Below are 57,671 nucleotides of genomic sequence, written 5' to 3'. Positions count from 1 at the left end.
GTCCGCAAGCTCGGCGCCAACCTTGGTCGAACAGCCGGTCTCTACGGCGACGGCGGCTTCTTCCTGATCTGGAATCCTGTCGACTAGGCTCAAGATCTTCGGCTTCCGCGCATGCGCGGAAGCCTTCTTCTTGTCTCCCGGGCACTAGTCTTGCGCTCGCCCCAGCCGAAGAAATTCACTCGGCCGACGTGAGAATCTTCGTCGGTTCGCGGAGCTTCGAAGGCTCCAATTTGCGATCTCCGTGCTCGGAATCTTTGTGTTTCCGGCCAGGTATCGTCGCTTCAGGACGCTCGTGATGCAACGGGATTTCACGCTCGGCGACGCTGAGTGGCGTCGATGCAAGGACCTTGTCACAGCAGGAAAGGGAAGTTTGAGCGAGCGGATATGAGTAGAGGGTGTACCGCAAGATAAAAGCACTGTCGCCGGAGTGCGACTAAGTGATTGCCTGCACATCCAGGAGTTAGCGCCGTTGACAAGCCCCGTGTCGCTATAACGTCCCCAAGCGTTTCAACTTTCTTCCGAAATTGGGCTGCATTTTCCTTTGAAGATTTTAGGCAGTGGCATCCGTTTGTCTCGGAGACACGGGACGATACCCATCGGGGGAAAGGGGGCGCTGGAGCTGCGGATGTCGGTGACAGTCGCCGCTACTGCTGTCCCCTCGCATTGGTAGGCTTCGAACCACCCGGAAGGGGAGAGGTGAAGGATGTTCGGGCCGTCCAAAAGAGGCCAGCTTTAAGAGAGAGAGGCATGTCCAGTTGAGCGCCAACATCTGGTATCAGGCGCGGACGAAGGGACGCCCGCCAAAGGCCAGTAGCAGAAACAGCGGAGCCTGGGAGCAAGTCGAGCTTAGCTGTTTGACCTGCTCGCGCGCTAGTAACCACTTGGTTGAGAGGATGCGACCGTCGACAATAGTGATGGAAGTCGGGTAATCGCATTGGGGTGTCGCAATGTCGGGCGAATCGCTGGGATGCCGGTCACGAGAAACAACCACTACGTCCCCCAATGGTACCAAGAGGGGTTCTTCGAACCTGGGCGCTCGTCGCTTGCCTACGTCGACATGACACCTGACCGGCAGATCCTGGCGGACGGCCGCGTGATTACCCAGAGGGGCGTGTGGAACGATACGCCAACCTCATTGGCATTTCGTCAGAAAGACTTGTATTCAACGTTCTTTGGAACGTCCGTCAACGATGAAATCGAGCGCCGCCTATTTGGCGATGTTGACACCAGGGGTTCAAAGGCCGTCCGCGCCTTCATCGGCTCGGACATGCACGAATGGCACAATCATTTCCAGGACTTCTTCGAGTTTCTCGATACTCAGAAAATCCGGACTCCGAAGGGCTTAGACTGGCTCAAAGCTCAATATCCGGCCCTGACGCAGAACGAGCTGATGTTCGAGATGCAGGGCATCCGCATGCTGCACTGCGCGATCTGGGTCGGCGGCGTGCGCGAGATTGTCTCTGCCGAGGACTCCGACGTGAAGTTTATTACGAGCGACCATCCCGTGACGATCTACAACCATGCGGTCCCTCCCACCGATGGCGCGTGTGCGTACCCGCTTGATCCCGGAATAGCACTGCGGGGTTCGCAGACGCTTTACCCGATGGACCGCAACCACTGCCTGATTCTCACGAACCTGGAGTACGCGAAGGACCCGAGCACCAATCCCCTAAAGAAGAGGACCTTTGCGCGCAACTATCGACAGTACATGACCAAGATCGATTCGTTCATCCGCGAGCGTAAGCTCACCGCGCAGGAAGTCGCGCAAATAAACTTTATCGTCAAGAAGCGCGCGCGCCGGTATGTCGGTGGCGGGCGCAAGGAATGGCTCTATCCGGAAAGGACCGTAACGCAGTCGTGGAGTGAGCTCAGAAAAACGATTATGCCGCCGGAGTTCGGCCTTTTCGAGTTCGGCGGCGAGATATTCGTTAAGTACGAGAGCGGCGATGTGCACTACCAGGACGAGTTCGGTAGGACCGAGAAGCCGCGCGAGTTCTTGATCAAGAGGCCACCGGAAAAGCCGTTGCGGCCGGTCGACTACTGCGGATGCGGGCGCGGGAGATCGTTCAAAGATTGCTGCCAGTCCAAGCCGGAGGCGCTGCGCCCAGCCTGGAACGAGAGGAGTATCCGCGAGCGTAATCTAATGCTTCAAAACGCCATCGTGAACGTGCTGGAGCTTGAGTCCGGGAAGGACTGGGTGCAGATTCGCCGCGAGCTGACCGACGAGAAGATCCGTGAGATATATAATCTCTACGAAGGGTTGTGGCCGCTCGAGACCGACCTACTCGCGCTGTTGCCCAAGCCCGACGGCGAGGCTCGCGCTATCTACACTGGATCCATCCACCCGTCGTCCATCACGAACTTTGCCTTGGCAGCGCCTCTGTACTTCGGCGAGCTGATCGTAGCGCACCCGTTCGTTCACCCTGGAATAATGAAAAAGGAGATGAGCCCGACCGGCAATCCGAAGTCCTATCGGCAAGAGTTCCTGAAGACGATCTTGTTCTTCCTGAACGTCATGCCGCTCGTCGACCTAGGCTTAATCAACCTCATACCGGATCCCTGCGACTTCGATTTTCATCTTCGCAAGCAGATGATGAGCATGGCACGGGCTCGAGCTTCGCGGTTCCACCCGAAGGATGACCCGCGCTTGCTAAAGACGATGGAAGAGGACCATCGACGCGGCATCATGCTTATGCCGCCGGACGCGATGCGCCGGCAACTCCGTGAGCTCAAGCCGGGCCTTAGTGAGGAGAATGTTGAAGCGGTGATGCGCGCTAGCGTGCGGATGCGGGAGGATGATCCGCTGGCCGTCCTCCAGGAAGGCTCGTTGGAAGGCGGCAAAGGCGGCGGGCAGATGAATATGTTCAAGTTCGTACCGAATTTCGAGATGACGATGTACTTGGCCCAGGCAACCGGTGCCTGCATCGTCACCGATAGCACATTCCGCTGGAGCGAAGTCCAGGGCGCCGTCCGGCGTCGGTACAAGGCCGCGACTCCCGGTCTAGCCCCGCTCGTGACCGACATTGAGTGCTCGAAATTCGCGTTCCCGCAGAACACGACGGATGTTGTGGCCGCGGCCTTGAGCAACATAGGCACGGGCTACTCTGATTTACTCCGCGACCTCTTCAAGTACCTTTCCAATCTTGAGGAGCGCGGGGCGAGACCCAATCGCGAGGCGCAGTTGGTCAGCCGGTTCGCGAAAGCGCATGCCTTGGCGCAGACGGAATTCAAGAAGTCGGGCGTGCCCGTGAAGGAGGGGTGCATCTCGTGCGTCCTCCCTCCGGGAGGAATCCAGGACAACACAGTCAATCGCCTTCTTCTGATGTCAAGCTCTGAGAAGCATACATCGAGCGTCCCTATGGCCTTCTTTATCAAGTCTGCCGATGACTTCTTGCAGGGGGCCCAAGGGCCGCTGTCAGCGTCAGGCGTTGGCCTCAGCAAATGAAAGCCTCGCTGCGTCAACAATCGCTGCTCGGCCGTCTTTCGCCGGTTATGGCGATGCTATAAAAATTTGCCTCCAGCTCTTCGGGAACTATTGGCTATCGAGTAGAGGAAGTCTGCTGTTGGTCAAAAGGCCACATGGGCGCCACCAGATGTCAGTCCGTTCAAAGTCGGTGGTAGAAGTCTTTGGGATAGTGGCACAGTCCTGACCTTTGTCGGGCGAGTTTGAGCCGCCCAAATGTGGCGGCCGGTACCCGGCCCGCGTCAAGCATATGGACTCGCCCGTCTATTAAGCGCACCCAAACCTAGCCCGACGGAGCGGGGCATCCGTCGACAAACGGCCTGAGGCCGCGCCTAGCGCTTATTGAGTTTCCGCACAACCTCGGCCGGGTCAAACCCAATGGCTCGCCCTAACTCGATGAGTTCGACAACGTCTATTCGACGCTGCCCGGACTCCAGGTGGGTTACCCAAGACTGGTAAACCCCGAGCTTATTCGCGAGATCAACCTGACGCAGACCCGCACCCTTTCTTAGCTCCACCAACATTGCGGCGAGCTTCTTTTGAATGGGCGAGGTAACCGTTTTGGGCATCTAGCCTCCCGAGGGGGGCCAGACACATAGAACTACTTTTCAGATACCGATAAATTAGGTATTTTGGCTGGGGCTATTGAGTTGACGGAGTTCACAGTGTTGGCTGCTTCTGCCCGACAAGCAATTGAACCCTTTGTCGAGCGTGTTTGTCTGCTAGAGACGAGCACGTCAGGTAGCTCTTATCGGTTTGGATACAGGATTGTTGGGACCGACATTGTCGTCGCAGCAATTGAAATTCCAGCCAAACTACTAGAAGAAGCAATTTCATCTAGCTTGACGCTGTGGTGCAGACTTACCCCGGACGGTGACGTCATTCCTGAGGCTTCGTTTGAACAGGATAACGTTTCTTCGACGGGAATGCGGGCCTCCCGATTGTCGCTTGATCAGCTGATTCGCGTGACGTTAGCTCCCCAAAACCTTCGAATGGAGGAAGCAACGATCGAGAATTTGACGTCGATGCTTCTAATACTGGAAAGGTCAGCCAGCATTGCAAGAGATGCGTTGGCTCGTTGTACGCAGAGAGCGAACGAGCATAATATTCAAGAACGAGCTTCAAAGTGAGGCTTGGCACAAACTAGTCTGATGACGTGTTGCATGTCGAGCGGACTGTTCTGTTCAGCGAATGTGTGGATACGCAACGATGACGCGATAAACCATGCAGGCCAATTGGGTCGTGTCTCCTCACGACCCGGTTGTTTCGATGATGGTGTTGTGGTCTGACGCCTTCTTCGCTCCGGTTCCGAACGATCGGCCCGCGCCAGTCCTGTGGCGGGCCGGTTTCGTTTCAAGTGCTGATCATATCCCCGACGACGTTTCAGGCGGGAGTATCGTCGGGTGCGCTACGCTTTTGTGCAAATGAAACCAGGCCGTCGAACCCTTCGGCCATTTGCCTATTCGTCAATTCGCGGTCGAAGAGCCCGTGCGCTTCAAACAGACCTAATCCCCAACAGATCACCTGTTCGATCCGGTGCAGGCAGACCGGTGCGAAGGCGCCTACTTCCGGATCGAAGGGCGATAGAGAGCCATGGGCGAGGCGCGAGCGCATCACGTAAGCTTCCGCAAGCTCGCTTTCCAGTTCTTCAAACGACTTGGTGTCAGCTGGGGCATACCGGATCGCCGCACCGCGCTGGCTCACCGTCTTTTTGATGTCTTCATGTTCCGAGGTTAGCACCAGCCGTTCGAGCGCCGTTACCGCTTTGATGATTTGTGCGGCAGGGGACTCCTCGCGAACCGCATCACCGAACCATGCAGCAGAGTCCAACAAGCGTGATCCCAGTGTCCGCTTGATCGCCGGATTGACAACCGTTTCCAGTGCTTTGTTGGCGGCGCGAAGTAGCACCGCCATATCATCGCCTTCGAGAAACTTTACCCAATCGTCCCCGAAGCCCACCGCCGAAGTGGAGGCGCTGGAGCACGAGATATAGAGGCCGTTTTTCGGATCGAGTGACATATGCGACCGGCGGTCCGTTTCGAGGCGCGGTCCACCGATATCCATTGGGCGCGTGTGATACGACCCGAACAGAATATGCACCAGGTTGACCGCCCCGGTCACCGCCATCCGGCCACGTTCGAGCGAAGTCCCGCCGTCGCAATTCAGTATGTTGACCTCGCCGACCCATGTGAAGCCGTCATAATAATGCCGCGCGCTGGCAAGCAATCGCTCATTCGGCTCCTTTTCCGAATCCTTACCGCTGCGCCGTGCGAGGCTTTTGTAATGGGGAGCCATCAATTCGTTGAAGCGTTCGAGCGTGTAGAACGTAACAGGGCCGATAGCGAAGCTGGGAGGCTCCTTGCTGCGCATTAGTCGACAGGGGAAATAATGTGTCCGGTTCATCCGGGCTTTTTTGGCTTCTTTAACTGCCGAAGAGAGAGCCCGTTCGGCCTGCTGTTCATCGAGCGGTCGACGCTCGGCCACAAAGCGCTGGACGAGGATCTTGCCGAGCGCCTTGTGCACCGGCGCGATTTCGATGGTGCCCATGGCATCGCTGCATTTTATCGCCTGTTCGGCCAGCCGCCAAACCCGCAGGTCGGCTGCGCGCCCGCACATCAGCGATCCCTTACCCTCCGGGTGAGGTAGGTCGCCCCACATGTCCTGTTTCGGAAGGTCCTGCAAACTGGCCGCGGCCGAGATCGCCTTTTGAATCCGCTCGCATTCGGCGAACACAAACTCGATATCGGTCACCCATCCGGCATTTCGATTCGTTGCCATGAGACAATTAGATACGAAAAACACGCTCTTAGGGCAATTTCGCAAAGCGACCGTCCGTCTCGCCACTGCTTGATCCGCCCTCGGTAGAACCGGCTCTCGCGGGAGCCGGTGCGTCCCTAGTAGCGACGCATCTGCCAAGCGACGGCTTGCGCAAACTGGCTCGTCTCGAAAGGGTCGGGCGTATCATCGCCGGTGCCGAGGACCACATTCCATCATCGCGCTGGACGACATCGCACGCGATCGGTTGCACGGGTGGATTGAGCGACGTCGGGTCGACAACATTGCGATCGTTGATACGCATGACGATCACGTCGCCTGCGGCCGCGCGAGCCAATCCGGCTTGCGATCGCCCGCGGCCAGGCGCGGCTTTGGCCTGAAGGGCCGGCGGGAGGTCCCGCAACCACTGCTCAGGATCAGGGCGCAGGATACGAACGTGGCGGCCGCATTTTTTCGTTGGTGGCTCGCCCGCCTGCATGGCGCGATACAGGTAAGTTCGACCGACGTCGCGCCGCACGGGCTTCGCGGATCGAAAGGGTGAGGTTCTGTTGCTGTGGCGATTCGTCCATGTGACGCATTGCCCCGCCCCGGCCGAAACCGGGATTGGTCGCGATGGCCGCGCACTTCTGGACGACGTCCGGATAACCGGAAACGGTGGCGGACAGCAAGAGCAATCTCGCGGACGGTGGCGGATGGCAGGAGGCCGTTCCTGCTATTTCAGCGTGGACGGCTTCAATGGTTTCGTTATGGTCGGGCGATGTCAGATGAGCAAAACGATCTACGTGCCGAACTTTACGGTAAATACCTAGCAGCCTTGCCGCAGGTGCCCGTTGAGGGAAGGATGATGCCCTACGAGTGGGGGCGGCTGCCGAAGTCGCTGCCCTTCCCGTGGGTGATTTACGGCCAGATGTTCACGGAATACGCGATTGAGATCGCGAATGCGGTGAACAACTTAACCAACCACCTCGCTCGAATTCGAGCGTGGGATTTGGTATTGCCGTCGCTGAGTGATGATGATCGGATGGAAGCGTTGCTTGAATTCATCCAGCCAATCGCCACCGATGCGCTCTCCTTGCCTTACGCCATTCGATCCCGGTTTATTTTTGCCATTGCGCATCTTTCCCACCAGGCCAATCAGGCGGTGCCCAATTTCCGCTGGAGTGACGACTTGCCGGAGGATGAGAAGATCGGCTTCAAGGAGGCAAAGAAGTACGGGCAGCATTGGTTGGCTTACCCTCGCTGCAAGGACGCTTTCGAGAAGATATTCAAGGGTGACTTCGAGGCCGAGACGCTCGATTTTCGTCACAGCCACAACCATCGCTTCGCGCCCCACGTCATGATGGGGCTTTCCCAGTTCATCACCCGGAAGAAGGATGCTGAGGGCAACTGGCACTATGTCATGGGCTTCACGAAGCCCCTTGAGCTAAAGCGCATCGCGGACGCCATCGTTCCGCAGTGCCACCATTGTTATGATGCTTTCGAAGCGTTTCAGGCGCTGGTAGCAGAGCATGAGACAGCCATCATGAAGACACTGCCCAGCTCGTGATTCAGGGCAGCGTCTGTGCTCACGCCGTAGCGCTCAAGTCTATCCCGGCGCCCGCTGGGTTGGCTTGAGGAGTCAACTCCGCTCCGAGGTTGACTTCGTCGAAGAGACGTTTGACAAGAGATCCGAGCCGTCCGGAGTGGGGGTCATCCACGATGTTCCGGCACGCTTCCACAAAATGATCCGGGGCCGATCCAAAGTGAGCGATGTATGATTCTCGCTGAAGTCGTATCTCCAGCATGCGTCGCACGAAAACCGGGAAATCATCGACCGCCAAGCCTTTGATCGTTGCCTCGAAATCCTCAACGGTCGCGTTCTTCATTACAACCTCTTGCAGGGTGCCCCATCCACTGTGCTTGATGATGTGTATGCAGGCATCGAACACCGTAGTTTTAGCTTGGGTGCGAGCTTTGATCGCCGAGATCGCGTTTATGATGTCTGGGTGGACTGGTCTGCGGTACGGGGCGTCATGGTCGATTTCTGGCTGTCCCGCGAGGAAAGCACCTATCCAGGTTTGCACGATTTTCCGCCCGACCGCACTACCGCCGGCCAGTTGGGTGAGACTCTTGTCCAAATCGGTGACCGTGTAGGCGTGGAGCAGGTGTGCAACGGATACTAGCTTTTCAGCCTGTGCGACCAGCTCAGCTTCCTCCGCGCGATGGTCCCAGTAAAGACGATCTAGCAACTCATCAGCTTTGTGGTGAGCTTCCATCTTGTCGGTTTCAGCGACGTAGCGATCGACAATCGCGGTCACCTTGCTCGCGTCGAATTGGCCTGATTCCAGATATTGCACTACGAGCGTTTCGAACTCGTCGCAGCGGTTGATACTCAACTCCCGGAGCAGGAGCCGCCACGTTGCCCGACGCTTGTCCTCGGCATCAGGCTTCTTGTCCTTGTTTGGTATGAGGTCAGCAATATCACTCGCGGTACCAATGGCTAAGACAAACTGAAAGTCGGGGCCGTCATCGATGCCCTTGTAGTTGATCGCGGTGAGCAAAACGATCGACGGCACAACGCGCGCGAGTATTGCATCCGCGAGATTGCGCTCACCTAGTATCCGGTTCACGGAACGGATCACCCTTTGAACGACGCGAATGTTGGTCAACCCGCAGGTGCCGGCAGCCTTCTTTATCTGGGCAGAGTAACGGGAAGATGTGAGCCCAATTGCAATATCGAAAGCCTCTTCAGGAGTTGTAAGCAGACGGATCTCCTGATCAATCACTTTTTCCCGTAGGGTGTCCCAGACTGGTCTTTGCGCAAGCTGATCACTGTTGAGGATCAGCACAAATCGTGAGTCGTATTGCTGGCTGTACTGGTCGATGAAACCCAGCACCTCGTCGACGCGGAGCTTTTCGTGCTTGCGTTCGATGTCATCAATCACAATCATTTTGTTGCGGAGCATGGCCGGCGCCAGCAAGAGGCTCAAATCGTTGATGGCCCCGAATCCCTTGTGAAAGGCTTCCAGAACCTTCATGCCAGAGCTCACTGCCTGTTTGGCACCCTCCCATAAACCGGGATTGGACTCGGCAGCAGGGACCAGCGACTCAAGAAGCTTTCTCTTCAGTTGGTCGATGTCGGACAGGCCAAACAGAGACACATAGAGGGCGCCCTTTGTAGTGTCGTCGGTCGAGGCTGTTTGGACCTCGCGCCACAAATGACTTTTTCCCGTGCCCCATTTTCCAGATAGCGCGATGACTTTGTTTTCTGGATCGGCGAGTAGCTGGATAAGATGATCCTTTGTTTCTTGCAGTGACATCGCTGGTACCTGTCTCTTGCCCTAGGTAGGTGGCCGCATGGCGCTCCGATTCGGTCGGCTCTAATTTGCGTAACCGGCTAATCTTGGGGGACGGTAAACGAGCCGACATCGCCTCGAATTGACCGTCCGCCTTTGGCGCAACCCGTGGGACAGGCGCTAGGGCACGGCTTGGATGAAGAACAAATTCGTAGAAAATTCAATGCGATGATGGAGTGGGCTGGCGGGAGGGGGGCTTCTTGACCGAAATCCCAGATAGATAGCTTTTAGGAATCAGATGGCCGCGGTGGATGCCGTCGTGAAGTAAAATCGCAAGAATCCGGCATAGAGATCCATCGTTCTTGGTGAGTTTTGGCTGCCCTCCGATTCCTTACTGAGGAGGTGGCCACCTCTTTTGGACGATTTGAGGCGCGCAACATATTCGCAGACGATGATTAAGTCCCCCTTTTTGTAACCCGGCCCGGTCGCAACTCATGTACGGCGATCGCTCGCCGGGAAATGTTGACGCTGGCGGAGCAATCCGTCAGCTGTCCGCTTTTTAGCCCGGCGACGGGGACCGATGTCACGAGGCGCGCACGTGACGATTATTTTCCGGAGTGCCTTTGCGACTGTCCGCATCTGCCTTGCCGCGATTGCAGGTCATGAAGCAACCTATGGCGACGAGCTTGGAGCATTTCCACACAGCAAAATCGTGCGCGCGTACTCGGCCATTGGATCGACGACGCGTCGCGGCCGGTCCAAAGACGCTTATACGTGCAAAACGCTCCCTACGAGTACGCTGCTTTCAGCATGTCATTGAAATCGCGGCAAATGCGAACGCTCTCCGAGCGCACCATAAACGGATCGTACGGTTACCCGTCGGGGACATTGCCTCAGCGTGTCGCAGGTTCGTCACCTGCACGTCTTCGTGAGTGACGTGCGGTTCACGGAAGCGAAGTCCCCACACTGGACTGCCAACCGGGTGCGGCAGATCGTTCATCTAGCCGCGTTAACGTCGATGCAAAAAGGCGATGCATATTCTCAGCCTATCGATCAGGCCTCCTTGGAAGTCCAATCATTGTCGACTGAGTTTGCCGGGTGCTGGCCGACGGCACTCGTCCCGCTCGATGAGGCGGCGGCGTGCGGCCATCGGATCGTGGCTCGGCCGACGCGCAGGACTGCAACAAGGTTGGTTTTCCCTGGCAGCCTGCCCGAGGATAAGCTTGGCTTTGGATCAAAGATTGGTTTGGTGAACGTACCGACGCGCTGATAATCCGGCGTTGTCAGCCACGTGTGGCCATCGCCTTCATCGGAGACGATTCGGTACAATCCTTTGGGTGGGGCTGCTTTCTTATCGAGGTCCAGCAGTCGGTGATCGCGCTCGATCGACCACTTTTGGATTCCGCCGCTGAGCGCCTCGGTCCTGAAGCGCTCCCACAGCGACGCGGTTTCTGGTGTTGGCCAATCTCCGGCCGCAGTGAGCGTGGCGATCTCGTTAGATTCTAGCCACACCCGCATGTCTGCCGGTGTGAAGAATGAGGGGTTGCCCTGCCGGACGGCCGCCATGCCAGCGCGCCGCGACGGCAGGCCCGCCCGAATCAACATCGCCATCATAAAATCGGGAACGCCTGTTTCGAGCGCCGCGGCCGCTCCGCCGGCCACAATATCCGGCGACCAGCCGAGCGACACGCGGCGGGTTCGGATAGCCTCTAGCGCCCAGACCAGACGATAGGTAAAGGCTTCTTCGATGACCCGCATATTCTGTGGGCCGATCTTCGACACCTCGTCGCCGGATACCCATTGCCGCAGGATGGTCTTCCAGTTCGCAGGCAGCGCATTCTTCTTGTCGGGGATGAACGGCCGCATGAACAGGAGACGCTCGCCGAGGCCGGATAAGGCCTGTGCGAGTTCCTTGGCGTCGCCGCGCAGTGCGGCGTTATCCGCCTCATCGATCAGTTTGGCCGATTCGACGGCCATGGCGTCGATCGCAAGGCCTGCCTCGAGGCCGACGCCCATCGCGAAATGCCCGCGGCGCGACTGCGGGGTTGTCGCCTTCCAGATCAGATCGGCACGCGCTTGAAGGACCTTCATGTGCAGAGCGCCGACATCGTCACCTTCACGCATGATTTGGCGGGCCCACAGAGACCCCTTCAGCGCCTCATCGAGCAATCTGGGGAGGTCGGCGCGATCTGCATCGAGAGCTTCGATCAGGCCGAACACCGTTGCATCTAGGCGTTCGACAAGCTGGGATAGCGGCTCTTCCTCGACGCGCTCTCCTTCATCGTCACCCTCTTCCTCGTCGCCTCCGTCCCCATCCTCATCGTACTCCGCGCCAGCGGCCAATCGCTCGGCTACCGCCGCCTCTTCGCCAGGCGATTTCCAGGCGTCCCGTGCGTTGGCGAGGTATTCCCAAGCGTCGTCTCGCCCCAAGATCCCCTCCTTGGACAAGCGCGCGAGGATTTCGGCAACGATCTGGATCAGCCCGCTCTTTAGCACCCGAGCCTTGGCGGCTCTGACGAGCGCCTTCCATTCCAGCTTTCGCCAGTCCGGTTTGTCGAAGATGGTGTGGACGATCAGCCCTTCGACGTCGACGAACGCGCGCCCTGCGCGGCCGGCGACGTTGGCGAACTCCTCGCCGGTGATCGGCGTGCCCGAGCGATAGAGAGCGGGAACCAGAAGCACCGCGGCGTTCAGATTGAGGCCTTGGGCAAGCGTGGGGGAGGCGACGATCACCTTCAGCACGCCCTCTGCGAGCAGGATTTCCAGTTCGCGGAGGAACGGGCTCGGCAGCCGTCCGTGGTGGATGGCGACCCCGGCCCTCAGGCCCGCCACAGCCGGATGGTTCTCGCCAAGCCATTCTTTGCCGACCTCAAGTGCTCTGGCGATCAGCGCCTCATCGTCGAGCAGCGGCCCCAGATAGCCGCGTTTACAGAGATCCACGACTTGCTTGCCATATCCCTCGACCCAATTGGCCTGGGTCGAAAAGATTAGGGTGCGCTTGCCTTGGGCAGCAAACTCCCAGGCCGCAAACAAGGTCAGATGTGAGTTCTTTCTGGGATAGGACTTCTTCTCCAGCCCGCGCGGCGGCTTCTCAGTCACGAATTTATCGATGAACGGGCCGCCGTCCGTGAGATCGAGCGTCAGCAATGCGTCCTTTCCGCGCCAGGTGAGCGCGCCGTATCGCTGACGTGTCGGGCGCCAGTCCGATCGAACCGGATCACCCGGTTGGTCGGAGCGAATCCAGGCCGTGAGATCGTCGAGTTCGTGACCGCTCGGCAGAATGGCAGAAAGGCAGACAATTCGACGGTCGGCTGCGTCCGATCGTCGAAGCAGGCGCTGCACAAGCGTCTCATAGCGGATCTCCCGTTCGCTGGGGCCGATCATGTGCCCTTCGTCGAGGACGATGAGGCCGACATCATCGATCAGGGATGGATCGCTTCTGAGTGCGAAGTCGAGCTTTTCGGGTGTCGCGATAACGATCTCGCGAGAACGCAGGGCGTCTTCGTCGCCCGACGAAAGGCCGCTCGCTCCGTACAACGATGACACGCTAAATCCGAGCGGCGCGAAGGTCTTCCTGAATGACCGTTCGGTCTGCGCCGACAGCGCCCGCAGCGGCGTGACGATCAGGACGCGGCGCTGGGAGGCGAGCGTCATGAGCGCTACGATTTCGGCGACGCGCGTTTTTCCTGCGCTGGTGGGGAGCGCAACCACCAGGTCGTCGGTCACGTCGATCGATCGCCGGGCCGCCTCGCGCTGCGACGGCCAAAGCTCCACTTCCGCGCTTTTGCGCGCGTAAAGCGAGCCAATGAAGAGCTGCCGCAAATCAGGGTATATCTTCTCGGTCCCCGTGGGCGGCGCAATTGGAAGGTTCTCGTGTAACGAGTGCTGCCAAAGGTCGTCGATCAGATGGCGGCAGAGATTGGTCATCCACCACAGCGGTACATTCTCGGCGCCGTCGGCCAACCTGACGGCGTTTGCCAGCAAACCACGCGCGGTATCGATGGGGCCTTGTTCGCCCGTCTCCAGCGCGAAATCGAAATAAGCCAGCGCTCTGCAAATGGTCGTGTTCAGGATGGTTGACACGATCTCATCGACATCTGGGTCGTCGCTCCGTAGTGCGGCGGCCAATTGCTCGTCGCTATGCGCAGCATCTTGTAGCCATTGGCGAACGAATCTGCGCAACCGATCGAGGTCGCGCAAGATGAGTTGCCTGATGGCGATTTCGCCAGGCGAGGAGTTCAGATCCTCCGCTGCCTCGTTGAAAAGAGAATAAGCCACCGCGGAAAAGCCCGCCAAATGATAGGCTGCGGCTGCGACGGTCCGCAGAAAGCCGCGGTCAGGTGATTGCGGATCACCGTTGCGAACCAGCGCCTCGAAGGCGTTGGCCGCGCGTTCGAACGCTTTACTCGTCAATTCCGACGATCCGGCCTTGTTGCGGAGCGCCATAGCCGCGCGCAACAGCGCGAATCCGTGCTCGGCGAGGTCAGTCGCGATCGTTAACCCGAGCGGCGGTGCACCGGGCGGCAACACGCCGTCGCTGCGCATCAACGACCAGGCGGCACCGCGATACAGCAGCCGGCCGAGGATGCCGTCCTGGGTCGCCCGCGTTAGGAACGCGGTCAGTTCGTCACTCGTCTCCAAGGTCTTCCGCCTCTGTGTATATTTCCGCGATAAAGTCCTGATGATCGGCAATATGGAGATTCACGACGTACTGGTCGCGGTTCGTTCCGGCCGCGTCGAGATCGTCCTTGAGCGAGGCGTGAGGACCATTGCCGGAGATCGTGAAGAGCATGTGGTCGATCCGATCCGCGCGCAGCGATTTCAAGCCAACTTCATCGCGAATGCTGCGACCGAGTTCGTTGTCATTGGCATCGCTACTCTCCAGGAGGCGGTTTGCGACGAATAGCAGCGAGTCGGGGGTGCAACGGCCGTTGTCGCGGTTGAGCACCTTGCGGGCGTTGGCGACCGTGCTCTTGCCCAGAACCTTGTTGCTCTTGGCCTCGCCCTTGAGCAGCCAGAGCCTGTCATCGTCGTTATCATAGCCGGCACCAATGAAGTCGTCGCCACGCATGGCCATGTTGCGTCCATCCTTGTAGCGGAGGCGGCGCACCGGAACGCGCAGGCCGATGTCCTCTTCGACCAGTTCGGTAGCGAGGATCTCGCCGAGGTCACCCGATCGGGCTCTGGACGTCTGCGGCATTTCGGCGCGCAAGATGTCGGCTGCGGCCTCATAGCCCAGCCGCTGGACGTCATTGGCTATGCGTTCAAGGCGGTCGTAATGCGATCGAATTCGTTCGGCGAGATCATTGCGAATCTCATCGCGGCCGCCGGCTTTTTCGGCAAACGTCCAGTAACGCTTGCGGTCATTCTCTTCTCTGGCGGCTTTGCACCACTTCCTATACAGCCCCACGCAGTTCTCCCGAGACACACACGCCTACGATGCGCACATCCTCTGTCAGGCCAAATTCGACTTTCGACCCATGTTGAGGAACGGACTCGCCGAGCTTCGGCTGCTTGGCTCCTGGTCGCTGATTCGTCCACGTCGCAAGACGGTCAGCTTTCATTCCTGACAGACAACATAGCCCAGCGCGTTCATTTCGGTGCAGGCCGAGAAAAACGACATCAGCAACCAATACAGTTGCACGAAATAGGGATCGGGAGTCCGGCCGAGAGCGATGCCAGCCAACGCTTGCTCGACGGCGGCGCGGCTCAATGACGATGTGACGATGAACACACGACGGATCGCGTCAGGTGCGCTCCGGGCGCGCTCGAAGTCCGACGCAAGTTGCTCTGGGTCTCCACGTAACAAGCGCGAAATCGATGTGGTGACACCACCGTTGACGTATGGCTTCTTCCAGCGGGAGACCTTCCTGCCGGTTGCTGCAGCCGGTAGACTCATTCGCTGGAGATTCTTGATCGCCTGGCTGACGGATACGTGAAACGCACCTGCACCCAGCGAGAGCTCGCCGTGTTTGGCGTGATAGAACGTGATCCGGGGCGGACTGCTGGTGTTGTTGAGCCCTATGAAGTCTGCCCATTCGTCGCCAAGGTCATCGCAAACCAGCACTTCGTCGCCATCCGCGATCGAGGCTTGGATCGCTCCAAAAGTCGAGTCGGCATCGAAGGCGGTATGCTCTTCGGTAAAGGTGCCTTTTTCGTCGACCACCTGAGCGAGCAGGGGGGCCGTGTGCAAGTAGCGCAGGAATGTCTTTCCTCCGTCAGCCAATCCATCGTCACGAAACAACGTCCCATCGATATAAGCGAGGGAGAGGTTGTCGAACAGCAATATGAAGGCGTTCTCGCGATCGAGATATCGGCGAAGCGACGTTCGATTCGGATCCTGTCCGAGCGGGTAAGCGGCGCTTTCAACTTCGACATCGGTACCATGATGAAGTTGAAGATCGCGTAAGGCGATACGAGACCTGTTGATCGCGATCATTCCGATCTTTACGCCGTCGGTGCTGGACGAAAGATCCATGGCTTGTCCGTCGCCGTTGACGGCAAGCACCGTGTCGAGCTCGGCGAGAACTAGGTCGCTCTGGGGCTTGTTCAAGGTTGAAAATCGGTCGCCGTTCCGCCGCACAAACCGTATCTCGCGGCTCTCATGCAGGGTCTCGGCAAGGCTGGCGACGTTGACCGCAAAAATCGTCGGGCGTGCAATGCCAGAGATGCTCGCCAGGTCAATGGCGCGAGCAAACGTACGAATGAATGTGGCTGGCGTACGTTTGTCCGCCACGAGCTCGTCTATGACCGCCTTGGCGTAGTCGATCAGAGTGAGGTGATCAACACGGTCCGAGCGCTGAGCGATCCGTCCAGTGCTGGGTGTAGTGGAGAAATGCTCCGAGCCCGATCGCACGGCGTAAGCTTGTGGAACGTAGCGGCTTGCCCCGGCGGGTCCAATGACTTCTTGCAAATCATCTGCCTCGAAGGTCTTGTTCCGCATGGCGTGCTTCGATACCGACATGTTGCGAAGGCGTATCTTTTGAAAGATCGCGTCCTGTCGGGCGACCGCCGTGTCGATGCGCTCAGCAGGGACGCGCCCGAGGTAGCGCGTAACAAACCCGGCTGGCACATCAAGCTTCGACTTGAAGAGTGCAGCATGATCGCGGTGCTCGACGAGAAGCACAAAACCGCAGACTCGTTCGCGGACAGTGCTTTCCTCCAGCATGAATGAGGGCACACGATCGTACAGGAAGGAGATGGCCGACCAGACAACCCCGCCTGCCCGCTCGCGGCGATGGTGGAACAGGTTTTGAGACGCAGATGGTTGGGCAGCCCGGATCTGACGGAAAAGGTCATCTACCGCGGCGTTGCTTAACGAACGTTTCAGGCTGTGAAAGTTGGCAGTCTTGCCAACCCGAAGATTGTCAATCAAATGGCATTTCTCCCTCGCGGGGATCACCTTATTCGGCAATCAAAGACGGCCGGCATTGAGGCCGAGAGAATCGATAAAATTCGAGTTCAATTTCAGGTAGCAGAATTATCCGTAGACTATTGCTCTTGCGGGCTCAACAGCTTTCTCCGGCAGTTGATCGCATGCGTATCGGATTATCGATTGCTTCAACTGCTGTCTCGCATCAACTCGGATGGGGTGGCGTCCGGTATCTGATCTTCGTCCGTTTCGGACGAAGGGAACTCCTCGCGCATCTGGCGGCGCTCATGGCAATCCCCACGGCGAAGAGCTCGACCGGTGTCAACCCGACCAGGAGCCCAACCTCGAGACCTGGCCCCGGAGAGTGACCCCGATGGAGAGCTTCGGGCCGAGCACCTCAAGAGGTCTTGTACTGCCTGACGTGCCTGAGCCTCGTGGCGGTGTTGACCATGGCTTTGTGGTCCTTCTGGATGGTCGTCGAAGCAACAACGGCGGTCATTGCTAGCGCCACTCTCCAGAGCGATGCTCCAGTGTAGCGAGGCCGGGATCTGCTAAAAGCCTTATTCACCCGACCATCACTCAAGTCTGACTGACGCTTTCGCGAACATGCGCACGAACGAAAAATGCACGTATCTGGTGCGGTTTCTGGTGCGGTCATCGCGCCACGGGCAACGAAGACGCAGTAAACTATTGATCTCATTGGTGGGCCCGGCAGGACTCGAGCCTGCAACCAGACCGTTATCAGTGGCCAGGAGCCCTCACGAAAATAGGGCGAGGCGCCTCCAAAGCGACTACGTCCTGCCCGAGCCAGGGCCGAAAAGCACTTTTGAGCGCGAAGTGGACTTAGTCGCTTCAACCATCCTGGTAAGCTGTTGAAGTTACGATGAATGGAGCCGCCCTCCGAGCGCACCATAAACCCACGTTTAGCCTCGAAGTCGCCGGCCACCGCCGCCGTCGTCAGATTAGAGCCCCCTGTTAACTGGTCGCGGGGGGCTGCATGCCACGACATTTTGCGGTGGCGCTTTGGCTCCACAGGTTCAAATCCCGTCCACGATTTGAACCTACTCGTCGACCATTTCTGCCGACGAGGATCGCGCACGAACGGCGGTGCTTGGCGGGCTATCGTGACCTGACGACCCGATTTAGCCTGCCCGCTGGTAAGAGAACAGGGCTTCCAAATCTGTGGGTTTCGCGATGGAGCGGTCTCCCGCCACCAATCGTACGATTTTCAACGCCAACTACGATCTACTGCGATTTTCTCCTTGCGAAGATGGCGCTTGGGACACCCTCATCCAGCTCTACGCGTCGTGCCGCCCATGCCAAATCAGGTTGGTGTTGAGACGCATAAGGAAGCTTGCTGGAGAGCGCGCAATGCCTTCCCCGACAACGGGGGGATGCCCTCGACCGAGAGCACGCTGATAGGAACCATCGGGGAAATCCGCGACAAGGTTGCGGCACTGCATGAGGCGGGAGCCGAGTACCTCATCCTCAGCATCCTTGGCGGGTCCCGACACACGCTGCATCGGTTTGCAGCCGAGATCGTGCCGGAATTCGGGCGCGATCCGCTCGAAGAGCCGGGGCCGGCTGAGCTTGCTGCGGTCGGAGGAGGGCCACGATGACTATTCTCCGCCAGGAATACCGCGACGGGATGGCCCAACTTGGTGCCGCCGTGAATATCATCACGACAGATGGCCCGGCCGGCCGATCGGGAATGACGGCAAGCGCCGTGGTCAGCGTCACTGACGATCCGCCGACACTCGCCGTTTGCATCAATCGATCAAGCCGCAACAACGAGATCATGAAGGTCAACGGCGTGTTGGCGGTCAGCACACTCTGCTCAAGCCAACGCGAAGTCTCGAACGTATTCACCGGTGTTACGGGCTGCGCGCGTGAAAAGCGATTCAAAACCGGCGCATGGCACCCCCTCGCAACGGGAGCACCAACCCTGAAGGGTACGGCCGTTTCCCTCGACTGCCGGATCACCGACGTCCTTGAGAAGGGAACGCACACGATCTTCTTCGCTGAAGTCGAAGCTGTGCAAATCGACGGCGAGACGGAAGGTCTCATTTACTTCGGCCGGGACTACCACCGGGTGGGAACCGCCACTCAACTCGTTTTGGAAGGAGTCTGATTGAAGCGGGCGCCTTCCGTCGATCCGCCAGAGCAGTGCGATATCGGCATGATCTTCCGATCCACTCTCAGAAGGAGACCTACATGCTTGTGCGAATAAATGATCAGTTGATCGCCGCTTTGGAAGAGGCCGACGACTTGAAGCGGTTCAGTGTTGCGATCGATGCCCCCGCTAAAGATCTTCCAAGCCTCAAGGATGCTCTTCAGGACGTCGGGCTGTTGTCCGACGACGGACATATGTGGGTGTCCGAAGATTGGCTGCGGAAAGCCTCACCCCGCTCCTCGGACGAGGCGTGGCAGCAAAACCTGACGGCGATGATCGACGCCGTGCGCGAGTTCGGATGGATCGACGAGCAGACCAGCGCGATCCGCGCTCATGTGGTTTGGAAGGACACGCCGAAGCCTGAACAGCAGACGCGGCGGCTCGACTAGGCTCGTGCGGGTTGCGCCGTCTCATTGGCTCAGGACAAGGGTTGCCGTTGTGGCCCAGGAGGTGAAAAAGCCGTGGTGGCTCAGACTAGCAACGCCACCGGAGGGATCAGTTCTCAGGTTCAGAGTATGAGCTTGGCGTCGGCCTTGTAGGTACTGTGCCCGTAGGTTTTCGTGGCGGTGGCTTCTCGCAAACCCGCGTAGTGAAACATTTCAGACGTCTGAAGCTCGGTCTACTAGCCCCTGATGACGCGGCTCGCTTACCGATGCGAATGTTGGCGCCATGACTCGTGGCGAAAGCGAAGATGCATAGCGGGAGGAGCGAGAGGTCATGGCCAAGCTTGTTGGAGTCTATGCGGTACCGCATACGCCCAGCTTCGTCGCCGAGGTTCAGCTCAATGGCGATCGCTCTGAGGCGTCGCGCTTCTTTGGTCAGATCGAACAGCATCTGGATCAAGCAAAACCAGACGTGATCGTCACAGTCAACAATGATCACTTTAACACGTTCTTCTTTGACAATTGGCCAACCTTTGCGATCGGAATTGCCGAAAAAACCTCAGGTCCCAACGATCAAACCCCTGGCATGCCGTGGTACGACCTTAAGGTCGAGGCGAACGTAGCCCGACACGTCTTGTCTCATCTGATTAAAGAGGGGTTCGACTTTACCTCATCAGTCGATTTCGAGATTGATCACGGCGCATTGGTGCCCTTGCACTTTCTGACGCCGGCGATGAACTTGCCGATCGTTCCCATCTTCATCAACTGCGGGGTTCCGCCCCTGCCAACCGCAAAGCGATGCTATGCATTAGGGCGAGCTATTTCAGCCGCCATTCGCACTTGGGATAGCGACGTTCGTGTTGCGATCGTCGCCAGTGGGTCACTCAGCCTCGAGATCGGAGGGCCGCGGGTTGATGTAGATAAGACGTTCGGCATTCCTGATCCGTCCTGGGCGTCATGGGTGCTGGATCGGATCACGAGGTGTGAGCATGATGAACTGATTGCCCAATCAACTGAGGCGAGAATGCTCGCAGCGGGGAATGTGGCGGGAGAGCTTCTCAATTGGATTATTGTGCTGGGGATTGTCGGCGCAAGCCCTCCCCAAATCCTCATCAATCAACCTGACCTTGGTAACGCATTTGCCGCTTGGAGCACTAGGAGCGAGCGGCCATGAACATCTATCTCATCCACACGCTTTGTCGCCGTGTCCTGCACGACCGGGAGTTCCGAAGGCAGATTCTCGAGAGCCCGGAGGCCGCCGTCTCATCCATGCCATTCAGCGACGAAGAGCGCGCTGCGCTGTTGGCCGGTGATGTGGGGCGCCTGAATCGCGAAGGAGCCTCTGGCTTTCTTCTCCTCATACTCAGCCGCTTCGAGGTGTTCGGGTTGAAATTGCCGATCTTTAACCGCCGCATGCGCACCGGAGCACCGGACTGAAACGCGCGTCCGGAAGTCGTCAGCGTCGCGCCTAGCTCGTCACACCAACAGTCAACACAGGACCGGGAGGGCACTCCTCCCGGGACGATCACCTGCAAGCAGTCGCCAAGAGCTGCAGTGTCAAATCATAGGAGGAAGTACATGCAAATAAAGCAGCCAAGTGAAATCGGGCCCGTCCAAAAGAAAGCGCTTCTGAGCAGCTTCATCGGATGGATGTTCGATGGTTTCGAAACGAGCACCTTGATTCTGGTTGGAGGAGCGGCGGTCCTGACGATGTTGGACAGCCCGAAGCCGGATGACGTGAGGTTGGCCGTCGGCGCGGCGCTTGGAAGTACGCTGATGGGCTGGGCGGTCGGTGGAACGATCGGCAGCATCCTGGCCGACTACATCGGCCGGAGGAAGATGCTTATGATTTCCATTGGGGGATACTGCGCGTTCACCGCCCTTACGGCTCTGAGCCACTCATTGACGACTCTGATCGTCTTTCGGTTTCTCACCGGCATGTTCCTGGGATCCGAATGGAGCACGGGGACGGCACTGGTAGCTGAAACGTGGCCTGCCTCGGCGCGAGCAAAAGCACTAGGCATTATGCAATCGGGGTACGGCTTCGGCTTCTTCCTTGCCGCGGGACTGTGGCTCTTCATCCAGCCCTATGGTGGCGCCGATGCATGGCGTTGGATGTTCGTGATTGGCGTATTGCCTGCATTCTTCCTGATCTACATCAGGAGAGGGGTGGGCGAATCGAAACTGTGGCTGGAGGCGGTCCATGGCTCTGCTGCGAGCGATGAAGCAAGTCATACCAAGCGCAGGTTCAGTCTCATTGAAATGTTCGACGATCGACGCGTTCTGACGCATTCGTTCGCGGCGCTTGTCATCGCCACTGTTACCGTCTCTGTATTCTACGGCATCTCGGCGCTCACCGGGCCGTACATCGGTGCAATCGCCGCGAAGCAAGGCCTGACGGCGAGCTCATGGGCAAGCATCAGCGCGCTGGTGTACAACGGCGGTGCGATCATCGGATACGTGGCCGCCGGCTTCATTGCCGACGCGATCGGCCGAAAGCCATATATGCTGCTGATGTTCTTGGGCGCGATCGCCTCTGGCTTGCTGATGTATCTCGCGCCCCAGAGTCTGCTGATCGCGCTCTGCTGCGTGTTCGTTCTCGGTGTTTTTACACTGGGCGTCTTTTCCTGGATGCCGATCTATTTGCCCGAATTGTTCCCAACACGCATTCGTTCGACGGCATCCGGCGTCGTGTTCAATCTTGCACGGCTGGTCTCCTTCCCCTTGCCAATTCTGACGGCCTTCCTGTTCTCGACGCTTGGCGGCTACCAGGCCACCGTCCTGTCGCTCGCTTCCCTCTACGTGCTCGCGATCGCAGCATTGCTGTTGCTGCCCGAGACACGAGGCAAAGCCCTTCCCGCCTAACATCACATGCTGAACTGACATCAGGAGGATTTCATGGATCTCGGTATCGCAGGACGCGTTGCCATCGTTACCGGCGCGAGCGCAGGCATTGGATATGCCGTCGCGGACGAGCTTTTGGCAAACGGGGCGTCCGTTCTCGTCGTGGCTCGAAACGAAGCCAGGTTGAACCAGGCCGCGGAAAAGCTTCTTGGACGCAAAGGCGCGAAGGTCGCCACGCTGGCGGCAGACGTCGCGAAGCCGGAGTCGGCCGAGATCATCGTCGGTAAATCGATCGAGGCGTTTGGCGGATTGCATATCCTCGTGAACAATGCGGGGCGTGCCCATGCCGGCGGCCTGATGAATTCGAGCGAGGAAGACTGGGAAGAGATGACCGGCGTCAAGTTGACGTCGATGCGAAGGATGTGCAAGGCCGCGATTCCTCATATGCAAAAGGCTGGATGGGGGCGCATCGTCAACATGTCGTCGATCGGGGGAATCTACCCCAATCCGAAGTTGTTCGTTTCGCACGTTCTGAGCGCGGCCATCAACAACCTGACGAAATCACTGGCGATGGAAGTGGCGAAGGACGGCATCCTCGTGAACGCGATCGGCATCGGCGCCGTCGCCACGGACAATTGGACGAACAACATGGTCCCGGCCGTACGACGGGCGCGGCAGGAGTTCAGCACTCTGTCGGATGACGACGTCATTGCGCGAATTTCGGCCGAACTGACCCCCGTGGGCCGCGCGGGAACCGCTCGGGAAATCGCCGCGATCGCAGCGTTTCTGAGTTCGGACAGGAATGGCTTCGTAACGGGCGACACGATCGAGGCGTCCGGGGGCGCCGATCGTTTCATGTAGCCGGACGAATGCGGCGAACGGCCCCCGCCCGGTCCGCCGCAAAGATCGCAGGTCGTGGCATTCGACTGGGGTTAGCCACTGATCGTGAGTGGCTCGTGCGTCGGCAGGTTGAGCGGGATCCTCGAAGGCTGTTTCGCGCGTCCCGGGATCAGCCTGCCGCCGATGGCGAAGAAGGAATGGAAATTTTGATCGTTAGAGACGAGATCACCGACGCCGAGGCGCTCAACTATCACCTCGAGCCATGGCCCGGAAAATACGAATTGGTGTCCTCGACGCCAATGCTGACGCAACGGGACCTGTCGCTTGCGTATAGTCCGGGCGTTGCCGCTCCTGTCTTGGCTATCGCCGCTCGGCCCGACACCGCCTATGACTACACTGTGAAGGGCAACATGGTCGCCATAGTTACGAATGGTACCGCAATTTTAGGGTTGGGAAACCTGGGGGCGCTTGCGTCGAAGCCGGTGATGGAGGGTAAGGCGGCTTTGTTCAAGCGGTTCGCCGGCGTCGATGCGATCGACATCGAGCTTGAGACGGAAGCCGTCGATGAGATCGTGAGAACGGTCCGCCTCATGCAGCCGACGTTTGGCGGAGTAAACCTGGAGGATATCAAGGCTCCTGAGTGCTTTCTCATCGAAGAACGGCTGAGAGAGATAATGGATATACCAGTGTTCCATGATGATCAGCACGGAACGGCGGTGATCTGTGCCGCAGCGCTCATCAATGCGCTTGATCTGGCGGACAAGAAGATCGAAGACGTGAAGATCGTGCTGAATGGAGCTGGAGCAGCAGGCATCGCATGTCTGAAGCTCTTGAAGTTCCTGGGCGCGGTCCGGGAGAATTGCATTCTGTGCGATTCGAAGGGGCCGGTGTGGAGCGGCCGTACTGACGGAATGAATAGATGGAAGTCCGGACATGCGACGGACACGACTGCCCGCACGCTGGAGGAGGCGGTCGAATGCGCCGACGTTTTCATCGGAGTGTCTGTAAAAGGCGCGTTGACCCGTCGGATGGTTGAAAGCATGTCCGCAGACCCGATTATTTTCGCGCTTGCAAATCCAGACCCTGAGATCACCCCCGAGGAAGCTCGGGCCATCCGTGCTGATGCCATAGTGGCGACCGGTCGCTCCGACTACCCTAACCAGGTCAACAATGTTCTTTGCTTTCCATATCTGTTCCGGGGAGCACTGGACGTCCGGGCGCGCGCGATAAACGAGGAGATGAAAATCGCATGCGCTCAGGCCTTGGCTGGGCTGGCACGCAGTGCAGTGCCTGATGAGGTGGAGAGTGCATACGGTCGGAAGCTATCGTTTGGGCGCGACTACATCATTCCCACACCGTTCGACCCGAGGCTGATCTATACCGTACCAATAGCGGTGATGAAGGCAGCCGTCGAGACGGGTGTTGCCCGGCGATCGATCCCAGATCTGAGCGAGTACGAACGAGGTCTCCAGCGCAGAATGAAGAGAACTGGCTAGCGCTCAACGCGAAAGATCAAGTCCCAAACGGCTCGCGAGGGCGCGTGCTGCAGCCAGGTCTCGCCCGGCGGTCGCGGCAGGAAAGCTCTCGAGTGCCGCCACGAGCGTCGACCTGGCTTCGTCATTATCCCCTTGGCTGGCCAGCATGGTGGCCAGATCGGTGGCGACTTTCAAGGTCCAAGCCTTTGCCCCTTGTCGATGGCTAATCGACAGAGCCTTTCTGAGGCCGGCAATGGCTTCGGAAGGGGAATTATTGAGGTGGGAGCCAGCGCGACGAAACTCCGGTTCGCCCCAGGACGAATCGCTCTCGCATCGAGAGAGGAGCAGCGATGAGATCGGCCGAAGAGCGGTAGGATCCCACTTGTTTCGTTGCGCGGTGAGCAGGATGTCGCTGAACAGGGTGGAGTACTCCTGATCAAAGCCCAGCCGTTCAACGGAAGCCACGGCTGCCGCTAGGCGCGAGACAGGTACCTCCCCCTCATCACACACCTGAGCCCACAACTCGAAGAGGTCGCCGTAGGTGCTCCAAAAGCCCAACCCATGTTCGCGCGCAATGTGTTGTAGGCGTTTTGCCTCGCGCCGAACAGCTTCACGATCGCCGTCAAGAGCGTGCACAGTGCACCAGCCTTCTGCAAGTGCGCAGCAGAGCGTGTTGGCATGGTCGAGCGCTCGCGCTTCGGCGGCTGCGGCAGCTGACATCTCCTTGCCTTGATCGCCGAAGCCTTGGACCCAAAGTATACGCGACAGGAACGACAACCCGGCGATACGCTGATCGATGCCGAACCGAAATGCCTGCTGAGGGCGGTTGACATCGAACCAGCGAAGGCTGCTCTCGATAAGTTCCCGCGCGAGATCGTGATTGCCGAGAAAGTGTTGGGCGACACCGCAGATGCGTCGGCCGACCGCTTGCGCTTCCGAATCATTAGACGCAGTAGATAACTGGAGCATTTCCTCCGCGTGCTCCAGTGCCAAGCGGTAGCTACCCGACCTGAGATTGTAGAGCCAAAGTCCGTATCGAGCTTGCAGTTCAATCTCGTTGGCGCGGAGTTCCCGAGCGAGGGTAAGAGCCTTATGCCATGCGGCTCTCGTCTCAATGACCGGACCGATTGCCCAGCTGAGCGCCGTTCCAAGGGCTGCCATAAGCGCCATCTCGTCGTCCGGATTGAGCGCGTCTGCGAGACGGTCCAAGGCTTGGGTAATCCGCCGTCGGCACTCATCATGCAATGACAGTTGAATCCAGAAGGGGGTTGCGCAGGCCAACATGCTTACGCCGATCCGCAGATCTCCCTTCGCGGAAAAGGACCAGTCCAGAGCGGCACGGATGTCATCGATCGCATTTTCGAAGGTTGCGCGCCAATCTTCCGTCGGCAGCTTTTTCCAGTCGTCTGACGCGCTTCGAGTGATCTCGACGAAGTAGGCTGCATGCCGTGCCGCGCTCAAGTCAACATCACCGCGTTCTGCCAGCTTCTCCAGCGCGTAGAACCGAATCGATTCCAAGAGCCGATATCTCGGTGTAGCTCGATTTAAATCAAGAAGAAGAAGTGACTTCCCTACGAGGCCGCCGAGTAGGTCAAGACTGAACCACGGGTCGTCGCTCTCGGGAGCTGCAACGGCTCTTGCCGCCTGGGCGTCGAAACTCGAGGCAAAAAGAGCCAATCGGCAGAATAGTCGCTGCTCGTCGCTGTCCAGAAGATGGTAGCTCCAGTCGACCGTGGCCCTGAGAGTGCGATGCCTCGATAGAGCCGTACGACGACCAGCGGTCAGCAGGTTGAAGCGATCATCAAGAGCGGCGAGAACGCCTCGGACTCCAAGCGTGGAAACACGAGCCGCTGCGAGTTCCAGGGCGAGCGGCAGACCATCGAGGCGCTGACAAATTGCACTCGCGACTTCAACATCAAGGTCGAGCGACTGCACGTTCGCTGACGAGCGCTCTGCAAAGAGCTCGAAAGCTGGGTATGCCATTGCAACATCCAAGTCGCGTGTGTCGGGCGGCGGAACCGCGAGGGGGGCAAGGCGATAGATCTGCTCGCCATCGAGGCCAAGAGGCTCCTGACTGGTAATCAGCACCTTGATCATAGGGCCGTGGCACAGAATCGTCTCAACATTCCTGGAGATTGGTCCAGCAAGATGCTCGCAGTTGTCGACGATCAGGAGAAGCTGCCGACTCGACAGCAGGAATCCGATCCGATCGGCGTGCTCGATGTTGGAGGAAGGGATCTGCAGTGCTCCCGCAAGGGTTGGACCTACTAATTCGTCCTCCGATATCTTGCCGATTTCTGCCAGGTGGACGCCATCCTGAAAATGTCCCGCCAAGCGTCGCCCGAGCTCAAGGGCGATTCTTGTTTTCCCAACTCCTCCGGTGCCGGTAATTGTGACGAGACGGCTTTTGTTGAACAATTGCTCGATTTCGCGAAGGTCAGCGGCGCGTCCAAGCAGCGAGGTCAAGGGAAGGGGCAGGTTTGACGGCGGCGATCGCATCGCCTCCGACGCTCCTTTTTCGGAATGCGGCGTCCGGCTTTCCGCGACCAGTCGATAGCCGCGCCCGAACTCGGTCCGGATCATGCCGCGATCAGGGCCTAACGTTCGCCTGATAGCCGACATTTGGGCTTGAAGATTGTTCTCTTCGACAACGACCCCCGACCAGACGGTATCGATAAGTTGGTCCTTTGACACCAGTTCGCCGTCGGCCTGCACGAGCACCCAGAGGACATCGAAGGCGCGCGTGTTGATGTCGACCTTTGCGCCCTCGCGCAGGAGTAGGCGTAGCCTCGGGAAGATGCTGTAGCGTCCGAACTCGACGCCCTTGTCGTCGCGAGTTTGATCATTCGAGGGAGATGAGGAAGTGGCCTTCATAAAGCCACTCTAACGATGAGATCCGCCGGGCCATGTTCGAAGTATCGGTGAATCCCGGAGAAACATTGGGCTGTCTCGGATCGCTCGCTGTTCGCCTGGACTTCAGCGATAAAGCTCGGCGTATGCGGTACAGCATAAAATGCGAGGATTTCTGCCATAAGAGAGAGTCTCATCGTGTTTCGATCCAAGGCAAGTGGGGCCGCCCCAACGAGATTAGCGAGGCGTGCCTAGGTTTGACCGGTTCATGTCACGGCGTTCTGCTTGAGATGCCGATTCTCGATAGCAAGCTGTTGTGTTCCGCTCTCACCGGCCTTCGCTTTAAGCTTCTCGTCGCCTCGGGGCAGAACCATTTCGAATTGCATCCGCCCGGGTGGATACAGATATATCATCATTTCGACGCTGGGGTCCAAGCGGCCGCTCGGACCTTGAGTGGCCATATCCACGGGTCACTTTGGCTGATGGATTGGCCGCCCGCCGCTCAGTGGCAAGAGGAAGCTGATCGTGTTCTAGCGAATGCCAACTCCGCGGCGTTGTTAGGTCATGACTACTAACTTCGGCAACCTGAGCTGAGCGAGACGAGCTCGACCAAGGCCTCGCCGGCCACGACGTGAGAGGCAATCATCGCAGGGGTCCGCCGGCGAGGGCACCGGCCAGGCTGCCCGCGAGCGGCAGGCGGGGGATCAGGACGGACTGGAAGGCATGATAGATATCCGGTTTGCCCGACCAGGTTCCCTCGACAGGTGTGAGATGTGCGTCGAGTTCGTGGCGCCAGCCGCCGAGAACCCTGTCAATCAGATGCTGCGCGGCGAAGTCCCAAATGCGGCGATACCAAATTTCATAGACGTCTTTGCCCGTCGCTTCGTGCAAGGCGGCGGCAGCCCCGATCGCTTCGGTGACCACCCAATGGAGCCGCCGATCCGTCACGGCTTTGCCCTGATGGTCGGTCGTGTAGACGAAGCCACCAGGCTCGGCCCAACCGTCCGTCACCGCCCGGTCGAACAGGCCCTGCGCCGCCTCGAGTAGCCACGTTGGCGGTTCGGCCAGTTGCGCTCGAAGGCCCAGCAACAGTCGCGACCACTCTAACCCATGGCCGGGGGTGACGCCGAACGGGCGGAACGGGTGGTCGGGCACGTCGGAGTTGCAGTCCGGTAACGGCGTCCAGTGGGCGTCGAAGTGCTCCACCACTCGCCAATCGGCGGCGCGCGCGACCCGGTTGATGATCCGCTCAGCGATGCGGAGCGCACGCTGCGCCCAGTGGGGTCGGTCCAACGCGTCCGCAGCCGCCAGAAAGGACTCGACCATGTGCATATTGGCGTTGGCGCCGCGATAAGGCTCGGACAGGATCCAAGCCGCGTCGTAGGCCTCGCAGCAGGCGCCTTCATCCTCGCGCCAGAAGCGTTGTTCCACTAGTTCCAGCGTGCGGCGGAGGCCTTCGCGCGCGCTGGGCCGGCCCGCGACGGTCGCGGTGGACAGCGCCAGCACAACGAAGGCGTGAGAGTAGGCTTCCTTCTCCGGTCGGCTCGGTCGGCCGTCCCGAAGTTCTGCGAACCAGCCGCCACGTTCCACGTCGACATAGTCATCTAGAAGGGTGCGGACGCCATGGTCGCAGAGCGGCCCAGCGCCGGGATAGCCGAGCAGATTAGCCAGCCCGAACACGTGCGTGAAACGCGCAGTGATCCAGAGGGGCTGTGACTGGCCGGCCAGAACCTTCCCATGGTCGTCCAGCCAGCCGAACCCGCGCTCGACCCGCGCACCGCGGGCGAAGTCGAACAAGCTCCGTGCCTCAGCCTCGAGCCATGCACGATGCGACGGCAGACCACGCCAGCCTGCCGCGCTCAAGATGGGTCTCCCACGAGTGCTTGCGCGATCATGGTGGACGTCCTCCTGCCGCGCCGATTTTTCATACCCGCATGAAGTCGATCGTCGCGCTCTTGTTCTCGCCGACGAATTGCGTGTCGGCGTGGCCGTAGTGATAGACGAGCGCCGATCGCCGCTGTGGAGCATTGTTGTCGTTCGACATATGCATCAGGAAGCTGTGAAAGACGAGGACGTCGCCTGTTTCCATCATGACTGGCTCGCTGTCGGAGAAGTCGTAATCGACGATCTCGACATAGCCGAAATTTGCACCCGGTCGCGCGTCGGGAATGTGCTCGTGGATCGGGGCGAGGTGCGAGCCGGGCGCCACGAACAGACAGCCATTCTCCACCGTGGCGCGACTGGTGGCGAGCCATACGCCGACCTGCGGCACGCGGTCGAAGAAGAAGTAGAGCGAGTCCTGATGCCAGGGCTGACCCCAGACGCCAGGATTTTTGAGTATGTATTGCGAGTTGAACACCGCGACGTCGGGGCCGAGGATGGCGTGCATCGCGTTCACGACTTCGGAGTTGCTGGCGAAGCTCTTGAACGGCTCGGCGCGATGCAGGTTGTAGAGCTTCGACATGCGAAGGTGGGCTGCGCCGCCGGAATTGATCCGAGCCTCTTCCTCGATCGCGATCGTCCCGTTCCTGCCCTTGTGATGGCCGTTCACCGATACTTCGGCGTCGCTCTCGGCTTCGCTGAACAGCGCAATCGCGCGGTCGGTCATCTCGGCACAAAGTACCGGATCGACGACCTCCTTGAGGACGAAATAGCCCTTCTCGATCCAGCTCTCGGCCTGTTCCGGCGTGAGGCGAGTGAGATCATATCGGTTGTGTTCGGGAAGGCAGATCTTGCCGCCCTGCGTGACATTCATTCCCGAAGCGGCCGAGCGCTTCGTCGCGGCCCCCACCTGCTTTGTGTCCATGGCACTTCTCCCAAAAGCGGGCGGGCGCGACCCCCGCAACTGGCGATGAGATAAGTCGAACATATTATTATAGTCAAATAGAATTATCGGGATGCGAATGCCGTGGGCGCCGAGCTATAGGGTAATCGCGACAATGATTGAAAGTCAGCCCTTCAGCGGGCGAAGAGGCAGGATGGCGCGAGCCATGCGCTCGGCGAGGTCGAGCGCTGCCTCGGTCTCGGTGACGAGATCACAGCTGGCACGCGCCTTGCTCCAGCGCGACCAAGCGAGGACGCCGCTCGAGATGAGGGCCTTCGCCGCGAGGAAAGGCACGTAGTCAGCCGCAACATCGAGCCCATAGTCGGCGGCGATATATGCTGCGAGCAACTGGATCTCGCGGTCCTCGTAGCGCATCCAGTTGAGCGCGAGCTCGGGCTCCTTGTGAGCCTCGCGGCTGATCCCTCGCTTGTGGTCGCCCTTGGCTTGCCGAGTCTTGGCCGTCGTTAGGACCAAGTCGCGGAAGAATTCGAAGAACGGAACCCTGCCTTTGGCCTGGTCGACCATGTTCGCGAGCTGATCAAGCTCGACGCTCGCCAGCGTCTCGGCAAGCTCCTTCTTGGTCCGGAAGTGGGTAAACAACGTGGTGATATGGATGTTCGCCGCCTCGGCGATCGCATTCATCGTCGCCTCAGCGTAGCCGACGCGCTGGAACTCGCTGAGCGCCACTTCGAGGATCCGCGCGCGGGTCTGCTGCCGGCGCGCGGCCCGGCGGGGAAAGCGCTCCTTCTCGGGAGCATCGTCCATGGTTGCTGAAGTGCCTTCCGGCAAAACCCAGTCCCTGCATCCGCCCGCAGGCGTAAGGAATGATCTAGTCGACTCGGACTATCCGTCATAGCGCCTGTGCGTGCCCGCGTCCACCGGTAACCGGCGACGCGAGATAGACGGTAGGCGGTGGCGGGTTACGATAGAGGTCGGTCACCTTCTCCGTACGAGAGTCCAGCGTCGCGGACTGGTTGACGTATCCCTTGTCGTTGATCTCGCCTGCAGCGCTGTTCAAGGGAACGGTCATGATCGAGAAGCGCTCGATCCGGCGTGATGCCCCACCGGCGGTCGCATTGTGTGAGGCCAGCCTGCCGGATAGTTCGGCGGCGAGCGCATCGACATCCAGTTCGCCATCGGCCGAGAAGGCCTGGAGCGCCGCAGCAGATGGCCAAAGCAATGCCGCCAAATATCGCTTGTCCTGACCCGCGATGACGGCGTCCTGGACACAGGGACTGCATGCCGCCACGAGGGCCGGCCTCAGCGTCCCGACCGACACCCAGGTGCCGCTGTCGAGCTTGAAGTCCTCAGTGACTCGGCCATCGAAGACCAGGCCTTGGCGTGGGTCTGCGGGATCGACAAACCTGACCGCGTCACCGAGCCGATAGAAGCCTTCCTGATCGAACGCATCATCGTTGCGCGCGGGATCACCGAGATAGCCGGGCATGACGCTCGGCCCCTTCACGCGGACTTCAAGCTTTGGACCGTTCGGCACGAGTTTCAAGGTGATGCCCGGCATCGGCAATCCGATCAGGCCGACACGCTCGGTCGCCCAGTGGGTCATCGTGATCCCCTGGGTCTCGGTGGATCCGTACATCGTCGTCAGCGGGATGCGATATCCAGTCTCGGCAATCGCCATCGCCTGCAGTCGCTCATAGATGTCGTTCGACAGCGTCGCGCCGCCATAGGCCATATAGCGCAGGTTGCGGAAGAAGTTCTTGCGCAGTTCGGCATCGCGCTCGAGCGCATCGGCGAGCATGCCGAAGGCGATGGGCGCTGAGGCGAAACTGATCGGGGAAACCTCGCGCAGGTTGCGGATCGTGGCGTCGAACATCCCCGGCAACGGTCGGCCTTCATCGAGGTACAGCGTTCCGCCATTGTGCAACACGCTGTTGAAGTTGATGTTGCCGGCCGCAATGTGGCTCCAGGGCATCCATTCCAGAGATTCCGGGATGACGTCGGAATCGGCCGCTTCGGTACGCAAGCCGTCGAGCCCGGCGAGCACGGTGGTCAACATCTTGTGGGTCTGGGGCACGGCCTTGGGCAATCCGGTCGAGCCTGATGTGAACAGGATCTTCGCGACATCGTCGGGCGCGATGGCATCGCGTCGCGCTGTGACCGACGCGGTCGGCGCGACCTTCAGTAACGAGGCAAAGGACGTGCCCGGGCCGCCGTCGACGGAAACCACCTCGATGTCCGGATGCCTGTCACGGAGCGCGGCAATGGCGTCTTCGAACTGCGCTGACGATTGCGCGAACACCAGGTCAGGGGCCACGCGTCTCGCGCAGTGCAGCAGGCGCGTGCGATCATTCGGTATCAGCGAAAAGGAGGGGCTGATCGGAACGACCGGAACGCCCGCGGTCAGGCATCCGAGCGTCAACAGCGCGTGCTCGATGGAATTGCCCGACAGGATGAGGACGGCCGACTTGCCGTTGAGGCGCCGATCGGTCAGCGCCTGCGCGACAGCCTCGGCCGCGTCGAGCGCCTCGCCGTAGGACACGGATCGCCACGCACCGACGGGCCCTTGCCGTTCCCGCAGGAATGGCCGGTCCGGATGCCGCGCAGCCCGCGCCGCCAGGATATGTCCGATCGACGGCGGTACCGTGCCGGCCGGATGCTTGGACGCGATTAAGAAGCAGCCGTCGGCGCGCGACTCGACCTTGATGTCGGGGCCACGCCAGCCAAGCGGCTTGAAGGGAGGTAACGAACCGTTCATCGGAATCTCTCCGGAGGATCATCATCGACACGCCTAAAATCTCTGTCGGCGGTCGAAATTGACCCTTTCGCGTCCCACATTTCGACCTTCCCGTTCGCGGCAGACCATTTTTCAGCATTGACACTAGTATACTATATTTATATTTACGCATCCATACAAGGCGCAATGCCAGCGAGAAGGGGAGCGCGGATTCTTCCGCAATTATCGTATGGACGCACCAGCAAGTCCCGCCGCGCTCGAACCGACCCTGCTCGACTCGCTGATCCGGATCGCGCCTTCGATCAGCCCGCACGCCAATGCCATCGACAATCTCGAGAGACTATCGGGCGGGGCAACACAGGAAATCTGGCGTTTCGTGGTCATCGGCCCGAACGGTCGCGACAGCAAGATCCTGCGCCGGGCACGCCAGGGTGCCAAGGTGGGAGAGACCGGCATCGGGCTCGAGATGGAAGCCGAATTGGTCGCCGCGGCGGCCGCGGCGGGCGTGCCCGTCCCCCGTGTCGATTATGTGCTTCGGCCCGCCGACGGACTGGGGCGCGGCTACGTCATGAACTGCATCGACGGCGAGACGCTCGGCGGACGGATCGTCAAATCCGAGAAGTTCGCCGCGGCACGCCAGACGCTGGCCAGCGACTGCGGGACGATCCTTGCCCAAATCCACGCCGTCGATCCGGCGCGCTTTGCCTGGCTCGATCGTCGCTCACCGGTCCAACTCGTCGATCAATGGCTCGCGGTCTACAGGGCGGGGAGCGTCGTACGCCCAGTGTTCGAGCTCGCCTTTCGCTGGCTCGCCAGTCATGTCCCAGCGGACCCCGACCGCCCCGCGCTCGTGCACGGCGACTTCCGCAACGGCAATCTGATGATCGGCCCCGAAGGTGTACGAGCGGTCCTCGACTGGGAACTCGCGCATATCGGCGATCCGATGGAAGATTTGGGCTGGCTCTGCGTGAACTCATGGCGGTTCGGATGCATCGACCGGCCGGTTGGCGGCTTCGGCCGGCAAGAGGATCTGTTCGACGCCTATGAGCGGCAGTCTGGCCGCCGAGTGAATCGGACGGCGATCCGCTGGTGGGAAATATTCGGGACGATCCGCTGGGGCGCGATTTGCGCCGGCGGGCTCGCCAATTTCCGCCTCGCCGACCCGACGATCGAACGGGCGATGATTGCCCGGCGAGCGTCGGAAACCGAGATCGACCTCCTCCGGCTCTTGAGTGACTAGCCATGCAAGATCAGCCCGGTCCGCACGAAATCCTCACGGCGGTCGCCGCCTTTTTGCGCGACGTCGTCGTGCCGGAGAGCCTGCCCCGGACGGCATTCCAGGCGCGCGTGGCAGCCAACGCCGTTGACCTCGTCCGACGCCAGATACTTCTCGGCCCCGCCAGCGACGAAGCTGAAAAAGCCAGCCTCGCACGACTGCTTGGCGAAGAGCTTTCGCTCGCAGACGCAAACGCCGCGCTCGCCGCCAGAATCGCCGACGGCACGCTGGATGCGTCGACAGCCGGTGTGAAGGAGCATTTGCGCAAGACGACGCTCGCCAAGCTCGCCGTCGATCAGCCGACCTATTCCGGATACCGCGCGGCACTTGCCGATGCGCCCGCCGCAAAGGACTGACATGGATTTTTCCCTTCCCGTCGAGCTCATCAACTATCTGGCGGAACTTGACCGGTTCATTGATGCCGAAATCAGGCCGCTGCAGGCTCAGGACGACAACGAGCGGTTTTTCGACCATCGCCGCGAACACAGCCGGACGGATTGGGACAATGACGGGCTCCCGCGTCCCGAATGGGAGAGGCTGCTCGCCGAGGCACGTCGCCGGGCCGACAGGGCTGGCCACCTTCGGTTCGCCTGGCCCAAGGAGTATGGCGGAAAAGGCGGTTCAAATCTCTGGATGGCGGTCATCCGCGAGCATCTCGCGGCCAAGGGTCTTGGATTACACAACGACCTCCAGAATGAGCACTCGATCGTCGGCAACAATCCCTTCGTGGTCATGTTCAGGGAGTTCGCGACGGCGGAGCAGAATGCGCGCGACGGCGAAAAGCTGCTTCGCGGCGAGATGATCACGGCGTTCGGGCTGACCGAGCCCAACCATGGTTCCGACGCCACGTTCATGGAAACCCGTGCGGAGAGGCGGGAGCGCGACGGCAGGTCCGGCTGGCTCCTCAACGGGGAAAAGATGTGGACGACCGGCATGCATGTCGCGACACACGTCATGGTCTTCGCGCGCACGTCGGGCGCCGACGGCGACGCGCGGGGCATCACCTGTTTTGTGGTGCCGGCTAACGCGCCGGGCGTGAAGATCGAGGAGTGGTTGTGGACCTTCAACATGCCCACCGATCATCCGCGCGTGAGCTTTACCGACGTCTGGCTGCCCGAGCAAAGCTATTGGGGTGAAGTGGATCGTGGGCTTGGGCTCGGCCAGAGCTTCGTCCATCAGAACCGGATCCGCCAGGCAGCATCCTCGCTCGGGGCCGCCGCATTTTGCGTCGAGGAAAGCGTGAAATATGCCCGCGAACGGAGGCCGTTCGGCAAACCGCTTGCGGACAATCAGGCGATCCAATGGCCGCTGGTCGAACTGGCGACCCAGATCGAGATGCTGCGCCTGCTGATCCGCAAGACGGCCTGGGAAATGGACCGGATGGACCATAAGCAGATCGAGCGGACGCTGTCGGACAAGGTGTCGATGTGCAACTATTGGGCGAACCGGCTGGTCTGCGAAGCCGCCGACCGCGCGATGCAGGTCCATGGCGGCATCGGCTATTCACGGCACAAGCCGTTCGAACATATCTATCGCCACCACCGCCGCTATCGCATTACGGAGGGCGCCGAGGAAATTCAGATAAGAAAAGTCGCCGCGTTTCTGTTCGGCTATACCGGCCCGAAGAAAATCGGCCGTGAACAGCCGGCGGCATGACCGATGGAAATGCGCGCTGCCGTCATCCGCACCCCCGGCGCTGACTTCATGATCGAGTCGGTCGAGCTGGACGAGCCACGCGCCGACGAAATGGTCGTGCGCATCGCCGGGGTGGGATTGTGTCACACCGACCTGTTCGCACGCGAAGGGAATATCATGCCGCTCCCGGCGGTGTTCGGGCATGAGGGGGCAGGCATCGTCGAGCGTGTCGGCGCAGACGTCCGCAAGGTCGAGCCAGGCGATCATGTCATCATCAGCTTCCGCTCCTGCGGCCATTGCCCGTCGTGCCGATCCGGCCTGCCCAGCTATTGCCGCTGGATGCCGGCGCTCAACTACATGGGCTCGCGGACCGACGGCTCGGCTACAATCAGGGCGCAGGGCGTCGCGGTCGCTGCCAATTTCTTCGGCCAGTCGTCGTTTGCGACCCATGCGCTGACGTCCGAACGCAATGTCGTGAAGGTTGCCCGGGACTTGCCACTGGCCACGCTTGCTCCCCTGGGCTGCGGCGTGCAAACCGGTGCCGGCGCCGTGATGCGCGCACTCAATTGTCCGAATGGGTCGTCGCTTCTTGTCTGCGGCGGCGGCACCGTCGGATTGAGTGCCGTGATGGCTGCCGTGGTGCAAGGCTGCAGCACCGTCGTCGTGGTTGAGCCTCATGCTGCCCGACGCGCGCTCGCATTGGAGCTTGGTGCGACCCACGTGCTTGATCCGGTTGAGGTCAGCGATCTGCCGAGCGCAGTCCATGCAGTGATCGGCGTGGGGGTCGATTTTGCGCTCGACACGACCGGCCGCAAGGACGTTCTGCACGAAAGCCTGGCCTGCCTCGCTCCGCACGGCACGCTGGGTCTGCTGGGTGTCGCGGCACACGGTGCGGCCATCGCGGGTGAGATCAACCAGCTCATCACCTACGGCCGGTCGATCCGTGGGATCAATATCGGCGACGTCGATCCCGACACGTTTCTTCCCGAATTGCTGGCTCTTCACCATGACGGTCGGTTCCCGTTCGACCGGCTGATCAGGACCTATCCGTTCAGCGCGATCAACGAGGCCGTGTCAGACCAGCACGACGGCCGGTGCATCAAGGCCGTCTTGCTCATGGATCCGGCATGACCGAAAGAGCTCGTCCGAGCGCGTGTACCTCGGCGGTGATCGGTATTCCTGACGACGAGACGGGAGAATGCGTGGTCGCGGTCATCGAGCCGGTGGATCGGACGGAAGCCGGACCGCGCGCCTGGCCGCAGATCCTGGCGCCTTCGCGCGTCAGCGGGAATCCAGACGCCGCGACATATCGACCTGGTCGAGGAATTGTGGCTCTGGCCTACGGGCAAGTTTGTTCAAGCGGCTCATCCGCGATCGCTACCTGAAAGGACACGCCATGACCGCCAAAGATGTTCGCATTCCCGACGATATCGCCGCCGTCCTCGTCGATCCCAAGGCCTATGCCGACAACCGCATCGAGGACGCCTATCGCTGGCTTCGCGCCAACAATCCGCTCGGCGTTGCCGAGCCTATCGGGTTCGATCCTTTCTGGGTGGTCACGCGTCACGCCGACATTCTCGAGGTCAGTCGGCAGAACGCGATTTTCCACAATGGCGACCGCGCGACGACGCTGGTCGACAAGATTGGCGACGCCAACGTCCGCGCGATCACTGGCGGAAGCCCGCATCTGGTTCGATCACTGGTACAGATGGATGAGCCCGACCACCGCAAGTATCGGGCGCTGACAACGACCTGGTTCTCGCCGCGCAACGTCCGGGCACTCGAGGACGCGACCCGCGACATGGCACGCGCCGCGATCGACCGGATGGCGGCCACGGGCGGCGCCTGCGACTTCGTCGGCGCGGTCGCGCTGGGTTATCCTTTGAGGGTGATCATGCGTATCCTCGGCGTGCCCGAGGAAGACGAGGCGCGGATGCTGAGCCTCACCCAGGACATCTTCGGCACTCACGATCCGGAGAAGCGGGCGGAAATCGCCGCACTGCCGCCCGCGATCCAGGGGCAATTGATCGCGGCCGTGATCGCGGACTTCACCGCCTATTTCGGGACGATCAGTGCCGATCGTCGGGCCAATCCTCGCGATGATGTCGCCAGCATCATTGCCCATGCGACGATCGATGCTAAACCGATCTCCGAGAAGGAAGCAACCGGCTACTACCTGATCATCGCGACCGCCGGGCATGACACGACCTCGTCCTCGCTGGCGGGCGGCATCGCGGCGTTGGCGAGCGATCGTAATCTGTTCGAGCGGATGAAGACGAGCCTCGATCTGATCCCAGGTTTTGTCGAAGAGGCGATCCGCTGGACCACGCCGGTCAAGACGTTCATGCGGACCGCCACCGAGGACACCGAATTGTCAGGTCGCAAGATTGCCAGGGGCGACTGGCTGATGCTCTGCTACGCATCGGGAAACCGCGATGAAGCGGTGTTCGATCGGCCATTCGAGTTTCGCCCGGACCGTCCGGCAACCAGGAACGTCGCCTTCGGCTACGGAGCGCATCTTTGCCTGGGTCAGCACCTTGCACGGCTGGAACTGCGCATCTTCCTGGAGGAACTGCTGCCGAGGCTTTCGTCCATCTCACTGGATGGGCCGATCGACATGATTGCGTCGTGCTTCGTCAACGGGCCGCGTCACCTGCCGATCCGCTTCGAATTGAATTGAGCCGTCGGTAGGGCCTTGACGCCGCGATGGACCGCCTGATTGCGAAAACGGGCCGGGCTCAACACGGCGTGCAGATCGTCGCATCCGCGCGACCCACAACGACACCTTGTTCGAAGCCCGGCCTGCCACACGTCTCAGAACGCCACCGATACGCCGGTATAGACCGTCTGTTCGGTACAACTCCGATTGTTTGTGCCGTTCGCGAAGAAGCAGCTCCGATTGGCAACGTTGCCATCATCCAGCCCGTACTTGTTCTTCCAGTAGCGATAGGCCACAAACGCGTCGACGAGGTGGGCGTATTTCTGACCCCATAGCGCCTTGCTGACATCGAAGGTCAGGCGGATCGGCTCGGCGTTGATTTCGATCGCCGTGTTCATGCTGGGCGGCAGCGTGTATGCTCCATAGGCCCCATTGCCCTTCGGCCCGTAGATTCCGGCGCGACCACTGATCGAAAAATACTGCATGCTCTCGGGCAGGAAGCCGAGGTCCATGCCGTAGCCGACCTCCAGCGCCCAAGTCGGGCGATAATGAAGGTTGCCATCGATCGTTCCGGTGAAGCCCGGCGGCATCACGCCCGTGTAGGGCAGCCAGCCGATGACGCCAGGCCCAGCAGCCGTATTCCCGGCGATGTTCGAATAAGCGGTGATGGAGTGGTTCCATTCCTGATAGTAGAGCGGCGCGATCTTCAGATAGCCCTGGTACGGCAGATCGAACGCGAACTGCAAACCAGCGACCACCGCCTTCTTGGCCGGCGCCAGAAAGGTGTCCGCCGTTCGGAACTCACCGCCAACTTCGAAGGAAACATTGCGCAAGGCTCCATGTCTGAAAGCCTCGGTATGGAATATTTCGTTGAAGCCGAACGTGCTGCGGAGCGAGGCATTGATCTCATCGCCTCCGGCGCATGGCGCGATCTGGCCGAAGGCCGCCTCATTCAACAAGGTGGAACACGGTGAACCGGGATCGGTGCGGTCGGACCTCAGATACTCGGTATAGAACGTGTTGGTGCCATAGCTCCAGATATTTTCGTGGCTGAAGCTGTAAACCTGCTTCAAGGTCGAAGCGCTCTGCCCCGGCGCGGTTGCGTTCGGCAATACGCCGTAGCCAAGGCGATTGTCGATGCGCTGGAAGAATGGCGCACCAAAGACCGACCCCACCGCGGGCATGCCCGGAATGTCCTGACCGAGTTTCATGCTGATGCCGGCGTAGACGGTGTTGTTGGAACAGCTGCCGTTGTAGGCCCCTCGGGTGACACAGGTGGGATCGACACGCTCATTATAACCGCTGACGTTGCGCTCATATTTCCACGCCGCCCAGACGTCGACGAGATGAGAGTATTGCGGTCCCCAGAACAGCTTGCCCGCGTCGAGTGTCACGCGAATCGGTTCAAGCGAATATGTGGTGACGCGGGAACTCCGTCGATCCGCCACGATCGATCCATAGGCACCGGTGCCCCTGAAGTCGCGGATCGAACCGCGGCCGCTGATCGAGAAGTATTGCAGGCTTTCCGGCAGGAAGCCGAGTGGCATGTCGTAGTTGAAATCGAACCCCCAGCTGCCTGGGAACGGCACAATTCCGTCGGGAAATCCTGTAAAAGGTGGCGCCGTCCCGATAAACCCGCTGATGCTGAACGGGAGAACATTCGCGCCATAGCCCCAGGTCTTCCAGAAGACCGGGCTCACATTGAAGTAACCCTTGTAGGGCAATCCGAATGTAAACTGCAGTCCGGCGGTTACATCGTTGCCGCCGGGCGCGGTCAGCAGATTGCCCGTGAAGGCACTGGCCCCTGCCACAAACGAAATGCCCGCGAGCGGCCCAACCGAGAACGCCTTCGTGTCAAACAATTCGTTCCAGCCAAGCGTGCTGTGCACCGACGCGCTTGCATAGTTCGCACCCGCGCACTGACCGAGCGGAGCCGAAATGGTCCCGACACATGGTGCGGTGGGAGCCGAATGATCCGTGGTTATATATGAGAGCGCGACGAGATTGGTGCCGTAGGCCCACGCATCAAAATGAGTGTATGTCGCGAGATTATAGTTGGTCTTGTCGGTGTATCCCGGAGCCGCGCCGCGGAACCAGGAATAGGTGATGCGGTTATCGTTGATGAAGAAAAATGGCAGCTCCGCTTTTGGCTTGGCTTCGAGCTTGGGCGCCTTGGTTGATACCCGAACATCGGGCGCCTGATCCGCCGCCTGCGCTCCACCGCAAATGACAAACCCAGCCGCAACGCCCAATAACACACGTGCCCAAGTCATGCTTACCCCCTCAATCTTGTTTGTGTCTCCACCTGAACGCCGGATCGTGAGCCGCTCGGAACTAACTCGCGTGCCCGTCGGATATCCGTTGTGAGCGGCCGGCTCGGCCGCTTCGACAAGGACCTGCATTCGCCCGGCCGCGCGCATCGTGATCCCGACCAACCGCCGTTCGACGTCGATCCAAACCGCCCTTCAATGCCTTCAAGGCGAACTGCATCGCCCGCCAGAAACTGAACGCGCGGGACATTGATGTCCGTCGGCGCGGCGATCGCCGGCTCGGCCTGATGGTCGAGTTTGAAATGTCGCTTGCTGCGATCAGACAGGCGGCGGCGACGCCCCATCGGACCATCTGGCGAAGCGATCTCGCGGTCCTCGATAAGGGCCGAACGGTCGTGCGACGGCGCACCGAACATGCCGAGAGGCATGTCTCGCAAGACGACGCGATCGCTGATGGGGCCGCGCGACAGGCCGCGCGTGAACCGGGGGGGGCCGACGGATTGTTGACGCCAACAACCCGCCGCCTCTCGGCGGTGAATGCGGACGCGGCTTGCAGCCCGTCGCTCAGGTTCTCCGATCGCCCGGACGCGGTAACGACGATATCGTCATCCCGTTGTTCGGCATCGGTGGTCGACGTGTCTCGTGCACGTGTCGGCGCCGCCATGACCATGCCGGCTGCCGACGCCAACAAAGGCGCCCCCATCATCCACCCTCCCTGCCGGCGCGCAGCTGCGCGCGGCTACCCTTCTGCGAGGGTCGGCTAGAGCATATGTGGGGATATTATTCTATGTCAATATATTAATCATCAAGTATTGATCTGAATGCGACCAGGTTTGACGCCGCCGGCATTGACGCCGCCGGCATTGGTGGCTGCCCCCGGTCACGCAGCCGTCATGCGCGGCCGCAGCCGGCGTCGTACTCTCCCGTCAGTTCAACTTGAATATATTTATCAATTCGAATAGCAATTTGATTGAGGACCACGACGTTAACGCGGCACAGGAGTTTCGCATGACAGTTGGACGCCTAGCCGGGAAGACGGCGATTGTTACCGGCGGTGCCTCGGGCATCGGCCTCGCGACCGTCCAGCGGTTCGTCGCGGAAGGCGCCAGCGTGGTATTTTGCGATCTGTTACCGGAGGCCGGGCGAGAGCTCGCGGCATCGCTCGGCGACGCGGGCAAACTCCATCACAGCAGGCGGGCGGCAGGCGGACCGAATGACGGCGATGCGATCGCGGGCGAACTCGGCGCGCGCGCCGTCTTCGTTGCCGCCGATGTCACCGACCAAGCGTCGCTGGCCAAGGTGTTCGAGACGGCCGTCAAGCAATTCGGAGGTCTCGACATCCTGGTCAACAACGCCGGCGTCGGTGGGGGCGAGGGGCCGATCGAAACATGTCCGCGCAGCCTGTTCGACCGAACGCTCGCGGTCAATTTGCTGGGCCCGTGGCTCGGCATCAAGCTCGCTTTTCCACTCCTGCGTGCGAGAGGGGGCGGATCGATCGTGACGACGTCGTCGGTCTCGGCGCTTCTGGGCATGCCCGGTCAGGGTGCGTACGGCGCTTCAAAGGCCGCTGTCCTGCAGTTGACGCGCGTCGCGGCGATCGAAGGAGCGAGCGACTTCATCCGGGTCAACGCGGTTTGCCCAGGTGGCGTTTCGACACCGATCATCTATGACAGCCCATTGCTGGCCCGAGGAATTGACCCCGCACTGGTCGGCCAGGGCCTGGGGCGCGCGCAGCCGTTGCCGCGTGCCTGCCAACCCGAAGACGTTGCCAACACCATCCTCTGGCTTGCATCCGAGGAAAGCGGCTTTGTGACCGGGCAGGCGATCAACGTCGACGGCGGCCTGACAATAGAGTTCGATTCCAAACACCGGCGTCAGATCGATACTTGACGATCACCCGCGACGGGCCTGCGAACAGCCCACCGATCAGTCGACGTTCTCGTAATAGGGCATCACGACGGTGTCCTTGGCAGGGGCCTTGGCCGCTTCCTTTGAGGGTTGCACGCGCGGCTTGATCCCGACCATGTTCACGGTCACCGGATTGATGACTGAACCATCGATGCGCACGTTGATACAGCTCGGTTTGCCGCTGGCCAGCGCTGCCGCCAAGGCCGGTGCGATCTGGTCGAGCCTGTCGATGCGATCGCCGTGTCCGCCGAACGCCACGGCGACCTTCTCATATGCGCTGTCGGCGAGTTCGACCGCGGCGCGCTTGTCGCGGCCATAGATCAGATCCTGACCGTTCTGCGACATGCCCCAGCAGGCGTTGTTGAGCACTACCGTATGAACGTTGAGTCCGTGACGGACCATCGTGTCGAATTCCCCGATATGGAATCCGACCGCGCCGTCGCCGGCGAAGAGGACGACTGGCCGGTCGGGGAACGCGCGGGCCGCGCCGATAGCAAAGCCCTGGCCGACACCCAACGTACCGAGATAGCCGGTGATCAGGGAGGCGCCAGTGCCTTCAGGGCGGATGTGATCGCGCAACCAGACCGAGGACTCCCCGCCGTCGCAGACCACGACGGCATTGCTGGGCAACGCGGCCGCCAGTGCCTTGGCGGCGTGATACGGATGCAGAAGTCCGATCTCACTCTCGGCCGGAGCCGCCTCCCACTGTCGGCCGGGAATTGTGCGTGCTGCGCGTAGCGATGCTGCCCAGTCGCCATAATCCGGCCAGGAACGGGCTTCGCCTGCCGCCGCGAGGGCCAGAAGCGCTTGTCGACAATCGCCGATCACAGCGAGGTCGATCGGCCCGGCGCGGCCGGGCTCGGCAGCGTCGATTTCGATCTGTGCGACCTTGGCATCGTGGGGGATCAGCCCATGGCGACCGCCGGTAAACAGTCCGATCCGAGTTCCTAGCAGCACGACGAGATCCGCCGACCGACCGATCGCGGCGGCGATCGGCATGCTGACCGCGGTACCGCCATAAAGCGGATGATCCTGGGGCAGAATGCCGTCGGCCTTGTTTTGCGTGACGACCGGCACGCCGGAGAGCTCGGCAAAGGTGCGCAAGGCGCTACCGCTGCGTGACAAGGTCGCGCCACCGCCAGCGACGATGACCGGGCGCTTTGCAGCGGTGAGAAGGTCGAGCAGGGCTGTTACCTGGTCCGGCGCGGGCGCGGGCGCCTCGCTCGTGAAGTTGACCAGCCCGTCCGAACGCGCGGGCAGCGGGATAGGCGTGAACATGACATCGATCGGGATTTCGAGGAGCACGGGGCCCGGGGTGCCGCCTGTCGCCCGACGGATCGCCTGCTCGACCACCTCGGGGAGGCGCGCGCCGTTGGTCACGCGGTAGGACCATTTTGTCACATGGCTAGCCGCCGCGACCTGGTCGATACCGCCTTGCAGCGTGTTGAGATCAGCCTCCCGCGTCGATGGCGCCCCCACCACGAACAACACCGGCATGCGATCGAGGTAGGCGTTGGCGATCGCGGTGTACGCATTGGTGAAACCGGGGCCCGCCGTCACCACGGCGACGCCGATCTTGCCGGTCGCTCGAGCATAAGCTTCAGCGGCGTGACCGGCCGACGCTTCATGGCGCGTATCGGTCAGACGGATGCCGTGGTTGCGACAGGCGACCAGGAAGGCATCGAGATGGCCGCCATGGAGGGTGAAAACGTCCTGCACGCCAGCCGCACCCAATGTTCGGGCCAGCAACGCGCCGCCGGTGACCTGCTCCATATCGCTCTCCTCGTGTCGCGCAACTGCCCTTGCCGGGTTGCCGTTGGCGGCAGCCTAGGATGGTGCAAATGAAACTACAAGAATATAATAATCTATCTATATTGAAATTTGCGTTGTGTCGGGCGACTGTGACGAGCAGGCTGCCGTACGGGCGACGACGGCGACGATTGCTCATGGTCAGGAGGATGCCAGGTGAGCTTTTCCAATTGGATGGTTGCGCATTTCGAGCCGGGGACCGGCGAACAGGCCGGCGCAGGCGCGGAAGGCCGGCCGAACGGCGACTGGCTTCCAGTCACGCTGCCGGGGGACATTCACCAGTCGCTGTTCGAGGCCGGCCTGCTCTGCGATCCGCACGGTGAGGGAGGCGAGGAGGGCTGCCGGTGGATATCGGACAAGGAATGGTGGTGGCGCCACGTCTTCGACGCGCCGGAAGCGGCGCCGGGCGAACGGCTGATCCTGGTGCTGCACGGTCTCGACACCTTTGCCACGGTCTGGCTCAACGGCGTCGAAGTGACGACGTCGGACAACATGTTCCTGGGCGTCGAAATCGATGTTACCCGGTCGGTGCGGCCGGGCAACAATCTGCTCGCGATCCGGTTCGATCCCGTGGCGTCACGGCTCGACGGTTGCGAAGCGCCGACCTGGCCGGGGGTCGGCGGCCAGACCGCGCAAACCAAGCGGAACCTGGTGCGCAAGGCGCAATTCGGCTGGGGATGGGATTGGGGTCCGGTCCAGCCCACGATAGGGGTGTGGCGGCCCGTCGAGCTCAAGCGGCAACGCTCCGCAGCGATCGACACGCTGCAATTCCGGACGCTGTCGATCGCTGCCGACAGAAGCGCCGCGGTGACGATTGAGCTCGAGGTCGATGCGTTTGCGCCCCCGGCGGCGCTCACGGCGCGGATCGAGATCGTCGACCCTGACGGCGCACCGCTGATCGCGCAGGAGGTCGAGCTCAACGGTGAGGACAGGCATCGCGGGGCAACGCTGGCCGCTTCGATCGCGAATGCGAGATTGTGGTGGACCAAGGACCTGGGCGATCAGCCGCTCTACCGCGCCACGGCGATCCTGCGATCCGGCAGCCAGGAAATCGATCGGCGCGATGTGCGCGTCGGCATCCGCACCATCGCGCTCGATACCTCGCCCGATCCCGACGAGCCGGGTACCGATTTCTTCCGTTTCGTCCTCAACGGGCGGCCGATCTTCGCCAAGGGCGCCTGTTGGATTCCCGCCCATTCGCTGGTCGGGCTGCTCACCGAGGCGCAGTATCGGCCGTTGATCGAAGCTGCGCGCGACGGCGGCATGAACATGCTGCGCGTCTGGGGCGGCGGCATCTACGAGCATGATGCGTTCTACGATTTGTGCGACGAATGTGGCGTCCTGGTCTGGCAGGATTTCATGTTCGCCTGCGCGCCCTATCCGGACAAGGATCCGGCGATGATCGCGTCGGTCCGCGCGGAGGCGGCCTATCAGGTGCGGCGCTTGCGTCACCATCCCTCACTCGCCTTGTGGTGTGGCAACAACGAGAATCAGTTCATCCAGGATTTCGTCAACGAAGCGGTCGGCCGCAGGCTCCCGCTCGAAGGCGCCCATTTCTACGACGATGTGATCCCCGAACAGGTTGTCGCGCTCGACCCAATGACCCCCTATTGGCCCGGCAGCCCGTTCGGCGGTCCGCATGCCAATAGCATGCGGGGCGGCGATCTTCACAATTGGACAGTGTGGCATGGCCTGCCGCCGGTGCCGGACGACCGTTCGATCGGCAGTGTCGATCGCAGTCCGGCAGGGGTCGATTACCATCGCTATGCCGAGGACATGGGGCGTTTCATCAGCGAATTCGGCATCCAGGCGTCACCGGTGATGGAGACGCTGCGCCGTTCGGTCCCCGCCGACCAGCTCACGCTCAAGAGCCCGGCGATGGAGAACCGGATCAAGGACAATCCGAGGAACAAGGTCGATGGGATCATGGAGCCGGTTACCGGCCTTCCCACAACGATCGAGCAATATGTCGACTTCACCCAGATCACCCAAGCCGAGGGCCTCAAGTTCGGGATCGAGCATTTCCGGCGTCGCAAGCCGCATTGCTCGGGCACTCTGATCTGGCAGCTCAACGATTGCTGGCCCGGGGTGAGCTGGAGCGTGATCGATTTCCATGGGTTCCAGAAGGCGGGCTATCACTATGTCAGGCGCGCATATGCGCCGGTCCTGGCGTCGTTCAAGCTGCTCGGTGACGGTGCGGTCGAATTGTGGATCACCAACGATCGTGCGCAGGCCGTAGCTGGCAACCTGACGATCGAGCTCGTCGACCTGCTCGACGGCTCGATGTGGCGCGAAACGATCGCCTACGACGTTGCAGACAATTTCAGTGCCGCGATCTGGCGGGCCGATCCCGGCAAGCTGGGCGCCGCACCTCGGCGAGCGTTAACCGTGCGGACGGCGAATGACGTCTTTCCAGCGAACCGGCATTTCTTCGCGGCGATCAGGGATCTGCCGCGGCCGGTGAGCACCGCGCCCAAGGTCAGGATTGAGAAGACCGGGATGGGCGAGCTTTCGGTCGATCTGTCGGCTTCCGCCTATCTATTCTTCGTGCACATGTTGGTGGCGTCGCCGACCGCCTGGTTCAGCGACAATTACTTCGACATGATGGCGGGCGAGAGCCGGCGGATCACGATCGGCGATCCCGGCCACGACCTGCAGCTCGATGATCTCGTCGTGAGGAGCCGCTGACGCGTCAGGCGAGCGCCGCCCCGAATTGGCGCTCGGCCGGTCGAGCTACGAAGAGCGCGAGGTGCGTTTGCTTGCCGACTATTTCGCGCATGATTATGGGCCTGATGTGCGGCGCGACGATTTGGCCGGACAGATATCCTGATTGCCGCGGCGTAGTGTTCTGGACGCGAAATCGCGCTCGATCTCGCCGAGCGAATGGCGTGGACCGTCCGGCTGCTTGGCGTCACTTCGTCCTGTCCGCGCCGGCTGCGGCTCTCGCGATTTCAGCCCCTCATCGCAATCGCGCTCCCGCGGCAGCGATTGCGTGTCTCGGTAAATATAGTTGACTATAATAATCATTGTTGATACTGCGATCGTGGTCGGCGCCCGACACACGGGCCGTTATGGAGGATGCGATGAACGATCAGGCAGCTGCTGTGAACAGCAACGAGGCCGCGGCGCAAATGCTCAACGCCAGTCAGGCCGGGCGCACATGCGACCCTGCAGACAACGCCCATGATCTGAGCCTGCTCAAGCCCGAACAGGCGCAAAGCTGGACCGAGAAGGGCTATTTCATCGTGCGCGGCGTGGTCGATCCCGAGACCTGCACGGAAATGACGCGCAAGGCGATCGCGACCTTCACGCGCGCCGAAGAGGGGCAATCAGGGCTCGGCGGGCATCACATCGGTGAAGACGGGTCGATCGCGGTCGAGGAAGCGGCGCGAGTCAATTCGGGCGAAGCGGCCGACCAACGGATGTCGAAGCTGTTCAACATTCACCGGAAGCCGATCTTCCGGGATTTCGCGCTCCATCCCGAGATCCGCACGATCATGCGTGCAATCCTCGGGCCCGACGCGGCCTGCTTCAATTCGCAGTACATCTTCAAGAATCCCGGCGTATGGGGGCAGCCCTGGCATCAGGATTCGCTCTACTATCAGTTCGACCTAATGCCACAGATCGGCGTGTGGCTCGCGACCAGCCGGGCGACAGTCGAGAATGGCTGCCTGTTCGTGGCGCCGGGCTCGCACAACGAGCCGATTCATGCCGTGGTACCGGACGCGCGTCCCGGTTCGAATTACGGGTATCTCGAGGTCGTCGACTACGACTTCTCCGCGGCGGAGCCGGTGCTCATGGAAGCCGGCGACGTGCTCATCTTTCACAGCTTCCTGATGCACATGTCGAACGACAACAAGTCGGACGAACGGCGATCAGCATTGGTCTATCACTACGCCAATGCCAATACGAAGCATATCGGTATCCAGTCCAAGACCATCGACTTCATGCGCGTCTGAACCATTGCGCGACGATGATTGTCCGGAGGGCGGAATGACCGATTTCGGCTCAAGCTTCGTCATGTCGATCGCCGGGGAGCCGGTAGCCACCGACTCGACCATCGATGTGATCAATCTGGCAACCGAGGAAGTGCTCGCGCGCGCACCAGCCGCCGCGACCAAGCAGTTGGGTGCCGCGGTCGCAGCATCGTACGCGTCGCAACGCCGAAGCAGCGAGCAGGGCAACTGGGGCCGCAGGGAGAGCAGATGAGCCGACAGCGCCAGGGGCATAATCGCCTTGATTTCAAGACCCGCAACGCGTTTGGTATCGGCGCCCTTTCGAGCGGCCTTGCCGGTCATTCGATTACGGCTTTGGCCTTGCTGTTCTACAATCAGGTCGTCGGCATGCCGCCCGCGTTGGTCGGGCTCGCCCTCATGATCTCGCTCGTCGCCGACGCATTCTGGGATCCGGCGATCGGCCTATGGTCGGATTCCACGAGGTCCCGGCTGGGACGGCGGCATCCCTTCATGTATGCGTCGATCGTGCCCGCGAGCCTAGCCTTCTGGGCGTTGTGGAATCCCCCGATCGGGATGTCGACACCCGCCACCTTCGCCTACCTGCTCGGGTCGATCATGGCGATGCGATTCTTCGTCAGCCTGTACGAGATTGCCAGCACCGCGCTGATCCCTGAAATCGTGCCGGATTATGATGCGCGCACAAGTCTGATTGCGGGACGCTATTTCTGGGGCGTGATTGGCGCAGGGCTCGCCAGCGTTTTGGCCTTCCAGGGCTTCCTGTCGGATCGAGTTGGCGGCATCACAAATGTCGCCGGTTATGCGCGTTACGGCGTCGCCGGTGCGCTTATCATCGCGATAACCGTCGTGCTGTCGACCGCCGGCACGCATCATCAAATTCCGAAACTGAGGCAACCGATCAACGCGTCGCTCAAAATGCGCGATCTCGTGCAGCAGGTCCTGGGGGCGTGTTCCAACCGGAATTTTGCGGCGATCATGATCGCGGCAATGTTTAGCGGCATCAATTCGGGAGTCTCGGGCGGATTGGGAGTTTACTTCAATCTGTATTTCTGGGGTCTATCGACCGATCAGATGTCGATACTGATCGGGCCCGGGTTGCTCTCGGCAGTGGTAGGGGTGCTTCTCGCGCCAATGATCTCGAAGCGATTCGGCAAGCGCCGAGTCGTGTTGTGGACTTTCGCGCTCGCGATGTTAACCGGGACCCTGCCGATCGGGCTGAGGCTGCTCGGATTGCTGCCCGGCAACGACTGGCCGTGGCTCATGCCCTTCCTGGTCGTCGAGACCTTCCTCGCCGCCACGCTTGGTCTGATCGGCTTGGTTGTGGTGACCTCGATGCTGGCCGACGTGGTTGAAGATAACGCGGTACGAACCGCTCAGCGGTCAGAAGGCCTGTTCTTTTCGGCCATTTCCGTGCTGGGCAAATGCGTGACCGGAGTTGGGACGCTCATCTCCGGCTTGATGCTCAGTTGGATCCATTTTCCCATCAACGCCGAGCCGGACCATGTCGATGCCTCGCTGATGCACCAACTGGGATTGATCTATGTCCCTATCGGCATCGTACTGAGCATCCTGTCGCTCTTCTGTCTGAGTTTCTTCCGGATTGACCGAGCTCAGCACGAGGCGAACCTGTCGCTGTTGGAAAGCGCGGCCATGGCCGAGGCAGTGAGCGCGGAGTCCGGCGAGCAGCCGCAGCCGTTGATCCCGCCTCTCGACGGGAGGCCGGGTTTGGCGGTGGCACCCGTCGCTGGAGCCGCTCGGGAATGACGTAGGCCTCGGCCGTATCTTCATCTCGAGCATGGGCTTGCGGGCACTGATCGCCTCGGAAACAAGAAATAACTTCAGTCGCCATTTTGGAGAGGAAACATGATCGAAACCGAAAGCCGCAACGATCTGGTTGGGAGGTTCCGTGAAGATGGATTCGCCGTTGTTGCCGATCTGGCAGATCGAGCGCTGCTCAACGAAATGCGCGCGGTTTACGACGGGATGCTCGATGGGTCGATCCCGTGCCCCGGCACCGATCGCGAACTCGGCGGGCTGACGCGACAGATCATGCAACCGCATGCGCACCACTCGCTATTTGCCCGCAACGCGACACTCGATCGAGCCAAGGAAATCGCCGCAGAACTGATCGGGTGCGACGATCCCGAGTTCTTCTTTTCGATGTTGATCTACAAGCCTGCGGGTCATCCGCACGAGACGCCGTGGCATATGGATATGGCCTACGCCAAAATGCCGATGACACCGGCAGGCACATCCTGGCCGAACGATGTGGTGGCCCAGTTCTGGCTCGCGCTCGACGATGTCGACGACGACATGGGATGCATGGAGTTCATCCCTGGCGTGCAGGGCCGTTCGATGCCGCCGCACCGTGTCGCGTCCGGCAAGCCCGACGACGATGGGCGCCTGCTCGCGATCGTCGATCCTGCGGCGGCGCTCCCGATCGACCGGGCAGTGCGCTGTCCGCTTCGTGCGGGCTCGGCGACGGTCCACGGATATTCCGCGCCACATTACACCGGGCCGAACCGATCTGACCGGGGGAGGCGCGCCTACATATTCAGCTTCGCCGACATGAAACGGCTGACGACGCTGCTCGCGAAGTGAAGACGCCGAACGAGCTCAGCGCCGACACGCTTTCGATCGAAACGGAAATCAGGATCGCGGCGCCGCCGGCGCTTGTCTGGCCGATCCTGACGGCGTTCGCGAACTACGGTGACTGGAACCGCTACATCACGTCAATCACAGGCGTGGCAGAAGCCGGCGCGAATATCGTCGTGCGTACACGCGACACCATGTCGGGCCATGAAATGGCTCAGACGGTCAGGATCGAACGACTTGAACCTCATTTGATGCATTGGGTGGGAATGACGGTCAGCCCCAAGCAGCTTCGGAGCGACCATTTCTTCGAACTGCTGCCGGTCGCAGGAGACGAAACAGTCCTCTTGCACCGCGAGGCCTTCTCCGGCAACCTCGCCGCTGTGGTCCTAGCTCAGTACGGCGAACCGATGCGGACCAATTTCGAAACATTCAATGAGTGTCTCAAGGCGAGCGCAGAAGCCGCGCGCGGTTCAAGCGTCCGTTCCGTTCGATCGTAGATGCACAGGTGTGGAGGCTATTTTAAGCAATCTTCAGCAATATTGCACTTTGTCGCTTTTTGTCGCTCACTATCGCCGTTGTTTCCTGCTTACTGAGAATGTTGTTTCATTCTTCCACCACGAGGTTGAGGAGTAACGGTAACGGCTACCGGAATATGAGATGGTTTGATCCCCCTATGCCTTTGATCTCGGCGCGGGCGGCGACCGACTGCCACTGGAGCGCGTCATGAGGCGGCATTTGGCGGCGTTCAACGCAGTGATTGCGACGGGTAGGACGTGGCTGCAAGTCGCCTAAGCGCTGACGAAGGTCTGCGCTCGGCATCGCCGCGAACAGCCGATGTGCGCAAAACAGCTTCGGACGGTTTTTCGGCGACTGTCGATGGCGCAAATGCCGCGATCCGTGAAGATGAGAACTATGTCTACTCCATAACCCCTCAAAATGAGCGCTCCGTCTTTAGATCGTCGAATAATAAATGAGGTTGAGACCATTGTAGACTATGTGGAGGGTCACTGCTGGCCAGATGGAGCCTGACAGACGGAATACCGCACCAAAGAAGAGCCCCATCACAAAAGCATCGACAAAGATAACGCTTGGCCCGTGAATCGTGGCGAACATGAGCGAACTGCCGACTAACGCGACCCATGATCCGAATTTTTCGAGGGCGCTCTGAACCACCCCGCGAAACACGAGTTCCTCGCCAATCGGTCCCAGGACTGCGCTAGTGAACAATAGAAGCAGTATCGCTGCGAGCCCACCGTTTGCCGCAGCTTGAAAATCCGCTTGCGTGTTCGCTTCGGTGATGAAGTGGAAATAGACGGCTTCGACAATGAAGATCAGGCCAAAGCCCATCACGCCGAGCGCTATGCTGATCGCTATCCATTTGAGCGTCGTCGGACGAAAACCGAATGCCTGCCAGTTGCGAACACGATAGAGATACGCGCCGAGCAACCCAACGAAGCCGAGCGCAAAATTCATTGCGCCGGCAACGTTGATACGAAAAACGGCTTTGTCGTCGGGTTGGAGTAGTAGCCAGTATCCAAGAAAGCTAATGCCGAGGACATAAACACCGACTGCGATCGCGATCTCCGGCCACCCGGGTTGCCGGATCATTTGTGTCTGGATGGGTCGAATATCAGTCATTAGCCAGCCTCAAATCCACCAATTGCTCCGCAGTTACTTTGGTTGTTTCTATGAGTCTATCACCCGGGGCGGATAGTGCCGAAAATTGCCTACAACAGGCCGAATCCAGTGCCGCATTGCGCGAAAGCGGTGATCGACGGCGATATCGAGCCGTGGAGGACAATCGGCCGCAAGTGGCGCGACTGGTAGACCGATGACGCTGAGTTGCTGGCGTCGCAGGTTTTGAGAATTTTGCGGCGAACATTGCGCGCAAGGAAAGGACGTTGAAGCTCGATCATCTTTAGACTATCGAAAATTACATAATGGAGTCGGGTGTCCATATGGAACTGCGTTGCGGTATGCCAAGTGATATTCCCTTTATTTATCGCTTGGAAAAGCTGTACATCGAAGAAATCGAGAATGATCAGCTTGCCAGATGGCAGGATAGTATTGAGCGCCATCTCAAACAGTGGGTGAACAGCCTTCCCCACACGACCATCGCGCATTTGCGGGACATCCCGATAGGCTATCTCTTTTGGGAGCGAGAAGGCGAGAAGGCGGTGATTGCGTCGGTGAATGTCGATCCTTCGTTCAGACGCAGAGGAGTCGGTTCGGCCTTATTAAGAAGCTTTGAGGGCGAAGCTCGGCTCGCCGGATGTTCCGTGGCGGAGTTGGGCTTCGTCATCCATAATCCTGCACGCCATTTGTACGAAAGGTGCGGCTATCAGACTGCGGGGGTGAAAGGACGCTATTTGCTGATGATCAAGCACTTATGAAAGACTTTGCGACCACGTCCGTCTTGTATCGAGTTCAGCCGGATCGGAGTCTCTAATCTCCTAAGTTTCGCGGCAAAATCGACGGCGCTGATTTTTCAAGGAAACTTCTGTCGCAAAAGTCGTGTGCGAAAGTCTGACTTACGCGACTGGTTTTTGCGACACGTCGCGGCCCGGAATCCGGGCCGCTGCGGACGGGGCGCAGGTTTCAGGAGTTGCGCGACAAGACGCCTCGCCTTGATGAGCGCTCCCCGATGCCCTCAACGACAATACGGATGATGTGTCTGATTTCGTCCTCAGTGAACTGCCCTCCGGCGAGGGCTGAAAGCATCGCCTGCCCGTAGATTCCAAGAAGAACCAGCGCCATGAAATTAGAATCGTCATCCCTGCGAATGACACCCTGCCGTTGGCAGAGTATCAGAATATCCCTGACAAGCCGCTGGAATGATGGTCGATCGCGGGGCGGCCCAAGGGATGGCCGTTTGCCCGGGGCAAGGGCCAGCTTCGCAAGCGAGGGGTTCGCCAAGCACCAGCGGGCGCTGTCGAGAAAGACGCTTTCGAGCAAGGGGAACACATCGCCGCCGGCCTCTATTCGATCGCGATAGGGCGCGTCGTTTGCTTCCACGCGGGCTATGAGCTGCGAGGCTATTTCGTCTTTCGAGGCGAACAGGTTGTAGACCGTCTTGCGGGTCAGGCCCGCCGCGCATCGCGATTTCCTCAACGGAAGTGGCAGCAATCCCTTCTCCCGAAACGCCGCGTCGGCAGCATCGAGCCCGAACATCTGGATTGCGGACGGGCCAACCGTCACGGCGGCGGCCGGTTTTCACTGTTCCAACGGCAATAGTTACTACGCTGCGCAACGAAATAATCCGCTATTTGCCGCGGTAGCTAGCTGGTTTAGTAGAGGGCAACAATCTGAATACTAACCCAATTTGAGGGTGGTGCAGGTCAAGGATTTGAACCGACTCAAGGATCATTTCAAACTGGCGATGGATTGCGTACCAACCAACGGCGGCTTTTGACGGACTGCCAAGGGCCCACCTCAGAGTTAGACTTCCCTTCGGTATGAAAATAGGGCTTCGGAAATAGTGGGTCTAGCAATGTAGCGCACCCTCGCTACCAAGCGTGACCCACTACTATCGAGAGTGGGTGAACCCCTGACGGAGCGGCGACGGATCGTTATGCGCGCCATCGGTTTCGCCGGTCTAGGATCCGAGGCCAACCACCGATTGACCACCGAAACACCGTGAACAAACGGCGATAAGGGTGGTCAGTCAGGATCAAGCTTCATTGTTTTTGTCGATGTTTTCGACTGCTGAATACGTTCGGGACGCAAGGCACATCCTCACCTCGCGGGCTCACAAGCCGCCCTATGCGAAAGATTGGATCAGGAATCTGAGCTCTGATTGGTGTGGAGAAAGGCGGTAGCGCTCTCCCGCTACCATCTTTCCCACACACCCTTTGACGTGGTTGGGACAAGCCGTTTCCCCAGCAAGCGTTTAGCCGGCCTGCTATCTCCACGGTCACACCACCCAGGCGCCCCGGATACCGAAAGACGGTGGCCGTTTCGACCAGATCTCTAATAGCTTCGGCGGCCTCACGGTCGCCCGCACTGACACCCTTCGCTAGCGCCTCTTCAGGCCGGCTAAGTTGCTCCTCATAACGCTTGAGGATGGCCGGATGCAGCGCGATCTCTTTCGTGGCTGACGGTCCGCTAGCCGCTTATGGATGCCTGCCGAGGTCTTCCATGTCGCGGCAGAGACGATCAAGAGCTTCAAGAGCGTCAACGATGACAACATCAAAGGATTTCTGCTCCACCGAAAATCAATTCCACCAGGGATCGGCATCCGTTTTGCCTCGTCTCGGAGCAGACTCAGATGAGGTAATGGTTAAATGTATCCAATTTATCCAAGTGGACTCCATTCAGCTGGCTGGCGCACGGACGCGGTCACATTTTGGATCGTGATACATGTTGAGTAAAGCTATGTAATTTATATATTTATTCAGACAGCGGTCGCGCTGTGAGGGCTTTCGCCACAGGTCGATTGGATACTAATATTGACTCTTGGATACATTCTGGTCAGCTTCCCCTGCATAACAAAACCAACCTTGGGAGGACCCGGTGACCGGCAGTTCGGGCGCGCGCGGGCCGAAATTGACACAGACCACGGCCGTGCTTGCGATGTGCGCGGTCCTCATCGCCGTTTTCTCGATCTTCCTGAACGGCTTCCTCACTCTCGGCAATTTGTTCGCGCTGGCGCGCAACATCTCGATTCTCGGCATCCTCGCGCTCGGCATGGCAGTCGTTGTGATCGGACGCGGACTCGATTTGTCGCAAGTTGCCTCCTTCGCCGCCTCGACTGCGATCGCGATCATTCTCATGAATTCTGGTTACGAGACACCGGTCGCACTCTTGATCGGTTTCGTGATGGCGATCGCGATCGGCGTCCTGAATGGGTTTCTGATCTCGGTGGTCGAGATGCCACCGCTGCTCACGACCTTGGCGTCCAGCCTTGCGGTGCTAGGGATCGTCCGCACCACCGCAGTGCAGCACTACGTCGTCTATCTCTCCAAGGGGCATGATGAATTCCTGCGGCTCGGCGGAAACATCTGGGGCGGCGTCCCGATCTCGATCCTGATCTTCGCGGCCACCGCGGTCGTCGTGCATCTGTTCCTGTCGCGCACCGTGATCGGACGATTCGTCTATGCCCACGGCGATAATCCCGACGCCGCGCGACAGACCGGTCTGCCGACCCGTCCGCTGACCATGATCGAATACGCACTGTGCGCTGCGATCGGCTACATCGGCGGTGTCGTGATGGTCGCACAGACGGCGCTGATGCATCTCCAGGTCGCGGAATCGACCATCATTTTCGACGTCATCATGGTTGTCGTGCTCGGCGGAGTGAGCCTCGTCGGCGGCCGTGGCAACGTGATGAGCGTCATCGCCGGAACGCTGCTGATCGGTGTGCTGCTGAACGGCATGACCATCATGGATATGGACGTGCAGACCCAGAACATCGTCAAGGGAATCGTGCTGCTGATCGCGATCCTGCTCGATTCCCGGCTGCATCCGCGCGACGAGGAGACGTCGAAGCAGGGCGACTGAAGCTCTGCATCATCAACGGGCCGCAATAATCGGCCGATAAAAGGGGAGGAAGAAACATGACGAGAGCAGTGCACAGAAGGGCGTTCGCCGGCATCGGGCTGGCGGCGTCGGTTGCTATCGCCGCGCTGGTGGCGGCACCATCGCAGGCGGCCGGGCCACGCGACCAGTTGCGTGAGAAGTTCGACAAGGCGCTCAAGGGCAAAACGGTTGCCTGGTCGCCCGTCTGGATGGGCGTTCTGGAATCCGAATGGACGCGCGTGATGAAGGATCGTTTCGACGATTACGGCATCAAGCTCATTACGCGCGATGCCAACATGAAGTCCGACATCCAGCTGCAAACCGTCAGCGACTACATCAACGAAAAGCCCGACGTGCTCGTGGTCCAAAATCCGAACGTCACGCTGCTCGCCAAGGAGCTCAAGCGTGCGATGGACGCCGGCATCTATGTCGTGCAGGTCAACATGGCGTCGAACACCCTGAGCGACGCCTATGTCGGCGTCGATGCCAAGGATCTCGGCACCAAGATCGCTCGCGAAGTGATCAACCAGTGCGGCGCTGGCAAGGGCTCGGGTGAAATCGCGATCCTCGAGGGCGAGGCGACCGCGGCCTATTCGCTCGACATGAAAAACGGCGCCATGGGGGTGTTCAAGACCGATCCGTCGATCAAGGTCGTTTCGTCGCAGCCGACCAGCTGGGACGCCAACAAGGCCGGCGACATCACGACCACCGTGTTGCAGCAGCATCCCAAGCTGTGCGGGATTCTCAGCGTGTGGGGACCGCAAACTGCGGGCGCTGCACAGGCGATCAAGGCGGCCAACATGGGCGATAAGGTGAAGGTGTTTGTCGCCAGCGACGGGCAGCCCGCGGATTGCGATCTACTGGAGCAGGGCGCGTTCTCCGCGAACCTGTCGTATCGCGCCGACGTGCAGGGGCAGACCATCGCCGATGCGGTGATTGCGCTCCTGCAGAGCGGCGACAAGCCGGGCGCGAAGAACGTGGCCTATTACACGACCCCCGCTTGGGTTAAGTCGAAGGACGATCGGATGTACTGCTTCAGCATCCCGAAGGGCGCGAAGT

At 60.2% G+C, this 57,671-nt stretch carries 43 protein-coding genes and 1 pseudogene (1 of these 44 running past the window's edge); 27 read left to right on the top strand and 17 right to left on the bottom strand.

The window, feature by feature from the left end:
- A protein-coding gene (locus QMZ05_RS11385) for a DUF736 family protein (RefSeq protein ID WP_353700837.1) crosses the window boundary here: on the top strand, nt 1-87 show its 3' portion. The gene continues 237 nt to the left of window position 1, outside the view; 87 of the gene's 324 nt are visible here — the last part of the coding sequence; the start codon falls outside the window, past its left edge; the stop codon is at nt 85-87.
- Nucleotides 88-967: 880 nt separating this feature from the next.
- A complete protein-coding gene (locus QMZ05_RS11380; RefSeq protein WP_353700836.1) occupies nt 968-3,445 on the top strand; it encodes a DUF4238 domain-containing protein in 2,478 nt (825 codons plus the stop codon).
- Between the two features lie 350 nt (nt 3,446-3,795).
- Here QMZ05_RS11380 and QMZ05_RS11375 read toward each other — a convergent pair whose 3' ends face one another.
- Nucleotides 3,796-4,032, bottom strand: coding sequence for a helix-turn-helix transcriptional regulator (locus QMZ05_RS11375; protein ID WP_011084405.1), 237 nt, complete (start codon nt 4,030-4,032; stop codon nt 3,796-3,798).
- Nucleotides 4,033-4,128: 96 nt separating this feature from the next.
- Between QMZ05_RS11375 and QMZ05_RS11370 the strand changes: the two genes are divergently transcribed.
- A complete protein-coding gene (locus tag QMZ05_RS11370; RefSeq protein WP_353700835.1) occupies nt 4,129-4,593 on the top strand; it encodes a hypothetical protein in 465 nt (154 codons plus the stop codon).
- 253 nt (nt 4,594-4,846) lie between these two features.
- Here QMZ05_RS11370 and QMZ05_RS11365 read toward each other — a convergent pair whose 3' ends face one another.
- Together QMZ05_RS11365 and QMZ05_RS11360 are read right to left on the bottom strand one after the other, a co-directional pair.
- A complete protein-coding gene (locus tag QMZ05_RS11365) occupies nt 4,847-6,214 on the bottom strand; it encodes a hypothetical protein (protein WP_353700834.1) in 1,368 nt (455 codons plus the stop codon).
- Nucleotides 6,215-6,654: 440 nt separating this feature from the next.
- The gene (locus tag QMZ05_RS11360; RefSeq protein WP_353700833.1) at nt 6,655-6,906 is read right to left on the bottom strand and encodes a hypothetical protein; all 252 of its coding nucleotides are present in this window, start codon (nt 6,904-6,906) and stop codon (nt 6,655-6,657) included.
- An 89-nt stretch (nt 6,907-6,995) separates the two neighbouring features.
- On the opposite strand from QMZ05_RS11360, the gene QMZ05_RS11355 reads away from it, so the two are divergent.
- Nucleotides 6,996-7,784: an integrase gene (locus QMZ05_RS11355; RefSeq protein ID WP_353700832.1), complete on the top strand. Its 789-nt coding sequence runs from the start codon at nt 6,996-6,998 to the stop codon at nt 7,782-7,784.
- A gap of 19 nt (nt 7,785-7,803) precedes the next feature.
- Here QMZ05_RS11355 and QMZ05_RS11350 read toward each other — a convergent pair whose 3' ends face one another.
- The 4 genes from QMZ05_RS11350 to QMZ05_RS11335 all read right to left on the bottom strand — a co-directional run bounded on the left by QMZ05_RS11350 (nt 7,804) and on the right by QMZ05_RS11335 (nt 16,888).
- Nucleotides 7,804-9,537, bottom strand: a complete 1,734-nt coding sequence (locus QMZ05_RS11350) for a P-loop NTPase fold protein (RefSeq protein ID WP_353700831.1) — start codon at nt 9,535-9,537, stop codon at nt 7,804-7,806.
- 1,029 nt (nt 9,538-10,566) lie between these two features.
- Nucleotides 10,567-14,154: a DEAD/DEAH box helicase gene (locus QMZ05_RS11345; RefSeq protein ID WP_353700830.1), complete on the bottom strand. Its 3,588-nt coding sequence runs from the start codon at nt 14,152-14,154 to the stop codon at nt 10,567-10,569.
- The gene (locus tag QMZ05_RS11340; RefSeq protein ID WP_353700829.1) at nt 14,141-14,923 is read right to left on the bottom strand and encodes a DUF1837 domain-containing protein; all 783 of its coding nucleotides are present in this window, start codon (nt 14,921-14,923) and stop codon (nt 14,141-14,143) included. Before QMZ05_RS11340 ends, QMZ05_RS11345 begins: the two co-directional genes overlap by 14 nt.
- 150 nt (nt 14,924-15,073) lie before the next feature.
- Nucleotides 15,074-16,888 carry a hypothetical protein gene (locus tag QMZ05_RS11335; RefSeq protein ID WP_353700828.1) on the bottom strand — a complete coding sequence of 605 codons (1,815 nt, stop codon included), beginning with the start codon at nt 16,886-16,888 and terminating at the stop codon, nt 15,074-15,076.
- A 1,313-nt stretch (nt 16,889-18,201) separates the two neighbouring features.
- Between QMZ05_RS11335 and QMZ05_RS11330 the strand changes: the two genes are divergently transcribed.
- The 8 genes and pseudogenes from QMZ05_RS11330 to QMZ05_RS11295 all read left to right on the top strand — a co-directional run.
- Nucleotides 18,202-18,504: a hypothetical protein gene (locus QMZ05_RS11330; RefSeq protein WP_353700827.1), complete on the top strand. Its 303-nt coding sequence runs from the start codon at nt 18,202-18,204 to the stop codon at nt 18,502-18,504.
- A complete protein-coding gene (locus QMZ05_RS11325) occupies nt 18,501-19,016 on the top strand; it encodes a flavin reductase (RefSeq protein WP_353700826.1) in 516 nt (171 codons plus the stop codon). The genes QMZ05_RS11330 and QMZ05_RS11325 overlap by 4 nt, the downstream gene beginning before the upstream one ends.
- An 83-nt stretch (nt 19,017-19,099) precedes the next feature.
- Nucleotides 19,100-19,447: a hypothetical protein gene (locus QMZ05_RS11320; protein ID WP_353700825.1), complete on the top strand. Its 348-nt coding sequence runs from the start codon at nt 19,100-19,102 to the stop codon at nt 19,445-19,447.
- A gap of 328 nt (nt 19,448-19,775) precedes the next feature.
- A complete protein-coding gene (locus QMZ05_RS11315) occupies nt 19,776-20,615 on the top strand; it encodes an extradiol ring-cleavage dioxygenase (RefSeq protein ID WP_353700824.1) in 840 nt (279 codons plus the stop codon).
- Nucleotides 20,612-20,878, top strand: coding sequence for a hypothetical protein (locus tag QMZ05_RS11310; protein WP_353700823.1), 267 nt, complete (start codon nt 20,612-20,614; stop codon nt 20,876-20,878). Before QMZ05_RS11315 ends, QMZ05_RS11310 begins: the two co-directional genes overlap by 4 nt.
- Nucleotides 20,879-21,019: 141 nt before the next feature.
- The gene (locus QMZ05_RS11305) at nt 21,020-22,306 is read left to right on the top strand and encodes an MFS transporter (RefSeq protein ID WP_353700822.1); all 1,287 of its coding nucleotides are present in this window, start codon (nt 21,020-21,022) and stop codon (nt 22,304-22,306) included.
- A 33-nt stretch (nt 22,307-22,339) separates the two neighbouring features.
- Nucleotides 22,340-23,146 carry an SDR family oxidoreductase gene (locus QMZ05_RS11300; protein WP_353700821.1) on the top strand — a complete coding sequence of 269 codons (807 nt, stop codon included), beginning with the start codon at nt 22,340-22,342 and terminating at the stop codon, nt 23,144-23,146.
- Nucleotides 23,147-23,322: 176 nt separating this feature from the next.
- Nucleotides 23,323-24,585, top strand: a pseudogene (locus QMZ05_RS11295) (malic enzyme-like NAD(P)-binding protein); the annotation flags it as partial.
- Nucleotides 24,586-24,624: 39 nt separating this feature from the next.
- Here QMZ05_RS11295 and QMZ05_RS11290 read toward each other — a convergent pair.
- The 5 genes from QMZ05_RS11290 to QMZ05_RS11270 all read right to left on the bottom strand — a co-directional run bounded on the left by QMZ05_RS11290 (nt 24,625) and on the right by QMZ05_RS11270 (nt 32,990).
- Nucleotides 24,625-27,474, bottom strand: a complete 2,850-nt coding sequence (locus tag QMZ05_RS11290; RefSeq protein ID WP_353700820.1) for a winged helix-turn-helix domain-containing protein — start codon at nt 27,472-27,474, stop codon at nt 24,625-24,627.
- Between the two features lie 618 nt (nt 27,475-28,092).
- Nucleotides 28,093-29,313, bottom strand: coding sequence for an AGE family epimerase/isomerase (locus QMZ05_RS11285; RefSeq protein ID WP_353700819.1), 1,221 nt, complete (start codon nt 29,311-29,313; stop codon nt 28,093-28,095).
- 61 nt (nt 29,314-29,374) lie between these two features.
- Nucleotides 29,375-30,256, bottom strand: a complete 882-nt coding sequence (locus tag QMZ05_RS11280; protein ID WP_353700818.1) for a phytanoyl-CoA dioxygenase family protein — start codon at nt 30,254-30,256, stop codon at nt 29,375-29,377.
- A gap of 144 nt (nt 30,257-30,400) precedes the next feature.
- Nucleotides 30,401-31,039 carry a helix-turn-helix domain-containing protein gene (locus QMZ05_RS11275; protein ID WP_353700817.1) on the bottom strand — a complete coding sequence of 213 codons (639 nt, stop codon included), beginning with the start codon at nt 31,037-31,039 and terminating at the stop codon, nt 30,401-30,403.
- A gap of 85 nt (nt 31,040-31,124) precedes the next feature.
- Entirely contained in the window at nt 31,125-32,990 is a 1,866-nt protein-coding gene (locus QMZ05_RS11270) for an AMP-binding protein (RefSeq protein ID WP_353700816.1), read from the bottom strand.
- Nucleotides 32,991-33,198: 208 nt separating this feature from the next.
- Between QMZ05_RS11270 and QMZ05_RS11265 the strand changes: the two genes are divergently transcribed.
- The 5 genes from QMZ05_RS11265 to QMZ05_RS11245 all read left to right on the top strand — a co-directional run bounded on the left by QMZ05_RS11265 (nt 33,199) and on the right by QMZ05_RS11245 (nt 38,560).
- Complete coding sequence (locus QMZ05_RS11265; RefSeq protein ID WP_353700815.1) at nt 33,199-34,209, top strand: phosphotransferase family protein; 1,011 nt, start codon at nt 33,199-33,201, stop codon at nt 34,207-34,209.
- Nucleotides 34,210-34,211: 2 nt separating this feature from the next.
- Nucleotides 34,212-34,601 (top strand): DUF6285 domain-containing protein, encoded by a 390-nt coding sequence (locus tag QMZ05_RS11260; RefSeq protein ID WP_353700814.1) that lies wholly within the window; start codon nt 34,212-34,214, stop codon nt 34,599-34,601.
- A 1-nt stretch (nt 34,602) separates the two neighbouring features.
- Nucleotides 34,603-35,901 carry an acyl-CoA dehydrogenase family protein gene (locus tag QMZ05_RS11255; RefSeq protein WP_353700813.1) on the top strand — a complete coding sequence of 433 codons (1,299 nt, stop codon included), beginning with the start codon at nt 34,603-34,605 and terminating at the stop codon, nt 35,899-35,901.
- 9 nt (nt 35,902-35,910) lie between these two features.
- A complete protein-coding gene (locus QMZ05_RS11250; protein ID WP_353700812.1) occupies nt 35,911-37,011 on the top strand; it encodes an NAD(P)-dependent alcohol dehydrogenase in 1,101 nt (366 codons plus the stop codon).
- A gap of 265 nt (nt 37,012-37,276) precedes the next feature.
- Complete coding sequence (locus QMZ05_RS11245) at nt 37,277-38,560, top strand: cytochrome P450 (protein ID WP_353700811.1); 1,284 nt, start codon at nt 37,277-37,279, stop codon at nt 38,558-38,560.
- 134 nt (nt 38,561-38,694) lie between these two features.
- Here QMZ05_RS11245 and QMZ05_RS11240 read toward each other — a convergent pair whose 3' ends face one another.
- Complete coding sequence (locus tag QMZ05_RS11240; RefSeq protein ID WP_353700810.1) at nt 38,695-40,812, bottom strand: hypothetical protein; 2,118 nt, start codon at nt 40,810-40,812, stop codon at nt 38,695-38,697.
- Nucleotides 40,813-41,817: 1,005 nt separating this feature from the next.
- Here QMZ05_RS11240 and QMZ05_RS11235 point away from each other — a divergent pair.
- The gene (locus tag QMZ05_RS11235) at nt 41,818-42,699 is read left to right on the top strand and encodes an SDR family oxidoreductase (protein WP_353700809.1); all 882 of its coding nucleotides are present in this window, start codon (nt 41,818-41,820) and stop codon (nt 42,697-42,699) included.
- Between the two features lie 36 nt (nt 42,700-42,735).
- Here the strand turns inward: QMZ05_RS11235 and QMZ05_RS11230 are convergent, their stop codons facing one another.
- Nucleotides 42,736-44,490, bottom strand: a complete 1,755-nt coding sequence (locus QMZ05_RS11230; protein WP_353700808.1) for a thiamine pyrophosphate-binding protein — start codon at nt 44,488-44,490, stop codon at nt 42,736-42,738.
- A gap of 192 nt (nt 44,491-44,682) precedes the next feature.
- On the opposite strand from QMZ05_RS11230, the gene QMZ05_RS11225 reads away from it, so the two are divergent.
- The 6 genes from QMZ05_RS11225 (at nt 44,683) to QMZ05_RS11200 (ending at nt 51,592) form a co-directional block, all read left to right on the top strand.
- Nucleotides 44,683-47,214, top strand: a complete 2,532-nt coding sequence (locus tag QMZ05_RS11225; RefSeq protein ID WP_353700807.1) for a glycoside hydrolase family 2 protein — start codon at nt 44,683-44,685, stop codon at nt 47,212-47,214.
- Between the two features lie 395 nt (nt 47,215-47,609).
- The gene (locus QMZ05_RS11220; RefSeq protein ID WP_353700806.1) at nt 47,610-48,485 is read left to right on the top strand and encodes a phytanoyl-CoA dioxygenase family protein; all 876 of its coding nucleotides are present in this window, start codon (nt 47,610-47,612) and stop codon (nt 48,483-48,485) included.
- Between the two features lie 34 nt (nt 48,486-48,519).
- The gene (locus tag QMZ05_RS11215) at nt 48,520-48,735 is read left to right on the top strand and encodes a hypothetical protein (RefSeq protein WP_353700805.1); all 216 of its coding nucleotides are present in this window, start codon (nt 48,520-48,522) and stop codon (nt 48,733-48,735) included.
- Nucleotides 48,732-50,264 carry an MFS transporter gene (locus tag QMZ05_RS11210; RefSeq protein ID WP_353700804.1) on the top strand — a complete coding sequence of 511 codons (1,533 nt, stop codon included), beginning with the start codon at nt 48,732-48,734 and terminating at the stop codon, nt 50,262-50,264. The genes QMZ05_RS11215 and QMZ05_RS11210 overlap by 4 nt, the downstream gene beginning before the upstream one ends.
- A 99-nt stretch (nt 50,265-50,363) precedes the next feature.
- The gene (locus tag QMZ05_RS11205; RefSeq protein WP_353700803.1) at nt 50,364-51,101 is read left to right on the top strand and encodes a phytanoyl-CoA dioxygenase family protein; all 738 of its coding nucleotides are present in this window, start codon (nt 50,364-50,366) and stop codon (nt 51,099-51,101) included.
- Entirely contained in the window at nt 51,098-51,592 is a 495-nt protein-coding gene (locus tag QMZ05_RS11200; RefSeq protein ID WP_353700802.1) for an SRPBCC domain-containing protein, read from the top strand. Before QMZ05_RS11205 ends, QMZ05_RS11200 begins: the two co-directional genes overlap by 4 nt.
- 454 nt (nt 51,593-52,046) lie before the next feature.
- Here the strand turns inward: QMZ05_RS11200 and QMZ05_RS11195 are convergent, their stop codons facing one another.
- Both QMZ05_RS11195 and QMZ05_RS11190 read right to left on the bottom strand, forming a co-directional pair.
- On the bottom strand, nt 52,047-52,733 hold the full coding sequence (locus QMZ05_RS11195) for a type II CAAX endopeptidase family protein (protein WP_353700801.1): 687 nt from the start codon (nt 52,731-52,733) through the stop codon (nt 52,047-52,049).
- An 89-nt stretch (nt 52,734-52,822) separates the two neighbouring features.
- Nucleotides 52,823-53,011, bottom strand: coding sequence for a hypothetical protein (locus QMZ05_RS11190; RefSeq protein WP_353700800.1), 189 nt, complete (start codon nt 53,009-53,011; stop codon nt 52,823-52,825).
- Between the two features lie 42 nt (nt 53,012-53,053).
- Between QMZ05_RS11190 and QMZ05_RS11185 the strand changes: the two genes are divergently transcribed.
- Entirely contained in the window at nt 53,054-53,488 is a 435-nt protein-coding gene (locus QMZ05_RS11185; RefSeq protein WP_353700799.1) for a GNAT family N-acetyltransferase, read from the top strand.
- A 205-nt stretch (nt 53,489-53,693) separates the two neighbouring features.
- On the opposite strand, the gene QMZ05_RS11180 is transcribed toward QMZ05_RS11185, so the two are convergent.
- A complete protein-coding gene (locus tag QMZ05_RS11180; protein ID WP_353700798.1) occupies nt 53,694-54,266 on the bottom strand; it encodes a TetR/AcrR family transcriptional regulator in 573 nt (190 codons plus the stop codon).
- A 1,341-nt stretch (nt 54,267-55,607) separates the two neighbouring features.
- On the opposite strand from QMZ05_RS11180, the gene QMZ05_RS11175 reads away from it, so the two are divergent.
- On the top strand, nt 55,608-56,594 hold the full coding sequence (locus QMZ05_RS11175) for an ABC transporter permease (RefSeq protein ID WP_353700797.1): 987 nt from the start codon (nt 55,608-55,610) through the stop codon (nt 56,592-56,594).
- A 56-nt stretch (nt 56,595-56,650) separates the two neighbouring features.
- Nucleotides 56,651-57,671: sugar ABC transporter substrate-binding protein (locus QMZ05_RS11170; RefSeq protein ID WP_353700796.1), on the top strand; the 1,021-nt coding region annotated here is incomplete at its 3' end.

The organism is Bradyrhizobium sp. INPA03-11B (assembly GCF_040446015.1).
Taxonomy (GTDB): domain Bacteria; phylum Pseudomonadota; class Alphaproteobacteria; order Rhizobiales; family Xanthobacteraceae; genus Bradyrhizobium; species Bradyrhizobium macuxiense_A.
Note: the sequence above shows the minus strand (reverse complement) of the source record. Positions and strands in the feature narration are given on the sequence as shown.

Coding starts and splice junctions, on each gene's coding strand:
- QMZ05_RS11305 (WP_353700822.1), top strand. CDS start 21,020: ATGCAAATAAAGCAGCCAAGTGAAATCGGGCCCGTCCAAAAGAAAGCG.
- QMZ05_RS11240 (WP_353700810.1), bottom strand. CDS start 40,812: ATGACTTGGGCACGTGTGTTATTGGGCGTTGCGGCTGGGTTTGTCATT.
- QMZ05_RS11215 (WP_353700805.1), top strand. CDS start 48,520: ATGACCGATTTCGGCTCAAGCTTCGTCATGTCGATCGCCGGGGAGCCG.
- QMZ05_RS11315 (WP_353700824.1), top strand. CDS start 19,776: ATGGCCAAGCTTGTTGGAGTCTATGCGGTACCGCATACGCCCAGCTTC.
- QMZ05_RS11310 (WP_353700823.1), top strand. CDS start 20,612: ATGAACATCTATCTCATCCACACGCTTTGTCGCCGTGTCCTGCACGAC.
- QMZ05_RS11210 (WP_353700804.1), top strand. CDS start 48,732: ATGAGCCGACAGCGCCAGGGGCATAATCGCCTTGATTTCAAGACCCGC.
- QMZ05_RS11300 (WP_353700821.1), top strand. CDS start 22,340: ATGGATCTCGGTATCGCAGGACGCGTTGCCATCGTTACCGGCGCGAGC.
- QMZ05_RS11330 (WP_353700827.1), top strand. CDS start 18,202: ATGCCAAATCAGGTTGGTGTTGAGACGCATAAGGAAGCTTGCTGGAGA.
- QMZ05_RS11245 (WP_353700811.1), top strand. CDS start 37,277: ATGACCGCCAAAGATGTTCGCATTCCCGACGATATCGCCGCCGTCCTC.
- QMZ05_RS11290 (WP_353700820.1), bottom strand. CDS start 27,474: ATGAAGGCCACTTCCTCATCTCCCTCGAATGATCAAACTCGCGACGAC.
- QMZ05_RS11355 (WP_353700832.1), top strand. CDS start 6,996: ATGTCAGATGAGCAAAACGATCTACGTGCCGAACTTTACGGTAAATAC.
- QMZ05_RS11195 (WP_353700801.1), bottom strand. CDS start 52,733: ATGACTGATATTCGACCCATCCAGACACAAATGATCCGGCAACCCGGG.
- QMZ05_RS11235 (WP_353700809.1), top strand. CDS start 41,818: ATGACAGTTGGACGCCTAGCCGGGAAGACGGCGATTGTTACCGGCGGT.
- QMZ05_RS11230 (WP_353700808.1), bottom strand. CDS start 44,490: ATGGAGCAGGTCACCGGCGGCGCGTTGCTGGCCCGAACATTGGGTGCG.
- QMZ05_RS11325 (WP_353700826.1), top strand. CDS start 18,501: ATGACTATTCTCCGCCAGGAATACCGCGACGGGATGGCCCAACTTGGT.
- QMZ05_RS11350 (WP_353700831.1), bottom strand. CDS start 9,537: ATGTCACTGCAAGAAACAAAGGATCATCTTATCCAGCTACTCGCCGAT.
- QMZ05_RS11185 (WP_353700799.1), top strand. CDS start 53,054: ATGGAACTGCGTTGCGGTATGCCAAGTGATATTCCCTTTATTTATCGC.
- QMZ05_RS11265 (WP_353700815.1), top strand. CDS start 33,199: ATGGACGCACCAGCAAGTCCCGCCGCGCTCGAACCGACCCTGCTCGAC.
- QMZ05_RS11260 (WP_353700814.1), top strand. CDS start 34,212: ATGCAAGATCAGCCCGGTCCGCACGAAATCCTCACGGCGGTCGCCGCC.
- QMZ05_RS11270 (WP_353700816.1), bottom strand. CDS start 32,990: ATGAACGGTTCGTTACCTCCCTTCAAGCCGCTTGGCTGGCGTGGCCCC.
- QMZ05_RS11205 (WP_353700803.1), top strand. CDS start 50,364: ATGATCGAAACCGAAAGCCGCAACGATCTGGTTGGGAGGTTCCGTGAA.
- QMZ05_RS11180 (WP_353700798.1), bottom strand. CDS start 54,266: ATGTTCGGGCTCGATGCTGCCGACGCGGCGTTTCGGGAGAAGGGATTG.
- QMZ05_RS11190 (WP_353700800.1), bottom strand. CDS start 53,011: ATGATCGAGCTTCAACGTCCTTTCCTTGCGCGCAATGTTCGCCGCAAA.
- QMZ05_RS11375 (WP_011084405.1), bottom strand. CDS start 4,032: ATGCCCAAAACGGTTACCTCGCCCATTCAAAAGAAGCTCGCCGCAATG.
- QMZ05_RS11220 (WP_353700806.1), top strand. CDS start 47,610: ATGAACGATCAGGCAGCTGCTGTGAACAGCAACGAGGCCGCGGCGCAA.
- QMZ05_RS11275 (WP_353700817.1), bottom strand. CDS start 31,039: ATGGACGATGCTCCCGAGAAGGAGCGCTTTCCCCGCCGGGCCGCGCGC.
- QMZ05_RS11320 (WP_353700825.1), top strand. CDS start 19,100: ATGCTTGTGCGAATAAATGATCAGTTGATCGCCGCTTTGGAAGAGGCC.
- QMZ05_RS11380 (WP_353700836.1), top strand. CDS start 968: ATGCCGGTCACGAGAAACAACCACTACGTCCCCCAATGGTACCAAGAG.
- QMZ05_RS11250 (WP_353700812.1), top strand. CDS start 35,911: ATGCGCGCTGCCGTCATCCGCACCCCCGGCGCTGACTTCATGATCGAG.
- QMZ05_RS11280 (WP_353700818.1), bottom strand. CDS start 30,256: ATGGACACAAAGCAGGTGGGGGCCGCGACGAAGCGCTCGGCCGCTTCG.
- QMZ05_RS11255 (WP_353700813.1), top strand. CDS start 34,603: ATGGATTTTTCCCTTCCCGTCGAGCTCATCAACTATCTGGCGGAACTT.